Source organism: Cryptosporangium sp. NPDC051539, from assembly GCF_044454545.1.
Classification (GTDB): Bacteria; Actinomycetota; Actinomycetes; order Mycobacteriales; family Cryptosporangiaceae; genus Cryptosporangium.
Map to the genome: position 1 here is coordinate 305287 of NZ_JBITDV010000004.1, position 57671 is coordinate 362957.

At 72.4% G+C, this 57671-nt stretch carries 46 protein-coding genes and 1 pseudogene (2 of these 47 only partly in view); 18 read left to right on the forward strand and 29 right to left on the reverse strand.

Going from position 1 to position 57671, the window contains the following annotated elements:
* The 6 genes from ACIBZJ_RS15060 to ACIBZJ_RS15085 form a co-directional block, all read left to right on the forward strand.
* Positions 1–1690: the 3' portion of an urease subunit alpha gene (locus ACIBZJ_RS15060; RefSeq protein WP_395929653.1), read on the forward strand. 32 nt of this gene lie to the left of the window's left edge; 1690 of the gene's 1722 nt are visible here — the last part of the coding sequence; its start codon lies off the left edge, out of view; its stop codon occupies positions 1688–1690.
* A gap of 10 nt (positions 1691–1700) precedes the next feature.
* Entirely contained in the window at positions 1701–2435 is a 735-nt protein-coding gene (locus ACIBZJ_RS15065; protein WP_395929655.1) for an urease accessory protein UreF, read from the forward strand.
* Positions 2425–3123, forward strand: coding sequence for an urease accessory protein UreG (gene ureG / locus ACIBZJ_RS15070; protein WP_395929656.1), 699 nt, complete (start codon positions 2425–2427; stop codon positions 3121–3123). The genes ACIBZJ_RS15065 and ureG overlap by 11 nt, the downstream gene beginning before the upstream one ends.
* The gene (locus ACIBZJ_RS15075; RefSeq protein ID WP_395929658.1) at positions 3113–3862 is read left to right on the forward strand and encodes an urease accessory protein UreD; all 750 of its coding nucleotides are present in this window, start codon (positions 3113–3115) and stop codon (positions 3860–3862) included. The genes ureG and ACIBZJ_RS15075 overlap by 11 nt, the downstream gene beginning before the upstream one ends.
* A gap of 11 nt (positions 3863–3873) precedes the next feature.
* On the forward strand, positions 3874–4479 hold the full coding sequence (locus ACIBZJ_RS15080) for a TetR/AcrR family transcriptional regulator (protein ID WP_395929660.1): 606 nt from the start codon (positions 3874–3876) through the stop codon (positions 4477–4479).
* Between the two features lie 352 nt (positions 4480–4831).
* Complete coding sequence (locus ACIBZJ_RS15085; protein ID WP_395929662.1) at positions 4832–6301, forward strand: DHA2 family efflux MFS transporter permease subunit; 1470 nt, start codon at positions 4832–4834, stop codon at positions 6299–6301.
* Positions 6302–6760: 459 nt separating this feature from the next.
* Here ACIBZJ_RS15085 and ACIBZJ_RS15090 read toward each other — a convergent pair whose 3' ends face one another.
* Complete coding sequence (locus ACIBZJ_RS15090) at positions 6761–7480, reverse strand: SDR family oxidoreductase (RefSeq protein ID WP_395929664.1); 720 nt, start codon at positions 7478–7480, stop codon at positions 6761–6763.
* Between the two features lie 49 nt (positions 7481–7529).
* Here ACIBZJ_RS15090 and ACIBZJ_RS15095 point away from each other — a divergent pair, with 49 nt between their 5' ends.
* Positions 7530–8090 (forward strand): TetR/AcrR family transcriptional regulator, encoded by a 561-nt coding sequence (locus ACIBZJ_RS15095; RefSeq protein ID WP_395929666.1) that lies wholly within the window; start codon positions 7530–7532, stop codon positions 8088–8090.
* Here the strand turns inward: ACIBZJ_RS15095 and ACIBZJ_RS15100 are convergent.
* The gene (locus tag ACIBZJ_RS15100; RefSeq protein ID WP_395929668.1) at positions 8087–8734 is read right to left on the reverse strand and encodes an ArsR/SmtB family transcription factor; all 648 of its coding nucleotides are present in this window, start codon (positions 8732–8734) and stop codon (positions 8087–8089) included. The genes ACIBZJ_RS15095 and ACIBZJ_RS15100 overlap by 4 nt on opposite strands.
* A 38-nt stretch (positions 8735–8772) precedes the next feature.
* On the opposite strand from ACIBZJ_RS15100, the pseudogene ACIBZJ_RS15105 reads away from it, so the two are divergent.
* Positions 8773–9804, forward strand: a pseudogene (locus ACIBZJ_RS15105) (MFS transporter); the annotation flags it as partial.
* A gap of 141 nt (positions 9805–9945) precedes the next feature.
* Here the strand turns inward: ACIBZJ_RS15105 and ACIBZJ_RS15110 are convergent.
* From ACIBZJ_RS15110 to ACIBZJ_RS15120, 3 genes are all read right to left on the reverse strand, one after another.
* On the reverse strand, positions 9946–11337 hold the full coding sequence (locus ACIBZJ_RS15110; RefSeq protein ID WP_395929670.1) for an FAD-dependent oxidoreductase: 1392 nt from the start codon (positions 11335–11337) through the stop codon (positions 9946–9948).
* Positions 11338–11360: 23 nt separating this feature from the next.
* Positions 11361–12389 carry a DNA-3-methyladenine glycosylase family protein gene (locus tag ACIBZJ_RS15115; RefSeq protein WP_395929672.1) on the reverse strand — a complete coding sequence of 343 codons (1029 nt, stop codon included), beginning with the start codon at positions 12387–12389 and terminating at the stop codon, positions 11361–11363.
* Positions 12390–12514: 125 nt separating this feature from the next.
* The gene (locus tag ACIBZJ_RS15120) at positions 12515–14818 is read right to left on the reverse strand and encodes a serine/threonine-protein kinase (RefSeq protein ID WP_395929674.1); all 2304 of its coding nucleotides are present in this window, start codon (positions 14816–14818) and stop codon (positions 12515–12517) included.
* Between the two features lie 104 nt (positions 14819–14922).
* Between ACIBZJ_RS15120 and ACIBZJ_RS15125 the strand changes: the two genes are divergently transcribed.
* Positions 14923–15795 carry an LLM class flavin-dependent oxidoreductase gene (locus ACIBZJ_RS15125; protein ID WP_395929676.1) on the forward strand — a complete coding sequence of 291 codons (873 nt, stop codon included), beginning with the start codon at positions 14923–14925 and terminating at the stop codon, positions 15793–15795.
* An 8-nt stretch (positions 15796–15803) separates the two neighbouring features.
* Here ACIBZJ_RS15125 and ACIBZJ_RS15130 read toward each other — a convergent pair whose 3' ends face one another.
* The 7 genes from ACIBZJ_RS15130 to ACIBZJ_RS15160 form a co-directional block, all read right to left on the reverse strand.
* Positions 15804–17462: a diol dehydratase reactivase ATPase-like domain-containing protein gene (locus ACIBZJ_RS15130; RefSeq protein WP_395929678.1), complete on the reverse strand. Its 1659-nt coding sequence runs from the start codon at positions 17460–17462 to the stop codon at positions 15804–15806.
* Positions 17453–17806, reverse strand: coding sequence for a diol dehydratase small subunit (locus tag ACIBZJ_RS15135; RefSeq protein ID WP_395929680.1), 354 nt, complete (start codon positions 17804–17806; stop codon positions 17453–17455). Before ACIBZJ_RS15135 ends, ACIBZJ_RS15130 begins: the two co-directional genes overlap by 10 nt.
* Positions 17803–20037 (reverse strand): propanediol/glycerol family dehydratase large subunit, encoded by a 2235-nt coding sequence (locus tag ACIBZJ_RS15140; protein ID WP_395929683.1) that lies wholly within the window; start codon positions 20035–20037, stop codon positions 17803–17805. The genes ACIBZJ_RS15135 and ACIBZJ_RS15140 overlap by 4 nt, the downstream gene beginning before the upstream one ends.
* Positions 20038–20048: 11 nt before the next feature.
* Positions 20049–22367, reverse strand: a complete 2319-nt coding sequence (locus ACIBZJ_RS15145; RefSeq protein WP_395929685.1) for a protein kinase — start codon at positions 22365–22367, stop codon at positions 20049–20051.
* A 180-nt stretch (positions 22368–22547) separates the two neighbouring features.
* On the reverse strand, positions 22548–23000 hold the full coding sequence (locus ACIBZJ_RS15150; protein WP_395929687.1) for a heme-binding protein: 453 nt from the start codon (positions 22998–23000) through the stop codon (positions 22548–22550).
* Positions 22997–24010 (reverse strand): acetamidase/formamidase family protein, encoded by a 1014-nt coding sequence (locus ACIBZJ_RS15155; RefSeq protein ID WP_395929689.1) that lies wholly within the window; start codon positions 24008–24010, stop codon positions 22997–22999. The genes ACIBZJ_RS15150 and ACIBZJ_RS15155 overlap by 4 nt, the downstream gene beginning before the upstream one ends.
* Before the next feature lie 55 nt (positions 24011–24065).
* Complete coding sequence (locus ACIBZJ_RS15160; protein WP_395929691.1) at positions 24066–25640, reverse strand: APC family permease; 1575 nt, start codon at positions 25638–25640, stop codon at positions 24066–24068.
* A gap of 368 nt (positions 25641–26008) precedes the next feature.
* On the opposite strand from ACIBZJ_RS15160, the gene ACIBZJ_RS15165 reads away from it, so the two are divergent.
* Genes ACIBZJ_RS15165 through ACIBZJ_RS15180 form a run of 4 tightly spaced genes read left to right on the forward strand, consistent with a single transcriptional unit; the run spans position 26009 to position 29699 of the window.
* Positions 26009–27232 (forward strand): aspartate aminotransferase family protein, encoded by a 1224-nt coding sequence (locus tag ACIBZJ_RS15165; protein WP_395930238.1) that lies wholly within the window; start codon positions 26009–26011, stop codon positions 27230–27232.
* Complete coding sequence (locus ACIBZJ_RS15170) at positions 27229–28182, forward strand: phosphotransferase enzyme family protein (protein WP_395929693.1); 954 nt, start codon at positions 27229–27231, stop codon at positions 28180–28182. The genes ACIBZJ_RS15165 and ACIBZJ_RS15170 overlap by 4 nt, the downstream gene beginning before the upstream one ends.
* Positions 28183–28191: 9 nt before the next feature.
* Complete coding sequence (fabG, locus tag ACIBZJ_RS15175) at positions 28192–28956, forward strand: 3-oxoacyl-ACP reductase FabG (RefSeq protein ID WP_395929695.1); 765 nt, start codon at positions 28192–28194, stop codon at positions 28954–28956.
* A complete protein-coding gene (locus tag ACIBZJ_RS15180; protein ID WP_395929697.1) occupies positions 28953–29699 on the forward strand; it encodes a GntR family transcriptional regulator in 747 nt (248 codons plus the stop codon). The genes fabG and ACIBZJ_RS15180 overlap by 4 nt, the downstream gene beginning before the upstream one ends.
* On the opposite strand, the gene ACIBZJ_RS15185 is transcribed toward ACIBZJ_RS15180, so the two are convergent.
* The 8 genes from ACIBZJ_RS15185 to ACIBZJ_RS15220 all read right to left on the reverse strand — a co-directional run bounded on the left by ACIBZJ_RS15185 (position 29689) and on the right by ACIBZJ_RS15220 (position 37552).
* Entirely contained in the window at positions 29689–30195 is a 507-nt protein-coding gene (locus ACIBZJ_RS15185) for a hypothetical protein (RefSeq protein WP_395929699.1), read from the reverse strand. The genes ACIBZJ_RS15180 and ACIBZJ_RS15185 overlap by 11 nt on opposite strands.
* Positions 30192–30845, reverse strand: a complete 654-nt coding sequence (locus tag ACIBZJ_RS15190; protein ID WP_395930240.1) for an RNA polymerase sigma factor — start codon at positions 30843–30845, stop codon at positions 30192–30194. Before ACIBZJ_RS15190 ends, ACIBZJ_RS15185 begins: the two co-directional genes overlap by 4 nt.
* A gap of 7 nt (positions 30846–30852) precedes the next feature.
* Positions 30853–31599 carry a hypothetical protein gene (locus ACIBZJ_RS15195; protein ID WP_395929701.1) on the reverse strand — a complete coding sequence of 249 codons (747 nt, stop codon included), beginning with the start codon at positions 31597–31599 and terminating at the stop codon, positions 30853–30855.
* 73 nt (positions 31600–31672) lie between these two features.
* A complete protein-coding gene (locus ACIBZJ_RS15200) occupies positions 31673–32782 on the reverse strand; it encodes a uroporphyrinogen-III synthase (protein WP_395929703.1) in 1110 nt (369 codons plus the stop codon).
* Positions 32775–33137, reverse strand: coding sequence for a nitrite reductase small subunit NirD (nirD, locus tag ACIBZJ_RS15205; protein ID WP_395929705.1), 363 nt, complete (start codon positions 33135–33137; stop codon positions 32775–32777). The genes ACIBZJ_RS15200 and nirD overlap by 8 nt, the downstream gene beginning before the upstream one ends.
* Entirely contained in the window at positions 33134–35626 is a 2493-nt protein-coding gene (gene nirB, locus ACIBZJ_RS15210) for a nitrite reductase large subunit NirB (RefSeq protein ID WP_395929707.1), read from the reverse strand. The genes nirD and nirB overlap by 4 nt, the downstream gene beginning before the upstream one ends.
* Positions 35627–35745: 119 nt before the next feature.
* Entirely contained in the window at positions 35746–35991 is a 246-nt protein-coding gene (locus tag ACIBZJ_RS15215) for a hypothetical protein (protein WP_395929709.1), read from the reverse strand.
* Between the two features lie 100 nt (positions 35992–36091).
* On the reverse strand, positions 36092–37552 hold the full coding sequence (locus tag ACIBZJ_RS15220) for a hypothetical protein (RefSeq protein WP_395929711.1): 1461 nt from the start codon (positions 37550–37552) through the stop codon (positions 36092–36094).
* Between the two features lie 235 nt (positions 37553–37787).
* Here ACIBZJ_RS15220 and ACIBZJ_RS15225 point away from each other — a divergent pair, with 235 nt between their 5' ends.
* The gene (locus ACIBZJ_RS15225) at positions 37788–38198 is read left to right on the forward strand and encodes a hypothetical protein (protein WP_395929713.1); all 411 of its coding nucleotides are present in this window, start codon (positions 37788–37790) and stop codon (positions 38196–38198) included.
* Between the two features lie 56 nt (positions 38199–38254).
* On the opposite strand, the gene ACIBZJ_RS15230 is transcribed toward ACIBZJ_RS15225, so the two are convergent.
* The 6 genes from ACIBZJ_RS15230 to ACIBZJ_RS15255 all read right to left on the reverse strand — a co-directional run bounded on the left by ACIBZJ_RS15230 (position 38255) and on the right by ACIBZJ_RS15255 (position 44139).
* A complete protein-coding gene (locus ACIBZJ_RS15230) occupies positions 38255–39280 on the reverse strand; it encodes a hypothetical protein (protein WP_395929715.1) in 1026 nt (341 codons plus the stop codon).
* A 113-nt stretch (positions 39281–39393) separates the two neighbouring features.
* Positions 39394–40068 (reverse strand): response regulator, encoded by a 675-nt coding sequence (locus tag ACIBZJ_RS15235; protein ID WP_395929717.1) that lies wholly within the window; start codon positions 40066–40068, stop codon positions 39394–39396.
* Entirely contained in the window at positions 40065–42419 is a 2355-nt protein-coding gene (locus tag ACIBZJ_RS15240; RefSeq protein ID WP_395929719.1) for a sensor histidine kinase, read from the reverse strand. Before ACIBZJ_RS15240 ends, ACIBZJ_RS15235 begins: the two co-directional genes overlap by 4 nt.
* A 403-nt stretch (positions 42420–42822) precedes the next feature.
* The gene (locus ACIBZJ_RS15245) at positions 42823–42990 is read right to left on the reverse strand and encodes a hypothetical protein (protein ID WP_395929721.1); all 168 of its coding nucleotides are present in this window, start codon (positions 42988–42990) and stop codon (positions 42823–42825) included.
* Between the two features lie 204 nt (positions 42991–43194).
* Positions 43195–43692 carry a cysteine dioxygenase gene (locus ACIBZJ_RS15250; RefSeq protein WP_395929723.1) on the reverse strand — a complete coding sequence of 166 codons (498 nt, stop codon included), beginning with the start codon at positions 43690–43692 and terminating at the stop codon, positions 43195–43197.
* 78 nt (positions 43693–43770) lie between these two features.
* Positions 43771–44139, reverse strand: a complete 369-nt coding sequence (locus ACIBZJ_RS15255; protein ID WP_395929725.1) for an STAS domain-containing protein — start codon at positions 44137–44139, stop codon at positions 43771–43773.
* 48 nt (positions 44140–44187) lie between these two features.
* Here ACIBZJ_RS15255 and ACIBZJ_RS15260 point away from each other — a divergent pair, with 48 nt between their 5' ends.
* Complete coding sequence (locus tag ACIBZJ_RS15260) at positions 44188–45549, forward strand: PP2C family protein-serine/threonine phosphatase (protein ID WP_395929728.1); 1362 nt, start codon at positions 44188–44190, stop codon at positions 45547–45549.
* Between the two features lie 182 nt (positions 45550–45731).
* On the opposite strand, the gene ACIBZJ_RS15265 is transcribed toward ACIBZJ_RS15260, so the two are convergent.
* Entirely contained in the window at positions 45732–48062 is a 2331-nt protein-coding gene (locus ACIBZJ_RS15265) for a SpoIIE family protein phosphatase (RefSeq protein ID WP_395929730.1), read from the reverse strand.
* A 749-nt stretch (positions 48063–48811) separates the two neighbouring features.
* Here ACIBZJ_RS15265 and ACIBZJ_RS15270 point away from each other — a divergent pair.
* Together ACIBZJ_RS15270 and ACIBZJ_RS15275 are read left to right on the forward strand one after the other, a co-directional pair.
* Positions 48812–53050 carry a HAMP domain-containing protein gene (locus ACIBZJ_RS15270; RefSeq protein WP_395929732.1) on the forward strand — a complete coding sequence of 1413 codons (4239 nt, stop codon included), beginning with the start codon at positions 48812–48814 and terminating at the stop codon, positions 53048–53050.
* Positions 53047–53634, forward strand: a complete 588-nt coding sequence (locus ACIBZJ_RS15275; protein WP_142705895.1) for a two-component system response regulator — start codon at positions 53047–53049, stop codon at positions 53632–53634. The genes ACIBZJ_RS15270 and ACIBZJ_RS15275 overlap by 4 nt, the downstream gene beginning before the upstream one ends.
* A gap of 57 nt (positions 53635–53691) precedes the next feature.
* Here the strand turns inward: ACIBZJ_RS15275 and ACIBZJ_RS15280 are convergent, their stop codons facing one another.
* Both ACIBZJ_RS15280 and ACIBZJ_RS15285 read right to left on the reverse strand, forming a co-directional pair.
* Positions 53692–56757, reverse strand: a complete 3066-nt coding sequence (locus ACIBZJ_RS15280) for a copper resistance CopC/CopD family protein (RefSeq protein WP_395929735.1) — start codon at positions 56755–56757, stop codon at positions 53692–53694.
* Positions 56758–56786: 29 nt separating this feature from the next.
* On the reverse strand, positions 56787–57443 hold the full coding sequence (locus tag ACIBZJ_RS15285; protein ID WP_395929737.1) for a zf-HC2 domain-containing protein: 657 nt from the start codon (positions 57441–57443) through the stop codon (positions 56787–56789).
* A gap of 33 nt (positions 57444–57476) precedes the next feature.
* On the opposite strand from ACIBZJ_RS15285, the gene ACIBZJ_RS15290 reads away from it, so the two are divergent.
* Positions 57477–57671, forward strand: partial view of a sigma-70 family RNA polymerase sigma factor gene (locus ACIBZJ_RS15290; RefSeq protein ID WP_395929739.1) — the start only. 351 nt of this gene lie beyond the right edge of the window; 195 of the gene's 546 nt are visible here — the first part of the coding sequence; it begins with the start codon at positions 57477–57479; its stop codon lies beyond the right edge, outside the window.

Consider the following 57671-nt stretch of genomic DNA (forward strand, 5'->3'; position numbering starts at 1 on the left):
CGGCCCCACCACCGGCGACCGCGTACGCCTCGCCGACACCGACCTGCTCATCGAGGTCGAACAGGACCTGTCCCGAGGCCCGGACGACGCTTCCGCCGGAGAAGAGGTCGTGTTCGGCGGCGGCAAGGTCATCCGCGAGTCGATGGGCCAGTCCCGCGCGACCCGCGCCGAGGGCGCTCCCGACCTCGTCATCACCGGCGCGCTGATCCTCGACCACTGGGGCGTCGTCAAGGCCGACATCGGTGTCCGGGACGGCCGGATCGTCGGCATCGGCAAGGCCGGCAACCCCGACACCCAGGACGGGATCCACGAGAAGCTGGTCATCGGCCCGTCCACCGAGATCCTGGCCGGCAACGGCAAGATCCTCACCGCGGGCGGCATCGACAGCCACGTCCACCTGATCGCCCCGCAGCAGGTCGACGAGTCCCTCGGCTCCGGCATCACGACCTGGATCTGCGGCGGCACCGGCCCGGCCGAAGGCACCAAGGCGACGACCGTCACCTCCAGCGCCTGGTACCTCGCCCGGATGTTCGAGGCCCTGGACGACTTCCCGCTGAACGTCGCGCTGCTCGGCAAGGGCAACACGGTACGAGCCGAGTCCATGGTCGAGCAGCTCAAGGCCGGGGCGTCCGGCTTCAAGCTGCACGAAGACTGGGGCTCGACCCCGTCCGCGATCGACGCCTGCCTGCGGGTCTGCGACGCGTACGGCGTCCAGGCGGCGCTGCACACCGACACGCTCAACGAGGCCGGCTTCGTCGAGGACACGATCGCCGCGATCGGCGGCCGGGGCATCCACACCTATCACACCGAGGGTGCGGGCGGCGGGCACGCTCCCGACATCATCACGGTCGCGAGCCACCCGAACATCCTGCCGAGCTCGACCAACCCGACCCGGCCGCACACCGTCAACACGCTCGACGAACACCTCGACATGCTGATGGTCTGCCACCACCTGAACCCGGCGGTGCCGGAGGACCTGGCGTTCGCCGAGAGCCGGATCCGGCCGTCGACGATGGCCGCCGAGGACGTCCTGCACGACCTGGGGGCGATCTCGATGATCGGGTCGGACAGCCAGGCGATGGGCCGGGTCGGCGAAGTCGTGCTGCGTACCTGGCAGACCGCGCACGCGATGAAGCGCCGCCGGGGTTCGCTGCCCGGCGACGGCGCGGCCGACAACGTCCGCGCGAAGCGGTACGTCGCCAAGTACACGATCGTCCCGGCGGTCGCGCACGGGCTCGAGGGCGAGGTCGGCTCGGTCGAGGTCGGGAAGCTCGCCGACCTGGTGCTGTGGGATCCGAAGTTCTTCGGCGTCCGGCCGCACGTCGTCGTCAAGGGCGGGATGATCGCCTGGGCGCAGATGGGCGACACGAACGCGTCGATCCCGACGCCGCAGCCGATCCTCCCGCGTCCGATGTGGGGGGCGCGGCCGACGGCCGCGAGCGCCACCAGCGTGCACTTCGTCGCGCCGATCGCGATCGAGGACGGCCTGGGCGACCGGTTGAACGTCCGGCGCCGATTGGCCGCCGTCGCCGACGTACGACGCCGGGGGAAGGCCGATCTGCCGCTGAACGACGCGATGCCGGAGATCCGCGTCGACCCGGACACGTTCGCCGTGTACGTGGACGGCGATCTCATCGAGGAGTCACCGGCGACCGAGCTCCCGATGGCCCAGCGGTACTTCCTGTTCTGAGGTGACGCCGATGCGCCAGGCTCTGTTGCTCCTCGCGGACTCCCGGCTGCCGGCCGGGGCGCACGCCCACAGCGGCGGAATCGCCCCGGCCGTGGACGGGGACCTGGTTCACGGTCACGTCGAGGTGATCGAGTTCCTCCGCGGCCGGCTGCACACCGCCGGCCTGCTGGCCGCCGCCGTAGCCGCCCGCGCCTGCCACCTGGCCACCGAGACCGCCGGCGCGGCGGCCCCGGCCGTCGACGCGACCAGCACCCCGGCCCGCAACGCGGGCGGCGCTCGAGCCGCGGGCGGGGTGTGGGCAGTGCTCGACGGGGAGGTCGACGCTCGGACGCCCTCAGCGGCCCAGCGGCAGACCTCGCGCGCTCAGGGCCGGGCGCTCCTGCGAGTGGCCCGCCAGGCGTTCCCGCACCGGGAGTACGACGCGCTCGGCACGCACCCCCACCACCCGGTCGCGCTCGGAATCGCCGTCCGCGCCGCCGGCGGCACCCCGGAAGAGGCCGCGGCGCTCGCCGTCGCCGCGGCGCTCAGCGGACCGGCGTCCGCCGCCCTGCGGTTGTTGGGACTGGACCCGCTCGCCCTGACCGCCGCGCACGCGGCCCTCGCCACGACGGCCGACGCGGTCGTCGCGGAAGCCGCCGCCTACGCCGACCGGCCCACGGACGCGCTCCCCGCGCCGTCCGCCCCCCTGCTGGACCTGCTTGCGCAGGCCCACGCCCGTTCGGAGGTGCGTCTCTTTGCATCCTGAGGACCACGACCACGACCACGACGTCTTCGAGCAGCACGCCCCGCTCACCGGCGAACTGGCTCCGCGCACGCACGGACGCGCGTTCCGGGTCGGTGTCGGCGGCCCGGTCGGCTCGGGCAAGACCGCGCTGGTCGCCGCGCTCTGCCGGACGCTCGGCCCCGAGCTGCAGCTCGGCGTCGTGACGAACGACATCTACACCACCGAAGACGCCGACTTCCTGCGCCGGTCCGGCGTGCTCGCGCCGGACCGGATCGCCGCGGTCGAGACCGGGTGCTGCCCGCACACCGCGGTCCGCGACGACATCACCGCCAACCTCGACGCGGTCGAGGGCCTGGAGGAGACGTTCGCGCCGCTGGAGCTCGTCCTGGTCGAGAGCGGCGGCGACAACCTCACGATGACGTTCAGCCGCGGGCTCGTCGACGTCCAGCTGTTCGTGCTGGACGTCTCCGGCGGCGACAAGGTGCCGCGCAAGGGCGGCCCGGGCGTCACCGGGTCGGACCTGCTGGTCATCAACAAGACCGACCTGGCCCCGATGGTCGGCGCCGACCTCGGCGTGATGGACCGGGACGCCGCCGCCGTGCGCCGGGGCAAGCCGGTCGTGTTCCAGTCGCTGCGCGAGGAGCCGACGGCCGCCACCGTGGCCGAGTGGATCCGCGACGCCCGAAAGCACTGGCTGGGTGAGGGCTAGCGCGCGTGCGGTCGCCGAACGCCTCGGCGACCGCACGGCCCTGACGACGCTCGCGTCCCAGCCGCCGATCGTGCTGCGGCAGACCGATCGCGGCCTCACGATGGTCACCGGCGCGGCCGGTCCGCTCGGCGGCGATCGGACCGACCTCACCGTGTCCGTCGGCGACGGCGCGTCGCTCGACGTCGGCTCGGCGGGCGCGGCGCTGGCGTTGCCCGGCGTGCACGGCGGCTCGAGTTCCGCGACCGTAACGCTGCGGGTCGGCGCCGGGGCCACGCTCAACTGGCAGCCCCAGCCCCTGATCGTCGCGGCCGGCGCGGACCACCTCGCGGTCCTCGACGTCACGCTCGACCCGACCGCCCGGCTGACCCTCGTCGAAACGCTCGTGCTCGGCCGCTACGGCGAGCAGCCCGGCCACCTCCGGACGCGGTGGCGGATCCGCCGCGGTAGCGCACCGTTGCTCGCCCAGGACCTGGACGTCGGCACCGGCGCCCCCCGAGGGTGGGACGGACCCGCCGTTCTGGGGGGAGCCCGCGTACTGGCGAGCGTCCTCGCCGTCGATCCCCTCGGCTTTCCCGACTACGACGCCCAGCGGACCACCGAACCCGGCGTCCGCTGCGAGGCCCTGCCGCTAGCCGACCTCTCCGCGGTAGTGCTCACGGCGGTGGGTCCCGACACGGTCCGGGTCGGCCGGGCGCTGGAAGCCGCTCTTTCGGGCTTGACGTCCGCCGTCTCGCAGTAAACACTTACTGCATGAGCGAGAGCAGAGCCGCCCTCCTCGCGGCCGCCGCCGAGGAGTTCGCGCAGTACGGGTTGCACGGGGCCCGCATCCGCGCGATCGTCGCGCGCGCCGGCGTCAACGAACGCATGATCTACCACCACTTCGGCAGCAAGGAGGGTCTGTACGGAGCAGTGATGGACGACCAGCGCCGGGCGATCGCGCAGGCTTGGTGGCCCGCACTGGAGAAGGCGCAGACGATGGAGCCGCTGGAGGGTATGCGATACGGGCTGCGGTCCTACCTCGATCTCGCGATGGCACATCCGCACCGGTCGGCGCTGTTCATGCAGGAGCAGCTGGCCGGCCAGTTCGGCACGCTGCACCCGACCTCCCCCGACCAGCTACCGGCGCCGATACGCGAGCTGTACGAACGAGGCCAGCGCGACGGCGTGTTCCGCGCCGACCTGCCGTTCGCGCTCGCGTACGGAACCGCGGTCGGCTCGATCGTGGCGATGGGCGCGACCAGTTCGCGGACTCTCGAGTGGCTGGCCCCGACACTGTCGATCGACGAGGACCGGGCGAAGGAGCTGGTCGTGGACTTGTTTGTGCAGGGGATGACTTCCCCGGCGTCGCATACCTAAGTTAGGTATCGGCGGGCGCGGTGATGGGAGTCGTCGTTTTATTGCATACCTAAGTTAGGCATCGGCGGGCCGACGGTGCTGGTGGTGGCCCTGGCGGCTCATCGCTTACCTAAGTTAGGCATCCGGCTCGGTGGGGCTGGTGGTGGCCCTTACCCTTCGTTGCTTACCTAAGTTAGGCATCCGGCTCGGTGCTGGCGGCGCCCCTTCCCCTTCTACTGCTTACCTGAGTTAGGTATCCGTCAATCGCTGGCGGCACCACACTCCCGTCGCCGTTTACCTAAGTCGGGTAGCCAATCCGCAGCCTGCAGTAAGTGTTTACCGCGCAGTAAATGTTTACAGAGGGAGGACAACCGTGACCGTCACGGAGGACGACACCAGGTTGACGCCCGAGCTCCTCAAGCTCGCCGGCGTCGTCATGCTCGGCGCGATCATGATGCAGCTCGACGTCACGATGACATCGATCGCGACCAACACTCTGATCAACGATTTCCACACCACCCTGGCGACGTACCAGTGGGTCGGCACCGGCTACCTGCTGGCGATGGCCAGCGTGATCCCGATCGCCGGCTGGGCGCTGGACCGCTACGGCGCCCGGACGATGTGGATGCTCACGCTCGTGGTGTTCTTGATCGGCTCGATACTCTGCGGAATGGCCTGGTCGGTCGAGAGCCTGATCGCGTTCCGGGTCGTCCAGGGCGTCGGCGCGGGCATGATCCTGCCGCTGATGCAGTCGATCCTGGCGATCGCCGCCGGGCCGCAGCGACTCGGCCGGGTGATGGCGACGATCGGCGTCCCGGCGCTGCTCGGCCCGGTGCTGGGGCCGATTCTCGGCGGGCTGATCATCACGAACCTGTCGTGGCACTGGATCTTCTACGTCAACGTGCCGATCTGCTTGCTGGCCCTTCTGCTCGCGGCGCGGTACCTGCCGGCGATCCGGTCCGGGGCACCGCGTACGCCCCTGGACGTCGTCGGCCTGCTGCTGCTGGCCCCGGCGTTCGCGGCCATGATCTACGGCTTCGCGGAGGCCGGGCACAGCGGCAGCTTCGCCGACGTCGCGGTGATCGGGCCGGTGGCCGGCGGGTTGGCGATGCTCGCGATCTTCACGCTGCACTCGGTGCGGCGGGGCTCGCCGGCGCTGATCGACGTCCGGCTGTTCCGGGTCCGGTCGTTCGCGGCCGCCGCCGGGCTGATCGTGCTGGCCAGCGGGGTGATGTTCGGCGCGCTGGGGCTCTTGCCGCTCTACTACCAGCAGGTCCGGGCCGAGGACGCGCTGCACACCGGGCTGTTGCTGATCCCGCTCGGGTTCGGGATGGGAGCTTCGCTGACGATCGCGGGGCGGCTCGCGGACAAGTTCCCGTCCGGGCCGATCGCGCTGGCCGGGCTGGTGCTCAGCGCGGGCGGGGCACTCGTCTACACCGGACTGGGCGCGGGCACCAGCTATCTGGTGATCGGGCTGGCGGAGGTGGTGAGCGGCGCCGGGATCGGCGCGATCCTCGTGCCGGTGATGAGCACCGCCATGCGCAGCGTGCCGCTGGAGGCGATTCCGCGGGCGAGCGTCTCGGTGCGGATCTTCCAGCAGCTCGGTGGGTCGCTGGGTAGCGCGATCCTGTTCGTCGCGCTGCAGCGCGAGGTCACTGACCGGGCGGGCGCGGGCCCGAGCGCCCTGGCGTCGTCGTTCGGGGCGACGTTCTGGTGGATCGTCGCCATCTCCGGGCTCGCGCTCGTCCCGGCGCTGTTCCTCCCGCTCCGCCGCCCCGCGGCGGCGCCAGCGGGGTCCGCCGGGTCCGCGGGGTCCGACGAGGTTTGGCTCGCCGATTACTGACGGCGTCTGGCCAGCATCAGATTTTTGCTTCGGGGCCCTCCCCACGACATTCTGATGCTGGCCGCTCCCGTCCGTATCCCCCACGTCCGCACTCCCGGACCTCCCCGCGCCCGGGCCTCCCCCGCGCCCAGACGCTGACCAAACCAGACACACGGCCGCACCGGGTGCGCCCGCCACCCCAGGCACACCAGGTAGGCCGGGTGCGCCCGCCACCCCAGGTAAGCCCGGCCCACCGACCCCGACGGCTGTACCGACCACGGCACCTGCGCCAGCCACCACAGGCGCTCCGACCCCGACGGTGAGCCGCCCCACGGTAAGCCGCCCAACCGTGAGCCCCCCGACGGTGAGCCACCCAATCGCGAGCCGGGACACACCCCAGCGGGCCGGCCACACAGCCAGCACGCCGGACGCCGGACGCCGGGCGCGGAAACGAGGGGCGGGCGCGGCTTGGGGCCGGGGTCAGGCCAGGGAGACCAGGCGGGCTCCGCCGTCGGACTCCAGGATGGTGCCGGTGAGGTTGCGGTTCGTGGCCGCCAGCACGACCGCGGCGGCCACGTCGTCGGCGACGGCGACGGCGCGCGCGGGGAGGATGCTCGCGACCTGGGCGAACAGCGCTCGGCGGGCGTCTTCGGGGGTGCCGTCCCACCAGGGTGTGTCGACCAGCCCGGGCGACACGGCGTTGACCCGGATCGGCGCGAGCTCGACCGCGAGCGGCCGGACCAACCCCTCGACCGCCGCGTTGAGCGCGGAGAGGCCGGCCGTGCCGGGCATCCCCATCCGCGCCGACGAGGCGCTGACCAGCGTGATCGAGCCGTCGACCGAGAGGTGGGGCAGCGCGGCCCGGATCGCGCCGAGATGAGTCCAGAACTTCGCGTCGAACGCCCGACGCAGGACGTCGAGATCGAGGTCGGCGACCGGTCCCATCCCCTCGGCGCCGCTGGCCGTGACCACCAGCCAGTCGATCGCGGTGATCTCCTCGACGAGCTCGCGCAGCGCGATCGGGTCGGACGCGTCCGAGCGGTGGCCGACCAGCTCGGGATCGGTGGCGGCGACCTCGTCGAGGCGGCGCTTGTCCCGTCCGCTGATGTGGACGGTCGCGCCGAGCGCGCGGAGCTGCCGTGCGGTGGCGAGCCCGATGCCCGAGGTTCCACCGAGGACGAGTGCCGTGCGAGAAGACATGAGGGGCTCCCCAATTTCGAACCGTAGCGTCTCGTTTTAGACTAGCCCCATGACGGCCGGACGCAAGCGGAGTGAGGAGAGCCGGGTCGCGATCCTCGCCGCGACCGTCGGCCTGGTGCGTGAAGCCGGGTACGGCCAGCTGACGATCGAAGGCATCGCGGCCCGGGCCGGGGTCGGGAAGCAGACGATCTACCGGTGGTGGCCGTCGCGGGCCGACGTGCTGTTCGAGGCGCTCGCGACCCACGCCGACCTGGAGATCACGACCACGGATCACGGCTCGTACCGGGCGGATCTGCGGGCATTCCTGGGCGAGACGTTCGCGCTCGCCGAAGCGTCCGGGATCGCGGAGATCCTCCGGTCGCTGATGGCGGAGGCCCAGCTCGACGCCGCGTTCGGGGCCCGGTTCCGGGACGCGTTCCTGGCCCGGCGGCGGGGCGCGCTGCGGCGGATCCTGGACCGCGCCGCCGAGCGCGGCGACCTTCCCGCGCAGCCGCCGCCGGAGCTCGCGGTCGAGGTGGTGTTCGGAGTGCTCTGGTACCGCGTCCTCGCGACGCGCGAGCCGATGAATCCGTCGCTGGCCGACGACCTGACCACGCTGCTGATCCGCTAGCGCAGAAGTCCGGCGAGGTCCGGGTGCTCGACGAGACTGCGCGGGGACGGGCCCGGGCGCAGCAGGCCCCGGCGCAGAAACGCGCGGAGGATCTCGCGGCCGAGCGCTCCGCCGAGGTGCGGGCGACCGGCGGTCGCGTCCAGGCAGCCGACGGCGAGCTTCCGGCGTCCGGACTGCGGGTACGGCACGTCGAGCCGGGCCAGGGCGGCGTCCAGGGTGGTGCCGGTCTCGAGCACGGACTCCGGCTCGGGCCCGGGGATCAGAGCCCCGTCGGCGACGAGACGGTCCAGCAGCCGGACGCCCGCGTCTCCGGCCAGGTGGTCGTAGCAGGTCCGCGCCCGGGCGAAGGCCGACGGGTGTTGCGCGCCGGGCGGCCGGGCGGCCAGTGCGTCCACCGCCGCGAGGAGCGCGCCCACGGCGTCCGGATGTTCCAGGTGGTAGTGGGTGGAACGGCCGACGCGGGACGTACCGACCAGACCGGTCGCGCGGAGCGCGGCCAAGTGGTTGCCGAGGCGGGACGGGGTGAGCCCGAGCCGCTCGGCCAGCGCGGCCTGGGCGGACGCCCCCTCGGTGGCGAGCAGGCGCAGCACCTCGAAGCGGATCGGCTCGCCGATCGCGCTCAGGACCTCCGGCAACTCGGGCACAGGTTTGATCCTCCCCGACAATGACAATTCATGTCTCCATGAAACATGATCGCGTGGCCGGTCGGCTGCTGCTCGGTACCGGCATCAACGGCATCGGCGGCGGGCTCTGGTTCACGATCTGGGCGCTGTACCTGACCCGGGTGATCGGCCTGCCCGCCGGTCGGCTCGGGCTGTCGCTGGCGGTGGCGGGCGTGGCCGGGATCGCGCTCTCGCTGCCCGGTGGTGCGATCGCCGACCGGCTCGGCGCGCGCCGGGTCGCGCTCGTGATCAACCTGGTCCGCGCGGCGGCCTGCCTCGCGTTCCTCGCGGTGAACGGGCTGATCGCGCTGACGATCGTCGCGGCCGTGTTCAACGGGGCTCAGGTGGTCGGGTCCGGCGTCGGGAACGCGCTGATCACCGGGTTGTTCGACGGCGACCTCCGGATGCGGATGCTGGCTCGCTCCCGGGCGGTCGTGCACGCCGGGAACACGATCGGGGCCGGCGCCGGCGCAGCGGTACTGGCCGTCGACCAGCGCTGGGCGTACTCGGTGGCGATCGTCGCGAACGCGGTGACGTTCGTGGTGAACGCGGGCCTGCTGGCAGGCGTGCCGGAGACCCCCACCCGGCGGCGGCTCAGCCGCTGGGCGGGGCTGCGCGGTACCGCGATCCGGGACCGGCGGTACCTCGCGGTGATGGCGCCGATCACCGCGCTGACCGCGTGCTGGGCGGTGCAGTCGACCGGGATCCCGCTCTGGGTCGTGTCGTCGACGTCGGCGCCGCCGGTCGTGGCGGCCGGGACCGTGATCGTGAGCTCGATCCTGATCGCGGCGCTGCAGAGCGCGGTGAGCGCGCGGGTGCTGACGATCCGGCGGGGTGCGGGCGCGGCGACGCTGGCCGGAGTGGTGCTCGCGGTGAGCTGCGTGGCGTTCGTACCGGCGGCGTGGGTCGGCGCGGGGTGGGCGGTCGCGATCGTGCTGGCGGCGGGGTTGCTGCACGTCGCGGGCGAGCTGTTGTTCGTGTCCGGATCGTGGGCGGTGTCGGTCGGGCTCATGCGGGAGGAGTGCCGGGGCGAGTACCAGGGTCTGAACGCGGCGATGACCGGCGGAGTGCAGGAGTTCGCCCCGGCGGCCGTGGCCGCGCTGGTGGGCGGCCTGGGATCCCAGGGCTGGCTGGCGATGGCCGGCTTCTTCCTGGCCTGCGCGGCCCCGGTGATTCCGCTGGCCGCGCGTGCGTCAGTTGATGGGCTCGGCCGCGGTGGTGGTACGGACCGCGTCGAGCAGCGAGGCCCGGGTCGCGAGCGTGGTGCGGGCCCGGCCCCGGGACTCACCGAGCGCGATCTCAGCGGTGTCGATCGTGCGCCAGTCGTCCAGCGTGAACACCCGGACGCCCCGGTCGGACAGTAGATCGGTGAGCGCGTCCCGGTCGGGCCGCTCGGCCGGTGGCAGCGCCCCGGCGGTGGCGTCGGCGAGCAGCGCGGCCACGGTCTCGTGGGCGTCGGCCTTGTTGGTGCCGATCACCCCGGTCGGTCCCCGCTTGATCCATCCGGCGACGTACTCCCCCGCCACCGCGCCTCCGTCGCGCGCTACCCGCCCCCGCTCGTGCGGCACGACGTTGGCGGTCTGGTCGAACGGGAGGCCCGGCAGCGGCACCCCCCGGTACCCGACCGACCGCACGACGAGCTGCGCCTCGATCACCGACCGCTCGCCGGTGCCCACGACCGACCCGTCGGGGGTGAGCGCAGTGCGTTCGACCACCACACCCTCGACCCGGCCGGTGCCCAGGATCTCCACCGGCCGGGTGAAGAACCGCAGGTGGACGCCGGTCGCGCCACTGCGCGGAGCGGCGGCCCATTCACGCATCACGTCGACGTTGCGGGCGACGACGCGGTCGGACTCGACGAGCGCGTCGGTGACCGGGTGCGGCGCCAGATCGGCCGGATCGACCCGCACCGCGACGCCGTCGAGCTTGCCGAGTTCGCGCAGCTCCTTCGTCGTGAACGCGGCGTGCGCCGGGGAACGGCGGCCGAGCAGGTGGATCTGGCGTACCGGACAGCTGCCGAGCGCGGTGAGGACGTGCTCGGGCATGTCGGTGTGGTCGAGCGCGCCGCCGTAAGCACAGCGGGCCAGCACCCGGCCGACGTCGAGGGCGACGTTGCCGACCCCGACGACCACCGCGGAACGTGCGGTGAGCAGCGCCTCTTCGACCGCGCCCCGGGCCGCGTCCGGATGGCCGCAGTACCAGGCCACGACGTCGGTGGCCGGCAGGCTGCCCGGAAGGTCTTCGCCGGGAATGCCGAGCCGCCGGTCGGCGGACGCGCCGAACGTGTAGACGACCGCGTCGAAATGCCGGCGCAGCTCGTCGACCGTGAGGTCGGTGCCGAGCTCGACGTTGCCGAGGAACCGGACGGAGGGCTCCCGGAGCAGGCGCCAGAGCGTCTCCCGGATGCCGCGGATGCTCAGGTGATCGGGTGCGACGCCGTACCGGACCAGGCCGAACGGCGTGGGGAGCCGGTCGATGACGTCGACCTCGACGTCCACGTCGGTCTGGCGGGTCAGCGCCTCGGCCGCGTAGATCCCCGAAGGCCCTGATCCGACAACAGCTACCCGAAGTGGTCGCTGATCCACTTCTTCACCCTACGTCGCAGTGATCAACGCGACACCGACTCTGCCTGATTTCGGAACGGCCGCACCCGCCGCACCCGGGACGCCGGCGCCCCGAGGACGCCCGCCGGAAGCTCGGCCGGCCGCTCCTCGACGCTCCCGGCCGACGAGCTTTCCGCCGACGAGCCTCCGGGCGATTCGCGGTACGAGCGGATCAGGACGGAGACCCAGCTGCGGTAGGGCGCCCAGCGGCGGGCCACCTCGATCAGCCGCGCGGGCTCACTGCCCGGGAGGCGGTACAGCTGCACCATCGTGGCGTGCAGCCGCCGTTCGGCCAGCGCGAACACGTCGGGCGCGCCGGCGCCGCGGATCAGCGTCAGCTCGGCCGAGAACGGCCCGACGCCGGGGAGCCGGCGCAGGTCGGCCAGTGCCTCACCCGGGTCGAGCGCCCGGAGCCGCTCGCCGGTCAACCGGCCCTCGGCGGCGGCGCGGGCCAGCGCGTGCAGCCGCTCGATCTTCGGCCCGGGCACACCGTCGAACTCGGTGACGGCCAGCAGCGACGCCGGAGCGGGGAACGCCGCGCTCTCGACCCCGGCGATCGTCCGGCGCTCGCCGTGCGCGGCCGCCAGCCGGGCCTTGACCGCGGCTGCCTGTGCGATGCGGACCCGGTGGCTGAGCACGGCCCAGCACGCGGCCTCGTACGGCGAGAAGAAGCACACCGGACGCAGCCCGGCGAACCGGGTCTGGAGCGCACCGACGACCGGATCGGCCGCGCCGATGCCGGGGAAGCCCGTCCCGTCGACGTCGAGCGAGAGAACGCGGGCCAGCTGCGCGGACGCGCGGGCCCGGACGTCGTCGGGGACCGCCTGGTCGAACTCGGCCACCACCGCGCCGTCGGCACGCTGGTGCACGGCCAGCCCCACCGCCGGCCACGCGACGCCGGGGGTCTCCACCGGGAACGCGAGCCGCAGGACGCCGTCGTCGGCGCCGGTGTACCGGGCCGGGCCGAAGCCCTCGAGGAACTGGGTGCTGGCGGCCAGCGAGAACGGGCCGCGCGGCGTCAGGACGATGGTCACGGAGATTCTCCTCCGGTCGACGTGATCCGACGTCCCCGTTCTACCCGCCCCCTCCGACAGTTCCGCCCACCCCGTTCACCCCCGACAGCCCGACAGCCCGACAGGCCGGTAGCCCGACAGCCCGCTCACCACGGCATCCGGAACAGGTCTCCTTCGGGGGTGCGGTGGTACAGGCGGTGGACGCGGTCGCCGGACACCGTCCGCTCGTCGGAGACGAAGTAGACGTCACGGGCGGCGGTCACGCTGATCGAGATCGTGCGCAACCGGGCGACCGGACGCACGAAGCCCTGCGAGTCGACCTCACGAGCGTCGCCGCCGCCCAGATAGACCGAGCCGTCGCCGCCGGCCGCCAGCGCGAACACGCTCGGGATGCCGACGATCGTGGCCTGCACGTCGTTGCGGAACGGGCCGGTCGTCCCGTCGCCGGCGAACGTCCGGATGAAGCCGGACCCGACCCGGACCACGCGGATGCGCCGGTTGCCCTGATCGGCGATGTAGAGCCGTTCACCCTCCGGGTCGACGGCGACGGCGGTCGGCATGTTGAGGAGCGCCCAGCTCGCGTAGAGGCCGTCGCCGCTGAAGCCGGTCTGCCCGGTTCCGGCGAACGCTTCGATGCTTCCGCTGGTCACCCGGCTGACCCGGTTGCGTTGCTGTTCGGCGATCCAGAGGACGCCGGTCCGGCTGACCGTGATCGTGAACGGCTCGGAGAGAAGCACGGACGTGCTGCTGGCCCGGCCGCTGACCGGGCGGGTGCCACCGCCGGCGACCGTGGTGATCGTGCCGTCGGCGTCGACCCTCCGCACCCGGCGGTTGCCCTGGTCGGCGATGTACAGGTTGCCGTCGCCGTCGACCGCGAGCGAGCCGGGGTCGCTGAGCGAGGCCTTGGTGGCGTCGCCGCCGTCGCCGGAGTAGCCGTCGGTGCCGTTGCCCGCAACGACGATCGTCGAGGAGCCGGAGAGACCGCGGGCATCGATGCGGCGGACCTCGTCGTGCGCGGGGTCGGAGACGTAGATCGTGGTACCGACCGCCACCACGCCGCCGGGACCGGGGACGACGTCGGGGCCGGTGGAGAACGTGCTCACGCCGAGTCCGACGACGATCGCGGCGAGGGCCGCTCCCAGCACCGCCGCGCCTCCGGCGACCGCCCGGCCGCGCGGCAGGAGCCGGGCCAGCCACCCGCCGTCCGGTCTCTCCAGCAGCCAGACCGGTGCGGCCGTGACGACCAGCGCCCCGTCCCGGGACGCCCCCCAGGCCACCACCTCCCGTCCGGGTTCACCACGCCCCTGCGCGGCCGGGCGTGAATCAGCGCCTTCAGGCCCGGGACGGCGGCCCGCGGGCCCGGGACGGCGGCTCCGGATCCGCCGGCCGGAGACGCTCGCCGGTTCGGCCTCGACCGCGGACGGCGGTGGCTCGGTGTGGTCACGCCCCAGGGCCAGTTCGTCCAGGCGGGCGGGTGGCAGGCCCCAGGGCCAGTCGGGCAGGCGGCGGCCGACCGTGGTCTCGAACGGGCGGACGCCGCTGCCGCCCCGCCCGGGCCGGGACGTCCGCGCGGCGTCCCGGAGCTCGTCGCCGACCCGCACCGGCAGCCCCGCCCGGGCAAGCCAGTCGGAGCCGTAAGCACCCGCGGCCGCGCTGGCCAGATCCAGTGCGAACGCCCGCGCGGTCGGCTGCCGGTCGTCGACGTCCTTCGACAGCCCGCGCAGGATCACCGCCGCCACCCGGGGCGCCACGTCCGGCATCGGCGGAGGCGGCGTGCTCTGGTGGTGCAGCAGCATCGCGGCCGGCGACAGCTCCCCCGCGAACAACGGCCGCCCGGTGAGCAGCCGGTACAGCACCACGCTCAGCGAGTACAGGTCGGTCGCGGGGCCGAGACGTCCGAGCGACGCCTGCTCCGGGGCCATGTAGACCGGCGACCCGACGAACGAACTCGACGCCGTGGCCGTGCCGTCGAAGAGCTTCGCGATGCCGACGTCCGCGACCTTCACCGTGCCGTCACCGGCGAACAGCAGGTTGTCGGGCTTGATGTCGCGGTGCAGTACCCGGCGGCCGTGCGCGGCCGACAGCGCGTCGGCGACCGCGAGCCCGACGCCGCACGCGTACTCGGGCGTCACCCGGCCGAACCCCCTGGCTCCGAGACTCCCCCCGCTCAGGCGCTCCATCACGAGCAGGCAGAGCCCCCGGTGCTCCACGTAGTCGTGCAATCGGACGATGTGCGGGTGGTCGAAATCGGCCAGCACCCGGGCCTCGTCGAGGAAACGCTGATCCGCAGTGGCCTCGCCGTCCGGGCCGGACAGCACCTTGATCGCGACCGAGCGGCCGAGCCGCCGGTGTGTCCCGGCGACGACCAGGCCGAACGCGCCGCGACCGAGTTCCGCACCCAGGTCGTAGCCGGGTAACGCCTCCTCGATGCGTGCGCGATCAACGATCATCCGGTGACCCCATCCGTCCAGCCAATAGTCGTTACCGAGCGCACCTGCCACAACGGCGTGGAAGTCTCAACCCGGAAACGACGAATCTGATCCAGGGAGACGAGATGTCCGAACGGCGGTTCCGGTTCGGCCTGGTGGCGGCGCCGAATCTGAGCGGGGACGAGTGGATCGGGCTGGCGCGGCGGGCCGAATCGCTCGGGTACGACACGCTGCTGCTGCCGGACGTGCCGGAGATGGGGTCGCCGTTCCCGGCGGCGGGTGTCGCCGCGGGGGCGACCACCACGCTGCGGGTCGGGACGTTCGTCGTGGTCGCTCCGGTGCGGACGCCGGCCTCGATCGCGGCCGAGAGCACCACGCTGGACCGGCTGACCGGTGGACGGTTCGAGCTCGGGCTCGGCACCGGACGCCCGGGCGCCGAACGGCTCGCCGCCCAGCTCGGTACCGAGCTCCCGCCCGCCGCCGAGCGCGTGCGACGGGTGGCCGCCACCGTAGAAGCCGTCCGCGCGGCCGGCGCCGCCCGAACGCCCGGCGCCGCCCGAACGCCCGGCGCCGCCCGCACGCCCGGCGCCGGGCCGCGGATCCTCATCGCGGGCGCCGGGCCGAAGATCCTGGCCGTGGCCGCCCGGCTCGCCGACACGATCACGCTGGCCCTCCCCCCGTCGGCGGACGAGAACGCGCTCAGAGAAGTGCTGGCACCGCTCGAAGACCTGGCCGGCGACCGGTTCGCGCAGATCGAACTCTCGCTCAACCTCGCCGCGGTCGGCGAGAAGCCAGTACCCGAGCTCGAACGCTGGCTCGGCGGCACCCCGGCCGAGCTGGCCGCGCGGGGTGCGATCGGCGTACTCACCGGCAGCCGGGCCGAGATGGCCGACCGGCTCGCCAGGCGCCGCGACGAGCTCGGGATCTCGTACATCGCCGCCAACGCCGCCGCCATCGACGACCTCGCCCCGGTCGTCGAACGCCTCGCGGGCACGTAGACCCACTGCTAGGAGCGTTGCGCCTCCAGCGCGGACAGCGCCAGCCCCCACGCGACCGCGTACCGGTGGCCGAGCCCGCCCGCCACGTCGCCGCGTCCCAGGCCGATACCGTCGGGCAGCACCGCGTCGACGACCCGGAGCACCTCGTCGTCGCCGGCCGGTCCCCCCACCACCACGACGGTGCCGGTGCCTGCTCCGGCCATCCCGCGGCGCACCGCGGTACCGAGCACCGCCTGCTTCAGCGCGAGCCGGAACGCCCGCCACTCCGCCGGTCCGATCCGGACCGTGATCGGCAGCAACCCGGCCGGCCCCGGCGCCGCGAGCCACCCCACCGTGCCGGCCGGCTGCGGCGACGCGAGGAACGTCTTGTCGCCGTCTTCCTGGACCGCCAGCTGCGGTGTCTCCACCCGCACGGCCGGACCGCGCTTGGCCCACTCCGCGACCCCGCGGGTCACACCGAGCCCCAGCGCCACGGCCGCGGTCAGCAGGTCTCCGCCGCCCGCCAGCACGCGCTCGCCGGACCACCCGACGACGTCGACGGTTCCGCCGCCCAGGTCCAGGACGAGCGAATCCGCGGGTGCGCCGGGCGTCGTCAACGCACCGGCGTGAGCCGCCGACGCCTCGCTGCCGACGCCCACCACCGGCACGCCGAGGGCCTCCTCCAGGAGCGCGGACGCCGGCACCTCCCCGCCCGACGGCAGCAGCCCGGCCAGCACGAACCCCGACTCCCCCGCGCCCGCCCGCACCAGCAGCGACGACGCCAGCGCGCCCACGTCCACGACCGCCAGGTCGTCGACGTCCACCGGCTCGCCTCCGTCCAGGGAGTACCGGGAAACGGCGTCGAGTGACCCGTCCGCGAGGGCCCGCGCCGCCTCGGCCGGCGGCAGCGCGCCGGACGGCGTCCAGATCAGGCTGGAAGGCGCGGACGACGACGGCGCAGCGGCCGGGAACGCCGCCACCACCGCGCTGGAGACGTCGGCCAGGCGGCGGGCCACCCGGCGCAGCGCGAGGCTGTCGGAGGCCGCCGCGGCCAGCGTGCCGGCCAGGGACAACGGGTCGGTCAGCCGCCGCAGCGGACGCCCGGACGGCGCCACCTCGACCGCCACCAGCGGCGCCGTCGCCACCGCGGACAGGTCCACGCCGTCCACGACCGGCACCGGCGCGTCCAGCCGGTTCGAGATCAGCCGAGCCTCGTCCGCAGCCAGCAGCACGGCGGCGATCGGCGCACCGGCGAGCAGCAGCTCCCGCAGCCGGGGCACCGCCTCCCGGTACCCGACCGGGACCAGCGCCACCACCGGCGGCCCGTGCACCGGTACGTCCGCGAGCCACACCGGACGGCCCGCGCCGAAACCGGCCCCACCGGGCGACGCCACCCCGGCAGCGACCACCGCGAACCGGCCGGTGTCGGGTGGCGGCTCGGGCACGGTCGCCGACGACGTCCGGACCGGGCGCAACGGGGCCACCGCGACCAGCACCAGCGATCCGGACGTCCGGCGCACCAGTCGCCGCACCAGCGCGGCCGCACCCCGCACGGACGACGGCGACCCTTTGACGCCCCGGGTCATCGTGCGGTCGGCCGCCACCGGCTCGCCGGTCGCCACCGAAGCGAGCACGACCTCGGTCGTGGCGTTGCCGACGTCGACGCCCGCGACCAGCGCTAGCGGCACAACCCGCGCCGCTGGTACACCGCCGCGGCCTCGCGCACCAGCGCGGCGTTCACCTGGGCACCCCGGTCTTCCAGCCACGACGCGAGCTCGGTCAGCTCGGCGAACGTGCTCCGCCGCGGACGGAGAGCCTCGTAGATGCGCATCACGTCGTCGTCGCCGAGCGCGGTGAGCTCGGCGGCCCGGCGGAAGTTCGCCGCGAGCTGCGGATTCCCGTGCGTTTCGGCGACCTGCGCCTGGTGCGCCAGCGTCTCCGGGTGGATTCGCAGGTCGTCGGTCGACACCTCGCCGGCCCGCACGGCGTCCAGCGTGACGTCGGACAGCTCCCGCCCGGAGAACGCCTTCATTCGGACACCTTCAGTTCGTCCGGGGTGGTCGGGGAGCAGCAGCCGCGTTCGACGGCGATCAGCGAGACCACCGCGGTGTGGTAGCGCGCCTCGATCGCCTCGTCGGTGTACGGGTTCTTGGCCGGCTCCGGCACCGCGCCGCGTGCGTGCCGCGCCGCGTTCACACCGAGCAGCCGGTAGTCGGCCCGGCCCAGCACCGGCGCCACCGAGTAGAGCTCCAGGTTGGCCAGCGGCGGCAGATCGCGCCGGTGGATCAGCGCAGTGCCCTTGGCCTGCAGCCCGACCGCGACGCCGGAGCCGGCGAGCCGGGCCGCCGACAACCCGATCATGCCCAGGTCGAGCGTGTCGTTGATGCGCACGACCCGCCCGAGGCAACCCTCCTCCTCGATCCCGGCCAGGATCTCGCGCAGCACCTCCACGACCGGCAGTCCGGAGAGCGACCGCCAGATCTCCCGCCCGGTCGCGGGCGAGACCCCGACCAGCACCTCGCGGGGATCGCTCCCGATCGCGGCCGGTCCGACCACCGAGATCGCGGACGACGCCCAGGACGCCTGCTCGGCCCGCAGGTCCTCGACCGAGCGCGCCTGCCGGATGTCGTTGATCTCCTCCTGCCGTGCGGGTGACGGCTCGTAGCCGGTGCCCGGACCGGCGTAGTCGTTCGGGTCGGTCACCAGCGACAGCACGTTCATGTCCTGGTCGAAGATCGCCGCGGTCTGCAGGTAGTCGCCCACGACCCGCGCCTTCAGCATGTCCAGGATCCGCGATGCCTCGTCCTCGAACCCGGACTCGGCCAGCGCGGCGACCACGTCCACCATCGACAGGCCGCTCTCCCGGATCGTCCGGGCCGCGTTCAGCACCGCAAGGGCATCGTCTCCGACCAGGTCCTTCGAACCGACGGCGTCCACCGCGGCGTCCACCGATTCGTCGGAGAGGTCGGACAGGCCGAACCACCGGTAGACGGCCTGCACCGCCTCGGCGGCGCGGCGCCGCAGCGCCTCCAGCGAGTCCGGCGGAGCCGTCTTCAGCCCGCCGTCGACGCCCCAGTCGCGCTGCAGGGCGAGCCAGTCGTCGAAGTCTTCGGCGTTCCAGTTGCTGGGGCCGAACATGTTGTCGTAGCGCTGGATAGTGCCGAACCCGCTGCAGACGAAGTCGGACCCGGCCAGCAGGATCGGCAGCGTCCTGGACGTCCGCCGGACGTCGGACTCGCTCATCAGCGCGTCGTTGCCGGTGCAGGCCTCCAGGTTGCGGGCCATCACCATCACGTTCTCGGCCATCAGCTCACGGACGCCGTTCGGGACGGCCGCGGCCACCGACGCGCCGTCGATGCCGCCGTTCTGCACGCCCTGCGCGCCGATCGCGCGGGCCAGGGCCACGCAACGCGACTCCAGGTAGAGCATCGAGCGGCGCTCGGCGCCACCCATGAGTACTTCCGCACCGGCGCCCGACGACACCCGCATCTTGATTCCCCTGGACGCGTACGCGGACGTCAGGAACGCCTTCGACCAGGGGGTGTCGTCGCCGTCGGTGAACACGCCCTCGGTGCCGTACAGCGACACGGTCTCGGCGTAGGAGACGAAACCGCGCAGGCCCAGTTCCAGCTCCAGCGCCTCTTCGACCGAGCACTGCACGAGGACGCCGGCGGAGCCGACCGCCGCCCCGACGCTCACCGCGACCGCGTTGGAGGGCGCATCGGCCAGGACCGGCACCGTGGTCTCGAGCTCGCGGAACCCGTAGGCGGCGGCGGTCGCGGCGTCCGCGGCGAGCAGCAGCGGGTCGTCGGCGCGGTTCGTGACGTGGCCCTGGTTGCTGGGGGTGCGGCGGGCGCGCAGCTTCGTCATCGCCATCGTCAGCTCGGCCGGCCGGAGCAGCGCCAGGACCCGGGCGAGCTTGGCCGGAGTGCAGCCGGCGACGATCCGGACCACGGCCGCGCGCGGAACCGCGAAATCGACCAGCCGGCGGGCGATCTCGACGTCGTCGAGAGCCATCGCTTCTTCGGCGACGTCCAGGTCGAGGCCGTGCGCGGCGATGAACGCGTCGATCGTGTCGAAGTCTTCCTCGGCCACGCCGTCGAGCTCGACGACCCGGCCGTCGGCCAGCCGGAGCGAGGGCTCCGGGTCGTGCGGCGAGCGCAGCGCGACCAGGCCGAGCTCGATGTTCTCGACCGCGAACCCGTCGAGGTTCACGCGCTGGGCGTCCAAGGCACGGATCCGCCCCACCCGCCGATCGGCCATGCAGGCTCCTGTCAGTTCGCGCGGATGTGAATCTCGGTCAGCTCGCCGTTCGACGTCCGCTTGAAGATCGTGTTGCTCGAGATGAAGTAGACGACGCCGTCACGGCCCGCCGCTACTGCATCGACGTAACGACCACTGACCAATTCACGGGCCGAGCCCCCGTTTCCGAGTTCACAGACCCCGTACGAGCCCACGTAGAGCTGGCCGTCGGAGCCGGCCGCCAACGTGTCGGGCCCGTTGCGCACGATCATCTTCGACGGGCAGTCGGCCAGCGTGCCGCCACCCGCGACCGGCTCGATGTCACCGCCGACCTGGAAGCCCCACACCGTGCGGTGTCCGCGGTCGGCGATGTAGACCCGGCCGTCGCCGCCGACCGTGATCGAGCGGATCTGGCCGAGGCCGGACGTCCCGTCCGGAGTTCCCTCGGCGGTCTCCCCGGCCGGGTCTTCGGCGACCGTCGTCAGGCCTTTCGTGCCCAGGCGGCGGACCCGCTGGGTGCCGTTGCCGCCTTCGCCGATGTAGAGCTGGCCGGTGCTGCTGGTCGCGATGACGAAGAAGTTCGGCAGCTTCGCGGCCTGCGGGTTCGTCAGGTCGTCGTTCTCCTCCGCGGTCGGTGCGCCGCCGACCACGGTCCGGATCTTCCCGTCGGCGGTGACCTGCCGGATCCGCCGCTCGGCGGTGTCGGCGATGTAGAGGCTGCCCTCCGGGCCGATCGCGAGCGACTGGGGGTAGGCCAGCTGGGCCTTGACCGCCGGGCCACCGTCGCCGCCGGAGCCCGGGCTGACCTCGGGGCCGGTGCCGGCCACCACGGAGATCTGCCCGGACGGCGTGACCTTCCGGATCTGCCGCTGGGTCACGTCGCTCACGTACAGGTTACCGGCGTTGTCGACCACCAGACCGCGGGGCGTCGTCGTCCGGAGCGCGACGTCCTCCGAGCCGGACCCGGACTTCCAGGGCGCGACGATCGCCAGCGTCACCGCGCTGATCGCCAGCACGGTGACCGCGGCGAGCGAGCCGACCAGGAGCGGCCGGCGGTACCAGCGGCGCCGACGCGAACCGCCGTCGTCGTCCACCGGTGGCCAGTCGTCCGGATCGTCGTACGAGGGGTAGGTCGTCTCGGCCGGTGGCGCGCCCGCGCCCTCGTCGGACGCCCTCCGGCGGCCGCCGCCGGAGACCGGGCCGCCCGGGGCCGGACCGCCGGAGGCCGGAAAGCCCGCGGCCGGGAAGCCCGACGTCGGGGCACCGGAGACGGGAGCGCCGCTGACCGGGGCGCTGACCGGGCCGTCGAGAGCGGGAGCATCGAAGGCGGGGGCCCCGGAGACGGGGGCACCGCTGGTAGGGGCTCCGGTCAAGGCCCGGTTCGGACTCGCCTGGCCGGGAACCGACACGCTCGCCCGGGCGGTCAGCGACCGCTCGTCGGTGTCGGACGGCCCCATCCGGGTGACGCCCTCGAGCCGCCCCCGGGCGGCGCTGCGCACCCGGCTGGACACCCGGATCGGCACCGCGACCTGATCGAGCCAGTCCGGGCCGAGCGCCTCGGCGGCAGCCCGGCCGAGGTCGATCGCGAACTCGTGCGCCGAGCGCTGCCGGTCCTTCGGATCCTTGCTCAACGCCTGGTCGAGCACCGCCGACAGCGATCGCGGGACGGTGAGCAGACGCGGCGCCGGCACGTTGACGTGGTGGTGCAGCAGCGCCGAGAGCGGCAGCTCACGGCTGAACGGCAGCTTCCCGCTGAACAGCTCGTAGAGCACGATGCCGAGCGAGTACACGTCGGTCGCCGGGCCGATCCGGAAGCCCTGGATCCGTTCCGGCGCGGTGTAGGCGGGCGTGCCGGACGCCGCGCTGACGAGCGATGCGCCGTCGGAAACCGTGCCGAACCCGACCAGCTTCAGGATTCCGTCGTTCGTGTAGAGCACGTTCTCCGGCCGGACGTCGCGGTGCAGCAGCCCGCGCTGGTGCACCGACGCCAGCGCGTCGGCGATCGCCAGACCGGCGGCGCACGCTTCGACCGCCGTCAGCCCCGATCTCTGGTGCAGCATCGGGCCGGTGACCCGCTCCATGATCAGGAGGCACAGCCCGTCGTTCTCGACGTAGTCGTGAATCCGCACGATGTGCGGATGGTCGAGTTCGGCGAGGAGGGTCGCCTCGGAGAGGAAGCGTTCGCGGAGCTCCGCGTCCGTTCCTCCGTCTGCCAGCACCTTGATCGCTGCTTGCCAGCCGATCCGCCGGTGGCGGGCGGCGTACACGACGCCGTAGCCGCCCCGGCCGATCCGCTCACCGACTTCGTACGCCGGTAAGGCAGCGTCCAGGCGCTCGCGATTCATCAGCATGACCCACGTCCATCCGGCATTCTCGGGCTCCGCTGCCATCACCGCTGGTACGAACGCGATTCTGCCGAGCTAGGGGGACTAGGGGGAATTGGCGGCGAAAAGTATGGCTAGATGCCGACCGTCTCGGTAACGCACGTCCGCTAGCTCGGTTACGGATAGTCCGCCGTTCAGCCCATGTCCTCATGATGCGGAATCCACTGGAGGGGCGTAGGGCCATCGGTCGGATGCCGCATTAACGCACGCGATGTCCTGTTCGACCGTTCCGCCGCTGACTCCGACCCCACCGACTACACGTCCCTCGGCCCAGAGTGGTTTACCGCCGCCGAAGCAGATGTACCGGCCGCCCGCGGCCGACGCCAGTCCCTGCAGCGGGCCGCCGGGCCCCGCCAGTGCGCCGAGCACGTCGGTCGCGACCCGGTGGGCCACCGCGGTGTAGGCCTTGTCGACGGCGAGCGTCGGACCGGCGATCTCGGCGCCGTCCATCCGGACGAACGCGACGAGGTTGCCGCCGCCGTCGACGACCGCGACCGAGACCAGGGCCCCGATCCCCTTCGCGGTGGCCAGCGCGGAGGCACAGAGCAGCAGCGCGGTGTCGAGGTCCGGCCCGATCGTCTCGGGCCCGATCAGGTTCATCGCGTCGCGCGCCAGCCGGCGCCGATCTCGCGCAGCCGGGCGTGGACGCCGCCCATCGCGGTCACCCCCGGGAGCGCCGACTTCGGCATCTTCGCGGTCATCGTGTAAACCGTGTCGACGACGTTCGCGACCGGCGTCAGCGTGGCCTGGGACACCAGTTGATAAGCGTCCAGTACCGACAGGCCGGTTTCGGCGGCCACCCAGCCGACCAGCTCGGAGTGGGCGATCCGGAACGCGTCCTCGAGCGGCTTGGTCGACCCGGTGGTGATCAGGAAGTCGTCGCTCTCGATCCGGGGCCACCGGCACGGCCGGCCCTTGATCACGTCCACGACCAGGGCGGTGTCCATCGCGGTCTCGACCGCGACCCCGCAGGTCTCGCCCTCGCCCTGCCTGGCGTGGCCGTCGCCGAAGCTGAACAGCGCGCCTTCCACGTTCACCGGCAGGTAGCAGGTGACCCCGGCCCGCATCTCCGGCGTGTCCATGTTGCCGCCCCAGTCGCCCGGCGCGAGCGAGTTGCGGACCTCGCCCAGCGCCGGGGCCACGCCGACCGTCCCGTGCATCGGGTCGAGCGGGAGGTCGACCGTGAAGTTCGAGTCCAGCGCCTGGTAGCGGACGGTCCGGGCGACCGGGTCGAGGTCGTAGATCCAGGTGCGCTCGGGAAGCGCCTGGTGCAGCAGCGGGGTGACCGGTGTGGCGGTGAGCGCCCCGAAGAACGGGACCGTGGTGCTCACGCCCCAGGTCTCCCGCGGCTCGATCGAGATGAAGTGCACGGCGAGCGTGTCGCCGGGCTCCGCGCCCTCGATGTGGAACGGGCCGGTCTGCGGGTTGAGGTAGCGCGGGTCGCACAGCTCGGAGCTGCGGTCGTCCAGCGAGCGGACGACACCCGCGAAGCAGTCTCGTGTCCACGTCGTGAGGACGGTCCCCGGCCGGAGCGACGCCACCGGGGCGACACCGCCGAACGTGTAGACGAGCCGGGCGGGATCGACGTCGGGATCGGGCTGGTAGTCCACCGGGCCTCCTGGCGCGAGGGCCTGGTCCGGCGCGCACCGGACCAGGCCTCACACATCAGCGTTCGTGCGACTCTGCCATCACGGTGGCACCGATCCGGTCGTAGCGCTCCGGACTGCGCGATTTCAGGATCAGCGCGCCGATCACGCCGGCCAGGCCGACGCCCAGCACGATGTACGGCATCGCCTTGAACACCGGGCTGCCCGCGGCCGCGCCGGCCGCGAAGTCGATGTTGCTGAACAGCAGGTAGACGACGTAGAGCATGCCGATCGCACCGATCAGCGGGGCCAGGAACGTGCGCCACCAGCTCGCGGTCTCCGGGTGCTTCTTGCGCACGTGGAAGTACCAGATCACCGCGACCGAGCAGATCGACTGGACGATCAGCAGCGCCATCGTGCCCATGATCGCCATCAGGCCGTACTGGTGGATGTACGCGACGTCCGGCGCGGCGTCCGTCGGCTTCTGCAGGAAGAAGAAGCCGAGCGTGATCAGGACCGTGATGACGCTCTGGGTGATCGACGCGATGTGCGGCGAGCCGTGCTTCCCGTGCGTCGCACCGAGCGTCCGCTTCAGCCCGTCCACGACGCCGTCGCGGCCGAGCGCGTACAGATACCGGGACGCCGCGTTGTGGAACGCCAGCGCACACGCGAACGAACCGGTGACGACCAGGACCTCGTAGACGTCCTTGACCCAGCCGGCCAGGAACCGGTCGGTGATGCCGTAGAAGAGGTCGAACGCGTTGCCGGTGCTGCCGCGGGAGATCGCGACCGCCTGGTCGAGGCCGTTGCCGGCGATCGCCATCCAGGACACGAACGTGTAGAAGAGGCCGAGCCCGATGACCGCGATCATCGTCGCCCGGGGAATGATCTTCTTCGGGTTCTTCGACTCCTCGCCGTAGACCGGGGTGGTCTCGAAGCCGACCCAGGACCAGAACGCGAAGAACAGGCCGATCGCGGCGCTACCGGTGATCGCCGCCTTCGGGTCGCTGGCCACCGCGCCGAACGCGTTCACCGGGTTGAGCGCGCCGGCCTCGATGCCGCTCGGGCCGCCGCCGCGCACCAGGATCGCGATGCCCAGCGCCGCCAGGATGATCACCTCGGCGACCAGGAAGACGCCGAGGATCTTGCCGGAGATCGAGATCTCGAAGTAGCCCAGCGCGGCGATGATCGCGATGCCGATCAGCGCGTACACGATCCAGCTGATCGACGGGCCGCCGAACGTCTCGATCGTGCTCTTCGTGAACGACGCCAGGATGCCGATCAGCGAGGCCTCGAACACGACGTAGGCGAGCGTGGCCATCAGGCCGGCGCCCATGCCCCAGACCTTGCCCAGGCCGTGCGAGATGAAGCCGTAGAACGCGCCGGTGGTCGTGATGTGCTTCGCCATGGCCACGTAGCCGATCGCGAAGATCGTCAGGATCACGGTGGCGAAGAAGAACCCGGCCGGTGCGCCGATGCCGTTGCCGTAGCCGACCGCGATCGGCAGGTTGCCGGTCATCGCGGTGATCGGGGCCGCGTTCGCCAGCGCGATGAACAGCACCGCCCAGAGGCCGATGGTGCCGGGTTTGAGGCGGTGTACCTCGTGGGGTGCGAGCCCCTCCGACTCGGCGGATGCATCCTGTGTCGTGCTCACGGGCCCACGCCCTTCCTGACAGACCAGCGGAATATGGAGAAATCGCCAGGGCGCAGCGCCGCGTCCGGAGTCGGAGGAATGGGTTCGGCGTCACATGTTCACCGTTACGACACGGGGGATCGTGGCACCGTACGAACGAGTGATCAATATCCAGCCTGTTACGGTCCTGTTTCGGTGCAACCATTTGACGAATCGGTCCGACCAGGGCTAGTTATTGGCTCTACCGCAGCGGCGCGGGACGCTCCCCACCGGCCCCGGCGCGGAAGGTCGTGCAGATGACCGTTCAACCCGACCAGACCACCGACCGAGTCGCCGAGCTCGCCGCTGCGCTGGCCGGCGGTGGTTTCCCGTGGGCGTCCAAGGACGCCATGCTCGAGGCTTCCGAGACGTACTGGAACCCCGGGAAGACCCGCTTCTGGAGCGACGAGGGCGTCCCGCTGGTCATCGACCGGCGCGAGGGCTACCACTTGCACGACGTCAGCGGGCACACGCTGATCGACGTCCATCTCAACGGCGGGACCTACAACCTCGGTCACCGCAATCCCGACGTGGTCGCCGCGGTCCGGAACGCGATGGATCGGTTCGACGTCGGCAACCACCACTTCCCGTCGATGGCCCGTACCGCGCTGGCCGAGGCGCTGGTGCGGACGGCCCCGGCCGGCCTGACCAAGGTCGTCTACGGCAGCGGTGGCGGCGAGGCGATCGACATCGCGATCAAGTCGGCCCGGCACGCCACCAAACGGCGCAAGATCGTCTCGATCGTCAAGGCCTACCACGGGCACACCGGGCTCGCCGTCGGCACCGGCGACGACCGTTTCTCCCGGATGTTCCTCTCCGACTCCCCGGCCGACTTCCCGCACGTCGAGTTCAACGACCTCGGTGCGATGGCCGACGCGCTGCGCGGCGACGACGTCGCCGCGGTGATCATGGAGACGATCCCGGCCACCTACGGCTTCCCGATGCCGGCCCCGGGCTACCTGGCCGCGGTCAAGCGGCTCTGCGAGGACCACGGCACGCTCTACATCGCCGACGAGGTGCAGACCGGCCTGGGACGCACCGGCTCGCTCTGGGGCATCACCAAGCACAACGTCGACCCGGACCTGCTCGTCACCGGCAAGGGGCTGTCCGGCGGCGTGTACCCGATCACCGCGGTGCTGGCGAGCGACCGGGCCGCGGCCTGGCTGGACGAGGACGGCTTCGGCCACATCTCGACGTTCGGCGGCGCCGAGCTCGGATGCGTGGCCGCGCTGACCACTCTGGACCTCACGCTCCGCGCCGAGACCAGGGACAACGTCGAGGCGCTGAGCGGCATCTTCGCCGAGGGCCTGGCCTCGATCCGGGCCGAGTTCCCCGACTGGCTGGTCGGCATCCGCAAGGACGGCGTGGTCATCGGGCTGGAATTCGCGCACCGCGAGGGCGCCAAGTACGTGATGCGGCGGCTCTACCGGGAAGGCGTCTGGGCGATCTTCTCCACGCTCGACCCGCGGGTGCTGCAGTACAAGCCCGGCCTGCTCGTCACCCCCTCGCTCGCGGCCGAGATCCTGGACCGGACGCGGACGGCGATCCGGCTGTCGAGGGAGGACACCCGGTGATCGCGGAGGCGGCTCTCGCGCGATACGGGCTGACGGCGTCCGCCGAGCTCCTGAACGTCTCGGAGAACGAGACCTACCTGGTGCACGGTCCGGGGGCGTCGCAGACCGTGCTGCGGGTACATCGGCTCGACTACCACCCGCCCGGCGCGATCCCGTCCGAGCTGGCCTGGCTGGACGCGCTGCGCACGGAGGCCGGTGTGCGGACACCGCGGGTCATCCCGGCCGCGGACGGCTCCCGGGTGGTGACGGTCCCCGACCCGTCCGGCGGCCCCGACCGCGACTGCGTCCTGTTCGAGTTCCTGCCCGGCCGGGAGCCGCGCGAGGACGATCTGGTCACCGACTTCGAGCCGCTCGGTGCGCTCACCGCGCGGATGCACCGGCACGCCCGGGCGTGGACCCGTCCGCCGGGGTTCGTCCGATTCCACTGGGACACGCCCGCCGCGTTCGGCGCCGACGGCGCCCCGGGCCGCTGGGGCGACTGGCGGCTCGCGCCCGGTGTCGGGCCCGCCGAACGGTCGGTGCTGGAACGTCTGGAGACGACGCTGCGCGAGCGGCTGCGCCGGTACGGCTCCGGCCCGGAGCGGTACGGGCTCATCCACGCCGACCTGCGGCTGGCGAACCTGCTCGTGGACGACGGGGTCAGCGTCATCGACTTCGACGACTGCGGGTTCGGCTGGTACCTCTACGACCTCGGCGCCGCGCTGAGCTTCTTCGAGCATCTGCCGGAGGTTCCGGAGGTCATCGACGCCTGGGTCCGCGGATACCGGTCGGTCGCCGACCTGCCGGCCGCGGACGAAGCCGAGATCTGGACGTTCGTCCTGTTCCGTCGCCTGTTGCTGACCGCTTGGATCGGTTCGCACCCGGCCGTGGACATCGCCGCGTCGCTGGGCGCGGGTTACACCGCGGGCTCCTGCGCACTGGCCGAGCAGTACCTCTCCACCCACACCTGAGGGGACCGAATGTTCACATCACTGGCCGGGCGATCGGTGATCGTCACCGGGGGCTCCCGGGGCATCGGCAAAGGCATCGCGCGGGTGTTCGCCGGCGCCGGGGCGTCGGTGCTGATCGTGGGTCGCGACCTCGCGGTCGCCCAGGCGGCCGCGGACGAGATCGGCGGCTCGGCGTTCGCCGCCGACATCGCGACGGTGGAGGGTTGCCGGGCGGTGGCCGAGGCCGCGGTCGAGCGGCACGGGGGCATCGACGTGCTGTGTGCGAACGCCGGGATCTTTCCCGACCGCAAGCTCGCCGACCTGACCGAGGCCGACGTCGACGAGGTCTTCGGCACGAACGTCAAGGGCACGATCTTCGCCGTGCAGGCGTGCACGGCCGCACTGGCCGCGTCCGGGCACGGGCGGGTCATCCTCACCTCGTCGATCACCGGGCCGATCACCGGCTACCCGGGCTGGTCGCACTACGGCGCGAGCAAGGCCGCCCAGCTGGGGTTCCTGCGGACGGCCGCGCTCGAGCTGGCACCGGCGAAGATCACCGTCAACGCGGTGCTGCCCGGCAACGTGCTCACCGAGGGCCTCACCGACCTGGGCGAGGACTACCTGCGCACGATGGAGGCGTCGATCCCGCTGGGCCGGCTGGGTGCGGTCGAGGAGATCGGCAGCGCGTGCCTGTTCCTGGCCACCGACGAGGCCGCGTACATCACCGGTCAGACGATCGTCGTCGACGGCGGGCAGACTCTGCCGGAGACGCTCGAAGCCATCGTCACCGCGTGACCGACGGCACGGCGGTCGAGGCGGCCCGCAGCCGGATGCTGGAGCTGATCACGTCCGGGTCGCTCGAGCCGGGACAACGGCTGGGCTCGGAGCGCGAACTGGCCAGCGACCTCGGGGTCAGCCGCTCGACGCTCCGGCAGGCGCTCGGCGTCCTGGAACAGTCGGGCGTGGTGCGCCGGGTACCGGGCCGGGGCGGTGGCACGTTCGTGCGCCGGGCCAAGATCGAGCGTGATCTCTCCAGCGTGGTCGGGGTACCGGCGCTGTTGCGCGCGCAGGGTTTCACCGCCGGTTCGCGGGTGGTCAGCGCGGCGATCAGAACGGCCGACGACGCCACCGCGGCCGCGCTCGAGCTCGAACCGGGCGGCCTGGTCACCGAGGTCGTCCGGATCCGGCTGGCCGACGGGTCGCCGGTGTCGCTGGAGCACGCCCGGCTGCCGGCCGAACGCTTCCCCGGCCTGCTCGAGCTACCGCTCGGCGGCTCGGTGTACGAGTTGCTCGACCAGCACTACGGGGTTCGCCCGGCCGAGGCCGTGGAGCAGATCGAGGCGGTCTCCGCCGGGTCCGACGAGGCATCGGTGCTCGACATCGCCGCCGGGTCCCCGCTGCTGTCGATCGTCCGCACGGCCAAGGACGGCGACGGCGTGCCGTTCGAGTTCTCGCACGACCTGTTCCGCGGCGATCGCACCCGGATCCTGGTCAGGACACCGGGCGCGACCGGTACGGAGCTCGGGGTCATCGGCTAGTCGCGGGCCCGCTGCCGACGATCGAGGGAGTCGCGGCGGGGGCCGACGTCGGATCCCTGGTCGTCGGGACCGGGGCTACCGGCGACGCGTCCACTCCGGGTGCGGCCTCGCTCGGCGACCGGCCGGCCCGCGAGGCCGACGGGGGCGCCGGCGTGGCGTCGGCCGGGCTTTGGGGTACCGCGGGGCCCCTGGTCTCCGACGGGCTCGGCCTGGCCGGCTCCGACGCCGCCGGGGTGGGCGACGCCGCCGGGCGGCCGGACGGCTGGTGGCTCGGGCGGATCGGGCTCTCGCGCACCTGAGTGACCAGCACCAGCACCGCGACCGCGGCAAACGCGGCGGCCAGCGCCATGCCGGTGAACAGCCAGCGGGTCTTCGACGCCGGCGAGCGGTGGCCGCGGGTCGGCGGGGCCGGCGGGCGGAGGTCCGCGGCGGTGATCGATTCGGCGCGGGCGGACAGCGCCGCGCTCAACCTCCGTTCGGTGTCGGTGATCGTCATCTCCGGGCCTCCAGCAATTTCTCCAGCGTGTCGAGGGCCCGGCTGGCGGTCGACTTCACGGTGCCGCGCGAGATGTTCAGCGTCTCGGCGATCTGGGCTTCCGACAGGTCGGACCAGTACCGCAGCACCAGCACCTCACGCTGACGCTGCGGCAGCGTGCCGAGCGCGGCCAGCACCTCGCGGTGCTCCTCGGCGAGGATCACGCCCTCGTCGGTGGCGGGTGGGTACTCGACCCGTGGCGGTGCGGCCCGGAACGTCTTACGTCGCCGCAGGACGCTCCGGGCCGCGTTCACCACCGACCGGTGCAGGTAGCCGTCCGGATTGTCGACGCCCGACAGCGCGGCACCGTGGCGGCGGTACGCGGCGGCGAACGCGTCCTGGACGACGTCCTCGGCGGTGGGGAGGTCGTCCACCAGGAGAACGGCCAGGCGGACGAGTGCGAGGCGCCGGTGGTGGTAGAGCTCGACGAGCGTCTGGCCGCCGCCGCTCGGAGCCGTCGGCACGGCTCGGGGAGCACCCCAGGAGAGCTCCTCGGAGCCGGCGTCGGCGGGCACCGGATCGGCGTCGGCGCCTGCTACCCAGCGTGCCAGCCAGCCCAGCCGGCGCCGCCGGGTGGGTGCCGGTGCGGGCAGGAGGAACGTCGTCACCAGGCCATCCTCACCGAGTCGAGGCGCTCGGCGCCACCGGCGCCGGGTGAGCGGGCGTCGCGCTCCGTGCGGGAGCCGCGGGAACCGCGCGCGGCGGCTGCGGGGCGGTCGCCCGGCTGCGCGACCGGGCCGGAACCGGCCGGGCCGGGGTCACCGACGGAGCCTGCGGCGCCCGGGTGGAGTCCACCGGCGGAGCCGGTGCGGCCGGAGCCTGTGCGGGCGTCTCGCACGCCGGGCTCACCGACGGCGGCGAAGGAACCGCCCGCGGCGACGCGGTCTCGGCCGGAACCGGCCGGGCGTCCGTCGGCGGGGCGGTCTCGGCCGGAACGGGCCGGGCCGTCTTCGGCGGGGCGGGCCGGGTCGTCTTCGCCGGGGCGGGCGCCGGGGCCGTGCTCCGGCCCGTCCGCGGTGGCGCGGTCTCGGCCGGCGCGGCGGGGACGGCGCTCTGGGCCGGGACGGCCGGGACGGTGGAGTCGGTCGGCTCGGCCGGGTCGGCCGAGGCGCTCTCGGCCGGGACCATCGTGCAGCCGGGGGTCCTCGGAACCGGCGTGGCTTCCTTCGGCGGCACCGGAGCCGCGGTCGCCGTGCTCGGCGCCTGCGCGGGCGTCTTCGTCGCGGTGGTCACCGGAGACGGCGCCGGGGACGGCCCGTCGTCAGTCATCGCCGCGTTCGCCGCTATCCCGCCACCCACGACGAGTGCCACGGTCGCCGCCGAGGCCAGCAGTAACGTGCGGGTGCGGAGTCGGGGCAGGGACACGAACATCTCCCGGGGTCACGGGCCGCTTTCCGGCCCTTCACCCGTTCAGACGCGCGAGCGCGCCCGAGGTTGCTCAAACGACCGCCGGAGAAAAAATCCGCAGCCGGTAGCCCCGCTTGATCACGGTCTCGATCAGGTCGGCCCCACCGAGTGCCGCCCGCAGCCGGGTGATCGCCATCTCGACCGCGTGGTCACCGGCGTCGCCGGCCGGCAGCACCTCGCGCAGTTCGGCCCGGCTGAACACCCGCCCCGGCCGGGACGCCAGCGACCGCAGCACCGCCATCGACGTCGGCGGCGCCGCCACCAGTTCCCCGTCGACGAGCACCGCGTAGCCCCGCACCTGCACTTCGTGGTCCGAGACCCGGAACGCCGGGCACCGGCCCGGCAGGGCGTCGGAGACCGTCCGCACCAGCGCCCCGAGGCGGTACCGTTCCGGGCTCACCACCGGAATCCCCCGCCGCTGGAGCACCGAGGCGGTCACCGGCCCCACGCACGCCGCCAGCACCGAGGACCCGAATGCCTTGGCCACGGCCTCACCGCGGCCGCACTCGTCTGCCGTCGCCAGCAGGTTCGACGCCGCCGCCGCACTGGTGAACGTGACCGCGTCGACCGCGCCCGCGCAGATGCTCTCGACCAACCGCCGCAGCGGCACCACGTCCTCCGGCGGCACCCACCGGTACACCTCGACCTCGACGACCTCGGCCCCGGCGGCGGTGAGCGCCGACGCCACGTCCCGGAGCGGCTCGCCGTGCAGCTGAATGGCCACCCGTTTGCCGTCCACCCCGGCGTCCAACAGGTATCGGAGGACCTCGGCGCTGGTCTCGGACGCGGCGTGCCACTCCTCGGTCAGCCCGGCGGCGCGGATCGCGCCGCGTGCCTTGGGCCCGCGGGCCAGGACCGTCGCGTCGGCCAGCACGGCCCGCAGCGGGTCGGCCAGGCCCCAGCCCTCGGTCGCTTCCATCCACCCCCGGAACCCGATCCCGGTCGTGGCGACCACGAGATCGGGCGGACGCTCGAGCAGCCCGCGCGTGGTCGCGAGCAGCATCTCGTCGTCGGGAAGCGAGATGATCCGCAGTGCGGGGGCCATCACGACCCGCGCACCCCGACGCTCGAACAGTGCGGCCAGCTCGTGCCTGCGACGCTCGGCCGTCACCGCGACGGTGAACCCGTCGAGCTCACCCACGCCGCAGCTCGACCTCGACGACTCCGTCTCGCACCCGGACCGGCCAGGTCGGCAGCGCGGGCACGGCCGGGTCGGAGAGGCACTCACCCGTGGCCAGGTCGAACACCTGCTTGTGCAGCGGGGACGCCACCGCGCGGCGGCCGCCCCGGGTGCCGACCAGGCCCCGGGCCATCACCTGCGCCCCGGTGTACGGATCACGATTTCCGACCGCATAGACCCGATCGTCCCATAGCCGGAACAGGGCGATCTGCGCGCCGTCGAACAGGGCACAGGCGCCCCGCTCGGGCAGCAGGTCGGCCAGCCGGCAGGCCGCGCGCCAGTCGAGTGCGGCGGGAGCCGCGACGGTCACCGTCATCGGGGCATTACCTCCAAGGTCGGTCCGGCCACGAGCTCGCCGGGACGCGCTGGCCTCGGCTGGCCGCGCTCGTACACGATCTCGATGCTCGAATCGGTCACACCAGGGGCGTTGATGAACGGGACGAACCGGGCCAGGCGCTCCGGATCGGCCAGCGTGTCGGCCCACTCGTCGGAGTAGTTCTCGACGTGTGCGGCCATCGAGGCGTCCAGGTCAGGACCGATGCCGAGCACGTCGTCGCAGACGACCGACCGGAGGTAGTCCAGTCCGCCGTCCAGGCCCTCCAGCCAGGCCGCCGTGCGCTGGAGACGCTCGCCGGTCCGGATGTAGAACATCAGAATCCGGTCGATGTATGTCAGAAGCGTTTCGGTGTCGAGATCGCTGGCGAAAAGATCGGCGTGCCGGGGGCGGAACCCGCCGTTGCCGGCGACGTAGAGGTTCCAGCCGGTCTCGGTCGCGATGACGCCGATGTCCTTGCTGCGGGCTTCGGCGCACTCCCGGGCGCAGCCGGAGACCGCCATCTTGACCTTGTGCGGGGCACGCAAGCCCCGGTAGCGCAGCTCCAGGTCGATGGCGAGCCCGACCGAGTCCTGGACGCCGTACCGGCACCACGTCTCCCCCACGCAGGACTTCACCGTGCGCAGCGCCTTGCCGTACGCGTGCCCGGACTCGAACCCGGCGTCGATCAGCCGCTGCCAGATCGCCGGGAGCTGGTCGAGCCGGGCGCCGAACAGGTCGATCCGCTGGCCGCCGGTGATCTTCGTGTAGAGGTTGAAGTCGCGGGCGACCTCGCCGATCACGATCAGCCGCTCCGGCGTGATCTCGCCGCCGGGGATCCGCGGTACGACCGAATAGGTGCCGTTGCGCTGGAGGTTCGCCAGCGCGTGATCATTGGTGTCCTGCAGCGCGGCCTGCTCGCCGTCGAGGATGTAGCCGCTTCCGAGACCGGCCAGGATCGAGGCGACGACCGGCTTGCAGATGTCGCAACCCCGCCCGGTGCCGTGCGCGGCGATCAGCCCGGAGAACGTCCGCAGGCCGGTTTCCCTGACGACGTCGAAGAGTTCCGCCCGCGAGTACGCGAAGTGCTCGCACAGGGCGGTGCTGACGTGCACTCCGCACTCGTCCAGCAGCGTCTTGAGCATCGGCAGGCAGGAGCCGCAGCTGGTACCGGCCCGGGTACACGCTTTGATCGCCGGGACGTCGGTGGCGCCCTCGGACGTGATCGCGGTGACGATGTCCTTCTTGGTCACCGCGTTGCAGGTGCAGACCTGGGCGTCGTCCGAGAGCGAGACGTCCCCGAACAGCAGCGTCTCCGGCGTCGCCGGCAACGCGCGGCCGATCAGCGGACGCAGCCCCGCGTACGCCGACGCGTCGCCCACCAGGACCCCGCCCAGGAGCGTGCGGGCGTCGTCGGAGATCACGAGCTTCTTGTAGAGCCCGGCGACCGGGTCGGAGAAAACCACGTCCAGCGGGCCCTGTGTCGCTCCGAAACTCGCCACCTCGACGCCGAGCAGCTTAAGCTTCGTCGACAGGTCCGGTGCGGCCAGCGACGCGGTGCCGCCGAGCAGCCGATCGGCGACGACCTCGGCCATCGCGTAGCCCGGCGCGACCAGGCCGTAGACCACGCCGTCGACCGCGGCGCACTCCCCGACGGCCCAGATCGCCGGGTCGTCGGTGCGGCACGACCCGTCGACGAGTACCCCGCCCCGGACGCCCACGGACAGCCCGGCGGTACGCGCGAGCTCGTCCTGCGGCCGGATGCCCGCCGCGAACACGACGAGTCCGGCGTCCAGGACCGAACCGTCGGTCAGCGTGGCCGAAACGACGCGCTCAGTGTCGTCCGCCTGAAGGGACGCGGTACCGACGCCGGCATGCACCCGGACGCCGAGCTGCTCGACCAGCCGGCGGAGGGCCTCACCGCCGCCCGGGTCGACCTGCTGGGGCATCAGGTGGGGCGCGAACTCGACCACGTGGACGGGAACGCCGAGGTCGCGGAGGCCGCCGGCGGCCTCCAGACCGAGCAGACCGCCGCCGACGACGATCGCGGCGCGGTCGCCGGGCAACGCGGCGGCCTCGGCCCGGATGCGGTCGAGGTCGTCGAGCGTGCGGTAGACGTGGCAGCCGGCCAGTCCGGCGCCGGGCACCGGCGGGACGAACGGGCGGGAGCCGGTGGCCAGCACCAGCGCGTCGTAGGTCAGTTCCCGGCCGGACGCCGTGCGGACGACCCGGTTCTCCCGGTCGACGTGGACGGCGGCATCACCCAGGTGACACGCCCGCCGGCCGCCGTCGTACCAGCCGTCGGGCACCAGACCGAGCGCGGCGCCGGGATCGGTGAGATAGCGGGAGAGCGCGACCCGGTCGTACGCCGGGTGCGTCTCCTCACCGAGGACGGTGACGCGCCACTGACCGTCCCGATCGCGATCGGTGACCGCTTCGACCATTCGCTGGCCGACCATGCCGTGGCCGACGACCACCAGGTGGCTGCTCATGCAGTCGAGCGTCGCCAGGGCGGGTTTCGCGACCGGTTCGCGCGTATTTCACGGGCGCAAACTGGATCTCACACCGGCCGGGCCGGGCCGTGCGGCCGGCGCGGGCCGGCGATGCCGACTCAGAACGCGGAGTAGCGCCGCCGCTTCACGACCGGCTCCTGGTCGGTCTCGTTCCGCACGATCTCGTGCGTGACGCCCGGCGGCAGCGGTTCGTCGCTGTCGGGCCCGGTTTCCGTCTTCGTTTCCGTCTTCGCGCGGTGCTCGCGCTCGATCTCGTCGGCCTCGACGATCTCGCCCCGCGCGATCAGGTCGGCGAAGAACTTCGCTTGCTCGGCAGCATCTAAGGTCTGGCGTGCAGCGGACATTTCTGCCTCCCGAACGTCGGCGGGTGCCGCTACGGACTTACCCGTCGCACTTGACGGTAACTCGCCCCGGCCCGGAAAGAACCGGGCCGGGGCGAAACTCTCAGTCGAAAACTCGACGGCGCAGCTCCAGGCCGTGGCCGTTGTCGGCGACGGTGTGGGTCCGCAGCGTGGTGTCCACGGCCGCCGCCGGCGAGAACCCGCGCCGGAGCTCGCGCGGCACCGCGACCCGGCCCTGGCGGAACAGATCCTCGACGAACGCGGCCGCGACGTCCTCGCCCGCGGTCGGCTCGAGCTCGCCACGCGACGGCGCGGCCGACGCGACCGAGAACCGTGGCGCCTCGATCGGCGCCCGCACCGTGAGGACGTCCGCGAGCCCGTACTGGCGGCCCGGCACCTCGACCGCGGACGTCGTCGCGGTCCGTGTCCGGGGCACGCCGGCCGTCATCTGCCTGCCGGGCGGCTTCTGCTCCGGGGAGTCCCCGCCCTCGGACAGCGCCTCGGCCGACCCCGGCGACAGGATCCCGTGCCGGACGAACGCCGCCTGCAGCGCCTCGGTGTACCGACCGGCGAACTTCTCCTGGTCGGCCTCGATCAGGTGCGCGGCGACCTGCGCGTAGAACGCGGGCACCGCGGCGGTACCGATCACGGCCGTGACCAGCAGCGTCGCGGCGTCGTCACCGGCCGTGCGCAGGGCCGCGTCGTCCACCGGAGCCCCACCGGCGACCGTGTGCACCATGCCGGCCAGCGACCGGAGGAACGCGCCGGTGAACACCCGGGAGAACGAGTGCGGCTCGCTGGAGAGCTGGCTGGCCGGCGCGCTCGGCGGGAGCGACACCGGATCGCGGTAGAACAGCTCGTTGGACGCGTTGCGCAGGCAGTCCGGGTCGGCGGAGGTCGGCGCGAGCTGCCGGACCGCCCAGCCGAGTTGCTCGGCCAGCCGGGACAACCGCGACGAGCGGGAGAGCTCGCCGCCGGTCTCACCGATCACCTGCTCACGCAGCGTGGCCAGACGCAGGCCCGAGAGCACCGCGGTCATGTCGCCGAACGACTCGTGGAAGGCCGCGATCTCGGCGCTGGCGGCGTCCCACATCCAGGGGCAGAGCGCGTCCAGCACGGCGTGGCCGGTCTCGTGGCTGACGATGTCGGGGCTCTCGCCCGACCAGACCGTCACCCCGGAGACGTGCTGCCGGAAGAACGAGAGGCCCTGCCGGTCGTAGTACGCGTTGAGGTCGGTGCCGGCCTCGAGATCGGCGGTCAGCGTGTCGCCGACGGCCGGGTTCCAGACCGCGCCGTCCGGGAACGAACCGGCCGGGAACAGCGGAGCGTAGAGCGCGACCGTGCGGCCGAGCGCTTCGGCCGCGGTCCAGTACCGCACCACGCCCTCGGGATCCGTCGGGATGCCGCCGGCGACGTCGATGGCGAGCGGTGCGGTCCGTAACGGTGGCCGGGCACGTAAGACCGGGGTCCTGGTCGAGGGCGGCGCTCCGGGATCGTCCTCCCAGACGCTGACCTCGTCTGCGGTCGGTGCCGCCGGTTCCCCTGCTTCGCGCACTGTCGTCACTACGCCGTTCCTCCTGAGTCGTCACTGACGGTCCCCATCATGGCCCGTCCGCGCCAGTAGGAAACGGCACCGTATGTAACACCTAGATGTCCGGGGGATGAGCTTTTGTCCCGCGGATTTACCAGCGAAACCGGGACCTCGACTTCTGGATCGAAACACCTAACGTTAAGACTGCTTTTAGTCGTTTTTATATGCTTTCGTGGAGAGGCCCGATCACGAGGGAAGGAGCGGTCCGATGACGATGACGGGGACACACGCCACGGGTGCGCTCTGGGGCGTCCACGCGCCGGAGGCGCCGGAGCAGGCGTTCGCCGAGGTCTTCGGGGACGCCGACCGGGTGCGGATCGCACTCTGGATCGACCGGACCGCGCCCGCGCACGGCGGGCTGTTCTGTGCCGACGCCGGCGCGAACGAGCTCGATCTCCCGGAGTCCACGGTGCGCAGCGCGCTCGGCCCGCTGCAGCACGTCGGCATGGTGCGATACCGCGGCGGGCTCTACGCGCGCTGCGATCACACGCTGTGGTCGGTGCTCAGGGTGTTCCGCACCTACGCCGGGCCCGCGCTGACCGCTCCTCCACCGGCCCCGCCCGCGGAGTCGCCCACCGAGCCGCAAGACGCCCGAGCCGCCACGTTCTACTTCGGCTGAGCCCTCCCCGAAACGCGGCGAAGCCGCCCGGCTCTGACCTGGAGCGGGCTGCCCACCTACAGCAGGTCGGCGGCGCGGTCTATTAGGGCGGTGACCACCGCCGGGCGCTCGCGTAGCTGCCAGAGCCAGGCCGGGCCGTCTCCCTCGGAGGCGAGCTTCTCCGCCTCCTCGACCAGCAGCATCCGCAATTCGCCCGGCGCCGACACCCCGTCGCGCACGAGTTCCTCCACGCGCGCGACGAACCGCCGGAGAAGCGACGTGGCCGCCGCGACGTGCTCGGTTCCCACGACCCACCGCCCCCGCTGTTCGATCACGACCTCAGCGACGTCGTCGCTCGCCGGCCCCCCGGCCAGGTGAGTGAACTCGACGTCCGAGCGCAGCCCGGCCACGTCCAGGCTGAGCACCGTGCGGTTGGCCTCGGCCAGGCCGACCAGTGCCGCGTACTGCTCCGGGCGGGCGTCCCGCCAGGCGATCAGCGCCGCGGCCAGGTGCCCCGCGGCCGCCCCGAGGTCGGGCTCGTCCTCCGGCTCCGGCCAGGCCCGGGTCAGGGCCGATGCGAACGCGCCGCGCCGCACCCCGTCCACCAGCGGACTGACGACGGCCGGACCGAGCCGCACCCGGCCGCCGGCCGTCGGGATGCAGGTGTAGTAGCCGACGCTCACGATCAGCGCGACGAGCAGCACCCGGCCGGACGGATCGACGTGCGGAAGGAACGACTTCTGGTCGAGCCAGCGCTCCGGCCGGGCGACCAGCCCGGAAGCCGACAGCCGGCTCCGGACCCGATCGGCCAGGACCGACTGCGCGCAGCTCACGATCCGCGCGTGCGTCCAGGGCTCCCGGTCGGCCTGGCGCTGCCAGGCGACCACCACCCGCTCCTGCGCGTCGAGCGCGAGCTCGTCGCAGGCCAGGCAGTGCTGGGAGTTCGGGTCACGCAAGAGCGGGCTACGGGTCGCCAGACAGCGGCGCCCCTGGTGCAACTGCTGACGCTGACGCGTCAGCGCGCTCCACACCACACGAGCGAGCTCGGTGGTGTGCTGATCCGGTGCGAGACGGGCCGGGCCCGCCGATACGACGACCACCACGGCCCCCTCAGCCCGTTCGCTTCTGTGACGAAAGATTCACGAGTTGCCATTCGAAAGTCTCTGCCTTGGAGCAGTGGCTGCGCGCCCGCCGAAAAGTGGTCATCATCGCGTCCTCAACCGGTCACTCGGCGTACCGGCCGGGGGCCGAGCACGGTCGTGGGACGGAGAATCCCGTCTTCGAGTGCGCGCTCGCGCAGATCGAGCTTGGTCCGGGCACCGCGGCCCGCGTCGTCGTACTTGGCCCGCACGCGGTCCAGGTACCCCTTCGCCGTCGAGGGCTTGACGCCGAGACGGCGGGCCACGTCGGTCATCCGCAGGCCCGACGCGTACAACCGCAGCGACTCGGTCTCCTGCAGGCTCAGCGACGGCTTGGCCGGCCGCTGGTCGCTGCGCAGCGCGAAGGCGAGGGCAGGCGTCATGAACTTGTGGCGGGCCGCCGCGGCCCGCACCGCCGCCCGGGTCTCGGTCGGGTCCAGGCTCTTGTGGACGTAGGACAGCGCGCCGGCCTCGATCGACTCCACGATCAGGTCGGTGTGGTCCTGCGTGCTGATCGTCACGACCGCGGGCCCGGCTTCGATCACCGCGGCGACGTTGTCGCCGACGTGACTCCCGTCCCCCAGCCAGACGTCCAGCAGGACGACGTCCGCGTCCCGGCCGCGGCCACCGAGCAGCTCTTCCACCGACTGCGCGAGCTCGATCACCACGAGTTCGCTGTCGGACGGCGCGAGCCATCCCGGAAGCCCCTGCAGCACCAACGGGTCATCATCGACAGCCGCCACTGTGATCATGAAACCCACCTCACCTCCACCCAGAAACTGCTTGAACCTGGTTCTTCGACATCGGTGCTGACCGTGCCGGGTATCGCGGCGCGCACTCGGTTGAGCAGCGCACCCATCGCGTCCTTGACCGCCGTCCGCTCCGCGGAGACCGGCAGGAGCACGGTGGCCGACGCATCCCGGACGCAGCCGCTCAACGTCACGACCGCCTCACCGGGACTGGTCAGCCGGAGAATCGCGAGCACGGCCGCGACCAGCTCGGCGCGGACCGGTTCCGGCACCTCGCCGAAGTCCGGCGCGATCCGCGCTTCCAGCGTCGCGGACCGGTCTGCGGCCGCTCCGGAGAACGACGAGACCATGTCGCGACGCCAGACCGAGTGCTCACCGGCCTCGGTCAGCTCGGAGAGCATCGCCCGCAACCGGCTGGCCTCGATCGCGCAGCGCGCGCGGACCTCGTGGTCGGCCGGGTCGAGCTGGTCGTGGGCCAGCAGCCGGACCAGCGGACGGAGCGAGGCACCCAGCTCGCGCTGCCAGCGCGCCCGGTCGTGCGTGACCGCCGCCAGCGCCTCGCGGCTGACCTGGATCTGGGCGGCTTCTCCGACCGCGGCCTCGGCGAGCGCCCCGTTGCGCCGGACCAGCCCGTAGGCGACGACGGTGGCCAGCTGCAGTACGAGTGCGCAGAGCAGCGCGGTGACGATCCGGTCGACCGCGCGGGCGTCCGGACCCACCTCCAGCAGCACCGCGCCGACGCTGAGCACGACGCCGGCCGCGGACCAGCCCAGGTACTCGGGGAGGGGCCGGTGCAGCGCGAGCAGGGCCAGCGGCCAGCCGACGGCGCCGGGGACCCAGTTGATCCAGAGGTCGACCTGGTGGGTGCCGGGCACGGCCGACAGCGCGGCCGCCGCGGCGGCCAGCACCATGACCGCCGCACCGATGCGCAGGCCGGACGGAAGAGGCTTCGTGGGGCCGTGCACCGCGACCGCGACGACGACCGCTCCGATGACCGCCCAGGCCAGCGCCTCGACCCAGAACGTCTGGTAGGTGGCGCGCGCGGAGAGCAGCAGCGCGCCACAGTAGAGGAGCCAGACCAGCGCGATGACGACCAGCGCCCAGGCCATGCCCGCGCGGTAGCCGGCCGCCACCGCGAAGTCGTCGGGCGTGGGATCCGCCGCCGCCGGCGCGCCGTGCCAGGTGAGCGTCACCGCGGTGCCCGCGCCGGGCGCCGAGGTGATCTCGGCCGTCCCGCCGACCCCGGCCATCCGCTCGACGACCGACCGGCGCACCCCGGTCTGCTGCGGAGTCGTGGCGCCGGGGTCGAAACCGCGGCCCTCGTCGCGCACGACGATCCGGACGCCGTCCGGAAGCACTGTGGCGCTCACCTCGGCGCGGTCGACGCACGCGTGCCGCTCGACGTTCGAGAGCGCCTCCCGCACGGCCCCGGCGAGCGCGTCGGCGACGTGCGGCGGGAGGTTCACCTCGTCGTCGGGCAGGTGGGTGTCGACCGACATGGCCCGGCACCCGGCCTCCCAGGCGATACCGGCGAACAGCCCCGGCGTCTTCGGCGCCTCGTCGAGCCGGTCGAGCAGGGTGAGATCGCGAGTGCAGCGGGCGCGCACCAGCTCGCGCCGGGTGCCCAGCGTGCCGCGGGCGACGACGGTGAGCGTGCTCAGCACGGTGTCGTGCAGGTTCCGCTCGAACTGGCGCCGGCTGTGCAGGCGGCTGCGCTCCACGGTGAGCTCGGCCCGCGCTCTGGCGACGTGGTCGAGCGTGGCGTCGGCCTGCCGGGCGCCGCGGCGGATCAGCCGCATCACGGCGACGGCCAGGAAGCCCTGGAGGAGGAAGATCGCGGCCTGGTTGTCGTGCGGCCCGGCCAGCGGCCGACCGGCCGCGACCACGCCGGCCAGGAACGCGGCGCTCTCGGCCGCCGCGAGCAGAACCGTCCAGCCCGGAGCCAGGGCCCACGAGGCCACGAAGATCGCGACGCTGGCCCCGCCGACGACCCAGGTCGTCGGATCGCCCACCGAGCCGGCGGGCAGGACCCACGGCGCCGCGGCCAGGTACGCGCAGAAGAGCAGGCTGTCGGCGACCGCGACCCACGGCACTAATCGACCGCCGCGCAGGAACCAGGCGTAGGCCGCGCCCCAGACGACCGTGCCGGCGACTGCGACGTGCTGCCAGGCCTCGACGTCACCCCCCGCGAACGCCTGCGGATAGGCCATCAGCGGGGTGAGCGCCGACCAAGCACCCCGGAAGATGAGCGCGATCCGAGCCGCGGACGCGTCGAGCGCATCCTGCGCAGCAGTACCGCCGGTGGACGCGGTCCGATCCGCGATCACACCCCGGGTACCGCTCGTGCCGTTCATCCCGCCGTCCGTTCCGGTACGGTTCGCCGGGGTCGCGTCCCGGCCCGCCACGAAGCGCACGGTCCAGACGCGTCGACGCTCGGCGGCTCGGGTTGAGGACCCGTTGCGGGCCCAACGGCACCCGGACCGTCGGCGCGGCGCGAAGACCCTCGCCGCCATGAAAAACTGCCCCTCCCACCCCCGGCAGCACCCCCCGGTACCGCCGTCCACCGTCCACAACCGATCACTCCGTGGACGCCGAGAGGCCTCACAGTGCCAGCACCGGAAACTGAGCTCCACCGTGCTAGCCCCACCGTGCTAGCCCGGAGCCGGAGTGTGTCCCCGCCAACTCGGTCCACGGAGTTTACCTGGGACAACGTCCCCCGTAGGGGCGGTTCGGGGAACGTCAGGGGGTCGGTCGCCCCTAGAGAGGGGGCAAGATCAAACCGGGCACGAGCCCGTCGGCGATCAACAGCTCGATCCAGGCCGCAAGGACGTCGTCCTCGGTCGCGGGGAGCGGAATCGGGCGGGCACCGGTCTCGCCCTGGGGCATCGCAGGCAGCAGCGGGTATGCGCCGGACGCCTCGGCCATCGCTCCCCCTTCACCCACAACCGTGCTAGCCCCCAATCTGGCTAGCCCCGCTCGCAGAATGATGACGGACACGACTTGCGGACGCGGACAGCCTGGAGCAATCTGCCCAAATTTCGGTGAAGCGAGTCCCTCTTCCGGGCCGGACCGACCAAGGGTCAACGCCCCACGAACCAAGGGTTCGGCGGCCCGCCGGGCAGGGCCGGGTTACCAGTCGGAGCCGGCGGTCTCCACCACGGCGAGTTCGGGGCCGCGGTCGGTCATGCGGTAGCGGGACATCGTCGTCAGGCGCGGGGCGTAGACGTGGATGCTCACTGCGGGCTCGACCCCGTCGTTGACGACGTCGTGCAGATGACGGCGGCCGAAGACCCGGCGCTCGGACGCGACGAGCGTCCGGCTGCGGAGCCGCGCGGGCTGGATGGGAGCGCCGGGCGTCGCCCACGGGGTGTCTTCGCGCAGGCGTCCGCGAACCACCGCGAACGCGCCGGACGAGCCGCCGTGGTCGTGCAAGCCGGTGCGCTGACCCGGCCACCAGCTCAGCAGCCACGCCTCGACCGGAAGCCCGGGCACCTCGAGGCGCCCGTACCAGCGCTGATCGATGTCGTAACGGACGAGCGAAACCCAGTCGACGGTGGCGACCAGGTCGTCCAGCACCGCGCCGAGACGGATCCCGGCCGGCGTCCTCACCAACACCTCTTGACCCATGGGTTCAGTAAAACACATAAGCCCTACCAGTTTGGTAGGGGTACTGACGCGCGTTGCGTCGTCCCGGCAACAGACCGATCAGTTCGGCGAGGTCCCCGCCGCGGCCAGCTCGACCGCGTGATCGAGCGAGGTCGCGGTCGGCAGCACCGTGGACAGGCCCGAGATCGCGAACACGGCCTCGACGTCGGGTCGCAGCCCACACACCACCAGCGCCCCACCGACCTGCATCACCCAGCGGGCGTGTGTCGCCACCGTGCCGAGCCCGGTCGAGTCGCAGAACGTCACGCCGCTCAGGTCGAGTACGACGTTCTCGCGACCCTCCTCACGCAACGCATCGAGGGATTGGCGCAGCGTGCCCGACGTGGCAATGTCAAGCTCCCCGGAGAGCCGGAGGACACCGACATTGTCGGCCTCTCCGGCACTGCTGACGATGACGGACAAGTTCATCTCCACCCCTTCAGCGCGCGTCACTGGATACCCCTCGAGGAGAGCGACATGACCGACGCCGAAAGCGCAGCATCTGCGCAGGTCGGCAGCCTGTTTCCGCCGAACGAGGCCGAGCGGCTGAAGGCAGTTCGGCGGTACGACATCCTCGATACGCCCCCCGACGGGGCATTCGACCGCATCGCGGCACTCGCCGCGCGCATCTTCGGAGTTCCCGTCGCCACGGTGACGATCGTGGACGAAGACCGGATCTGGTTCAAGGCCACACATGGGGTCGAGGTCACCGAGATAGGCCGTGACCCGGGACTATGTGCGTCTGCAATTCTCGCCGACGGGCCGATGGCGATCGAGGACGCGTCGCTCGACCCGATCGCGTACAACAATCCGCTCGTCCGGGGCGAGTTCGGGCTCCGCTTCTACGCCGCGGCACCGATCGTGACCAGCGACGGCTTCCATCTGGGCACGGTCAACGTCATCGACATGAAGCCCCGCCCGGTCACCGAAGCGGAGCTCGCGACGCTGGCCGACCTGGCCGCGATCGTCGTGGACGAGCTCGAGCTGCGGCTCTCGGCGATCCGCGAGGTGCGGCTCGAACGGCGTCGGCGCGAGGAGGTGCAGAAGTCGAAGGGCCAGGTCGAGGAGGTGGCCCGCACGCTCCAGCAGACGCTGTTGCCGCCGCGGATGCCGAAGGTGCCCGGCCTGGAGCTGTCGGCGTTCTACCACGCGGCTCCGCTGCAGGAGGTCGGCGGCGACTTCTACGACGTGTTCCCGCTCGGCGGTCGTCGCTGGGCGATCTCGATCGGTGACGTCTCCGGCAAGGGCGTGAACGCTGCGGCGCTGACGTCGCTGGCCCGGTACGCGTTGCGAGGGGCCGCGATCCAGACGTCGGACCCGTCGCTGGTGATGGCGGCGCTGAACGAGACGATCGCCGCCGACCAGAGCGGGCACGACGTCCCGCGGTACTGCACGGCGGTGTTCTGCGTCATCGAGTTGACCGAGACCGGGTCGGCGCAGGTCCGGCTGGCCAACGGCGGGCACCCGCCGGCGGTGGTGTGCCGGGCCGACGGCAGCATCGAACGGCTCACCGAGTCCGGGCCGATGCTCGGATGGCTCGCGGAGAGCCGCTACCCGACGTCGGAGACGCTGCTCGGGCCCGGCGACGGGCTGCTGTTCTACACCGACGGCATCACCGATGCCCGCCGCTACGGTCAGCGCTTCGGAGAGGGACGCCTGGCCGCGGCTCTGGCCGACCGCCCGCACAACAACGCGAAGTCGCTGGTGCGGTGGGTCCGAAACCTCATGAACGAGTTCGACCCGCCGGGCTACGACGACGTAGCCGTCATCTCCTGCAGCGTAGAACCCCGCCCAGTAACCAACCGCCAGCTAACCGCCGTCTGGTCCGCCGCCGACTAACCCCTCGCAGTGGCCTGCGGCCCGACCCAAGTAGCAACCCGAGTAGTGACCTGGAGCCCGCTGAGAACGGCGCTGACATCCGCGCCCGTCGACGTCGCGTATTAGTCATACTCAAGTCGCCGGGCGCGGCTGTCAGCGTCGTTCTCAGCGGGCCGCCCTCAAGGCGGCTGTCAGCGTCGTTCTCAGCGGGCCGCCCTCAAAACCAGAATGGCGAGGTCGTCGCGTAGGGGGCCGTCTCCGAACTCGGTGGCGGCGGTCCGCAGGCGGGCGGCGATGTCGGCGGCAGGCAGGCCGCCGCAGTGCGCGAGCACCTCGACCGTCCGCTCCTCGCCGAATTGGTCGTCGCCACGACGGCGCTCGGTGACCCCGTCGGTGTAGAACACCAGCGCGTCGCCGGGCGCCAGGTGGATCGAGACCTCTTCGACCTCGATGTGGTCGGTCAGCCCCGCGGCCATCCCACCGGCACCGACCTGCTCCGCTCCGCCGTTGGCCAGCATCTTGATCGGCAGCGGGTGCCCGGCCAGGCAGAGCCGCACCAGCAGCCCGCCTTCGGACCGCTCGGCCACCGCCGCCGCCACCGTGCAGAACACGGTCTGCCCGGTCCACGGGCCGCCGCTCTCCCGCGCCAGGCTGGCCTCCTCGACCAGCGCGCGGTTCAGCGCCGACAGCGCGTACGGCAGGTCGCGCCCCTCGCGGGCCAGCGTCCGCAGCACGTCCCGCACCATGCCGGTGACCGACGCCGCCTGCGGGCCCTTGCCGCACACGTCGCCGATCGCCAGCAGCCACCGTTCGTCTCCGAGCGGCAGCACGTCGTAGAAGTCGCCACCGACCTCGTTGCTCGCACCGGCCGGCCGGTACTGCGCCGCGAACTCCAGCCCTTCTGCGGCCGGCAGCGAGGCCGGGAGCAGCGCGCTCTGCAGCGCCTCGGCCACCGAATCGCGCTCGGAGTACAGCCGCGCGTTGTCGACCGACAGTGCGGCCCGGCGGGCCAGGTCGACCGCGATCGCCACTTCCTCGGACGTGTGCCTGCGCCCCGGGGGGTCGCCGATCGACATCGTGCCGACGACCTCGCGCCGGGCGGTGAGCGGAAGCACCAATCCGGACAGTGGACCGGTCAGCGGCGTCGCCGCGTGGGTGACCGTCGCGGCCCGGATGCGCTCCCGCAGCGGCGCGCCCTCCGGCGCCAGGAACGTCTCTTCCAGCTCGGGGACGCCACGCTCGTCGTTGTGCACCGAGACCACCAGCTCGGGGTCGCCGGCGTCGTCCAAGGTGTGGATCACGCACCACTCCCCCAGGCGCGGCACGCACAGCTGGGCCACCAGCGCCAGCGTGAGATCGACGTCCAGCGACGAGGCGAGCAGCTCGCTGGCGTCGGCCAGGAACGCGAGGTCGCCCCGGCGGGTCTGCTCGGTGTCACGGAGCCGGGCCGCGTCCAGGCTGACCGCCAGCCGTTCCGCCGCGAGCAGCGCGAACACCGAGTCGGCGGGCCGGAACAGGCGGCCGGACGGCATGCCCAGCTCGAGCCGCCCGCGGATCGGCGGGCTCGACGGCAGCGCCACCGAGAGCGCGACGCCAGCCCCGGCGTCGGCCAGTGCGCCGGTCGGCGGCAGGAGGTCGGCGCTACGCGGGCGCGGCGGGTCGTCGGGCCAGAGCCGGGCCGGCGAGTCGATCGCGGCGTCGGGGAGGCCCACGGCGGCGATCGCGGCCACGCCCGAGCCCTCGTCGGCCCAGAGGATGCCGAACGGCGCTCCGGTGACCTCACAGACCCGGTAGACGATCTCCTGGGCCAGCTCGTGAGCGTCGAGCTCGTGCACGACCCGGTCGGTGAGGTACGTGAGCCAGCTCGCGGCCTCGGCGGCCGGCACCGCGATCGTGCTGCGGCCGGGCGTCGATCGGCGGGGTGGCTCGGGCGGCGTCTGGGGACGGATCGCGACCCCGCCCGCGGCGATCGACGCGCCCCGGCGTCCGCGGACCTTGCGGCCTTCGCGGCGCAGGCCCCAGCGCGAATCGGCCGGCTCGGGCAGCGGCTCGTCGTCCGGGAGCGGCTCGGTACGCGGCGGTTCGTCCACCGGGATCAGGGCACCGGACCCGGCGCGGGTCACCACCGGGTCGTCCACGTCGAGGCGGAACCAGACCGACTTGCCCTGCCGCCCGTAGGCGACACCCCATTCGGACGCGAGCGAGTCGACGAGGTGCAGCCCGCGGCCGCCCTCGGCCAGCATCGGCGGCGGGAGCGACGGGCCCAGCACGGCCCGGCTGCCGTCGGTGACCCGGACCGTGATCGACTCGGCGTCGCCGATGACCTCGATGTGCATCGCGGTACCGGCGTGGACCACCGCGTTGGTCGCGAGTTCGGTGGTCAGCAGCGCGACCTCGTCGGAGAGCGAGGCGAGACCGCACTCCTCCACGACGTCTCGGGCCAGGGCGCGTGCCAGCGCCGGCGACTTCGCGTCACCGGGCAACGGCGCCCGTCGCGTCACCAGCGCGGAACCCGACGGCTCCGGAAAACTCATCTGATGACCCATCTGCCGGCTCACCTCGCGCCGCTCGTCCTGCGCCGCCCGACTACACCCCCGCCCGGGTCAGCTCGGTCGGTGCCGAACTCGAGGGAGGACCGCCCGCCGGTCGGCCCTCGTGGCCGGCACGTTCGGGATGTCCCGGACAGACCCTAGCCTCCAGGGGCCAACCGCTGCAGAGTCCAGCAGGAATCAGGTCGTTGTCCGACACTGTGATTCACACGCGAACATTCGCATCGGCGCGGGACGATCGACGTGTACCGCGGCCCCGATGGCCGCGTACCGAACGGATCGAACGCCCCACGGTGCGTGATAGGCAAAACGAACGAGGTGGAGGTCCACCGGCTGACGCAGACGCGAGCATCCGTGCCGGACCTGAACCATCGGCACGGCTGTACCGAACGGATCGAACGCCCCACGGTGCGTGATAGGCAAAACGAACGAGGTGGAGGTCCACCGGCTGACGCAGACGCGAGCATCCGTGCCGGACCTGAACCATCGGCACGGCTGTACCGAACGGATCGAACGCCCCACGGTGCGTGATAGGCAAAGATGGGGGTGTCCACGCGGCGCCGGAACCTTCGGGGCCTCGGACACCCGGTGAGATGAGGCACACGATGACGACAGCCGAGCGGGGCCGGCCGAGCCGCCGCCCCTCAGGCAATGGGTCAGCGCCAGCCGACAACACGGCGAAGCGCACCGCCGACGCGGCCCAACCGGCGCCGCGTGGTACCCAGACCGGGACGATGCTCGCGGAGCGTCCCGCGATCGTGACCGAGCTGAGCGACGCGCTCGACCTGCTTCGACGCGGTGATTTCAGCGCCCGCCTGGCCCGGCGGGACGGTCCGGACGCAGACCTCGCTGAGCTCTTCAACGAGGTCGCGGGCCGGATGGAGCAGCGCAACCGCGAGTTCGAACGCGTCAGCCGCGTCATCGGCCGCGACGGCCGGATGGCCGAGCGGGTCGACGAGTCGATCGGCAGCGGAGACTGGGCGACCGGCGCGCAGGCGATCAACTCCCTGATCGACGACCTGGCCCGGCCGACGACCGAGGTGGCCCGCGTCATCGACGCGGTGGCCCGCGGCGACCTGACCCAGCAGATGGCGCTGGAGATCGGCGATCAGCCGCTCAAGGGTGAGTTCCTGCGCATCGGTACCACCGTGAACCGCATGGTCGACCAGCTCTCGTCGTTCGCCGACGAGGTGACCCGGGTCGCCCGCGAGGTCGGCACCGAGGGCAAGCTCGGCGGCCAGGCCCACGTCCGCGGCGTCTCCGGGGTGTGGCGCGAGCTGACCGACAACGTGAACTCGATGGCCGGCAACCTGACCGGCCAGGTCCGCAACATCGCCCAGGTCACCACCGCGGTCGCCAAGGGCGACCTCACCCAGAAGATCACGGTCGACGCCCGGGGCGAGATCCTCGAGGTGAAGAGCACGGTCAACACGATGGTCGACCAGCTGTCCGCGTTCGCCGACGAGGTCACGCGGGTGGCCCGCGAGGTGGGCACCGAGGGCAAGCTGGGCGGCCAGGCCCACGTCCGCGGGATCTCGGGCACCTGGGCCGAGCTGACCGAGAACGTGAACCAGCTGGCCGGCAACCTGACCGGCCAGGTCCGCAACATCGCCCAGGTCACCACCGCGGTCGCCAAGGGCGACCTGACCCAGAAGATCACCGTCGACGCCCAGGGCGAGATCGCGGAGCTCAAGAGCACCGTCAACACGATGGTCGACCAGCTGTCCTCCTTCGCCGACGAGGTCACCCGCGTCGCCCGCGAGGTCGGCACCGACGGCAAGCTCGGCGGGCAGGCCACGGTGCGGGGCGTTTCGGGCACCTGGCAGGAGCTCACGAACAACGTCAACCAACTGGCCGGCAACCTCACCGGCCAGGTGCGCAACATCGCCCAGGTCACCACCGCCGTCGCCAAGGGCGACCTCACCCAGAAGATCACCGTCGACGCCCGCGGCGAGATCGCGGAGCTCAAGAACACCGTCAACACGATGGTCGACCAGCTGTCCTCCTTCGCCGACGAGGTCACCCGCGTCGCCCGCGAGGTCGGCACCGACGGAAAACTGGGCGGTCAAGCTCAGGTCCGGGGCGTTTCGGGCACCTGGCAGGAGCTCACGGACAACGTTAACCAATTGGCCGGCAACCTCACCGGGCAGGTGCGGAACATCGCGTCGGTCACCACGGCGGTGGCGAAGGGCGACCTGACGCAGAAGATCACCGTCGACGCCCAGGGCGAGATCGCGGAGCTCAAGAACACCGTCAACACGATGGTGGATCAGCTCTCGTCGTTCGCCGACGAGGTCACCCGGGTGGCCCGCGAGGTCGGTACCGACGGCAAGCTCGGCGGCCAGGCCCAGGTCCGCGGGGTCTCGGGCACCTGGCGCGAGCTCACCGACAACGTGAACTCGATGGCCGGCAACCTGACCAGCCAGGTCCGCAACATCGCCTCGGTCACCACCGCCGTCGCCAAGGGCGACCTGAGCCAGAAGATCACGGTCGACGCCCAGGGCGAGATCCTCGAGCTCAAGAACACCGTCAACACGATGGTCGACCAGCTCTCGTCGTTCGCCGCCGAAGTCACCCGGGTCGCCCGCGAGGTCGGCACCGACGGCAAGCTGGGCGGTCAGGCCGAGGTGCGGGACGTGTCCGGTACCTGGCGCGACCTCACCCAGAGCGTGAACATCCTGGCCGGCAACCTCACCACCCAGGTCCGCGCGATCGCGGACGTGGCGACGGCGGTCACCCGGGGCGATCTGTCCCAGGCGATCACGGTCGAGACGCAGGGCGAGCTCGCCGAGCTCAAAAGCAACATGAACCAGATGATCAACAACCTCAAGGACACGACCACCAAGAACGCGGAACAGGACTGGCTGAAGAGCAACCTGGCCCGCATCGGTGCTCAGCTCCAGGGGCAGCGCGACCTGCGTCAGGTCTGCCAGATGATCATGAGCGAGATCACCCCGGTGGTCGACGCCCAGCAGGGCGCGTTCTTCCTGCTGGAAGCCACCCGGGAAGGCCTGCGGCTGCGGCTGGCGTCGTCCTACGGGTACGCGCCCCGGCGCGGCGAGTCGGTGCTGAGCCTCGGTGAGGGGCTGGTCGGTCAGGCCGCGGTGGAGCGGCGCTCGATCCGGGTCCCGCAGACGCCGCCCGGCTACCTGTCGATCGGCTCCGGGCTCGGCGAGGCCCCGCCCGCCGACCTGGTGATCGTCCCGGTGCTGTTCGAGGAGCGGGTGCTCGGCGTCATCGAGCTGGCCAGCTTCAAGAACTTCTCCGACCTGCACATGAGCTTCTTGCAGCAGCTCGTCGACACGCTCGGCGTCGTCCTCAACACGATCATCGCGAACGCGCGGACGGAGGAGCTGCTGGCGCAGTCGCAGCGGCTGACCCAGGAGCTCCAGGCGCAGTCGATGGAGCTGCAGCGCACCAACGCCGAGCTGCAGGAGAAGGCGGCGCTGCTCTCCGAGCAGAACCGCAACATCGAGATCAAGAACCGTGAGATCGAGATGGCGCGGCTGGGTCTGGAAGAGAAAGCCGAACAGCTCGCGCTGTCGTCGCAGTACAAGACCGAGTTCATGGCGAACATGAGCCACGAGCTCCGGACGCCGCTGAACTCGCTGCTCGTGCTCGCGCGGCTGCTGGCCGAGAACACCGAGTCGAACCTCACCGGGCGGCAGATCGAGTTCGCCCGGACGATCCACGACGCCGGCTGGGACCTGCTGACGCTGATCAACGACATCCTCGACCTGTCCAAGGTCGAGGCGGGCAAGATGGACGTCCACGCGAGCCGGGTGACCCTGGACGACGTCTGCGGGTACGTCGAACAGACATTCCGGGCCCAGTCCGAGCTCAAGGGGCTGCGGTTCGCGGTCGATCGGGGGCCGGGCGTCCCGGATCAGCTGTTCACCGACGAGCAACGGCTGCAGCAGATCCTGAAGAACCTGCTCTCGAACGCGGTGAAGTTCACCGACGCGGGCACGGTCACGCTGAGCATCCACGTCGGCCCGGAAGACATGCTGTTCGCCAGCCCGACGCTGAACGCCGCCGACCGGGTCGTCGCGTTCGCGGTGACCGACACCGGCATCGGCGTCGCCGCCGACAAGCTGAAGCTGATCTTCGACCCGTTCCAGCAGGCCGACGGCTCCACCAGCCGCAAGTACGGCGGCACCGGCCTCGGCCTGTCGATCTCCCGGGAGATCGCGCGGGTGCTCGGCGGCTCGATCACCGTCCAGAGCGACGTCGGGCGGGGCAGCACGTTCACGCTGTACCTGCCGCAGCGGTATCCCGGCGAGGCGGCCGATCCGGGCAGCGGCCTGGAGCGCCTGCAGGACGACACGGTGTTCTCCGGCTCGTCGTACTCCGGTCCGCTGATGAGCTCCACCACGATGGCTGCCAGGGGCGCGCTGAGCAACCGGCCGACCAGCATCGTCGACGCCGAAGACATCGGCGCGGCGATCATCACGCAGGGCGCCGGTGCCGCGCGGCCGACGCCGGTCGAGAAAGTCACCCCGGAACCCCGGACGCTCGAACCGAGCCGATCCATGCGCGGCAAGCCGACCCGGACCGTCGACACGTCGGTGCTGGCCGGACGCACCGTGCTGATCGTCGACGACGACGTCCGCAACGTCTTCGCGCTGACGTCGGCGCTGGAGCTGCACGGGCTGACCGTGCTCTACGCCGACAACGGTGCGGCGGGCATCGCGACGCTACAGGCCCACCCGGAAGTGGACCTCGTCCTGATGGACGTCATGATGCCCGACATGGACGGTAACGAGACCACGGCGGCGATCCGGAAGATGCCCGGGTTCGGCGAGCTGCCGATCCTGTTCCTGACCGCCAAGGCGATGCCGGGCGATCGGGACAAGAGTCTCGCCGCGGGTGCGAGCGACTACATCACCAAACCGGTCGATCTCGATCGTCTGCTCCGGTTGATGTCCGGCTGGGTCACGCGTGACACGGGCGCGCCCGGACCTGACGCGTGAGCACTGACCGCAAGCGGGCGAAAGTCCTTCTCGTCGACGACCGCCCCGAGAACCTGCTCGTCCTGGAAGCGATCCTGCAAGGGCTCGACCACGACCTGGTCACCGCACCGTCCGGCGAGGAGGCGCTGAAGCGTCTGCTCACCGACGACTTCGCGGTGATCCTGCTCGACGTCCAGATGCCCGGTATGGACGGTTTCGAGACGGCGGAGCACATCAAGCGCCGGGAACGGACGCGGCACATCCCGATCGTGTTCCTCACCGCGATCGACCGGAAGCCCCACCACGCGTTCCGGGGCTACGCCACCGGGGCCGTGGACTACCTGGCGAAGCCGTTCGACCCGTGGGTGCTGCGGGCGAAGGTCAGCGTCTTCATCGACCTGTGGGAGAAGAACCGGCTCCTGCTGGAGCGGACCGAGCTCCTGCAGCAGCGGGTGCACTCGACCGAGGTCGCGTCGACCGAGCGCGGTTCCGCGCTGGATCGCGCGCGCCTGCGGGTGCAGGAGGCACTGGCCCGCTGCGAGGGCACCGATCCGGAGACCGCCGAGCTGCTGCGCGCCGCCTTGCACGACCTCGACTCGATCTAGGCCGGATACGCCTCGACCCCCGCCGTGGGCGGGGGTCGAGGCGTTCCGCACCGGCGGTCAGCGGATCGTGATGACCTTCTCGACGCTGTACTGGTCGATGTCCGACGTCCGGGCCGTGAACACGAACTTCCACTCGCCGGCGATCGGGAGCTCCACCTGCCCGACCGCGTGGTTCTCGGTGAGCGGCAGCGCGACCACGTCGGTCGAGACGTTCGCCTTCGGGAGGTCGGCCGAGCCGCTCCACTCGGCGACCTTGACCGGCAGGCCGTTCTGGTCGAAGAGCGTCAGGTGCAGTTCGTTCGTGCCGACGTGAGCCGGCGAGAGGTCGACCTGCAAGACGTTCGGGCCCATCGTGAGCTGTGCGCTGTACGGCAGGTTAGCCGCGGCCGCGGCCGCGTCGCCGGCGCTGCGGGCCGGTGCGACCTGCACGAGCGCGGTGGCCAGCGCCAGCACGACGGCGCCGAGCAGCACCTCGATGCCCACCCGGGACCGCAGCCGGCGCACCTCGTCGGCCGACCTTCCCGAGGCCGAGAAGTCCGCCGTCTCCGGCTCCGCCGCCTTCCGCGCCTTGGTGGTGGTCTTGGCGGCTGTCTTCGACGCGGTCTTGGGCCCGTTCTTGGTCGCCGCCGTGGGCCCGTTCTTGGTCGCCGCCGTGGGCCCGTTCTTGGTCGCCGCCGTGGGCCCGTTCTTGGTCGCCGCCGTGGGCCCGTTCTTGGTCGCCGCCGTGGGCGCGGTCTGGGGCGCCGTCTTGGTCGCGGTGGCGGTCGCGGCGCTGTGGTCCTCGGCGGGGGCCGCAGCGGCACGCTTCGCGGCGGTACCCGCCGTTGTCTTCTTCTGCGGACGCTTGCCCGCGGCCGACTTCGCGGCACCCCGGCCCGCCGCCTGAGCCGAACCCCCGGCGGACGCCCGCGCTGAAGCGTCGGCCGGCGCCTGCGCCGCAGCCTCAGCGGGCGCCTTCGCGGCAGCCTCAACGGGCACCGCCCCCTCGCCCGCCGCCTTCGCCCCCTCAGCAGACGCCTGCGCTGAAGCGTCGGCGGGCGCCTGCGCCGCAGGCTCGGCGGCAACCGCGCCCTCGCCCGCGACCTCCGCCGCCTCAGCGGACGCCTGCGCCAAGGCCTCGGCAGGCGCCTTCGCGACAGACTTGCTGGGCGCCTGCGCCGCAGACTCGGCGGGCACCGTGACCTCGCCCGCTCCCTTCGTCCGCTCAGCGGACGCCTTCGCGGCGGACTTGGTGGGCGTCTCGGCCGCGACCTCGCCCGGCACCTTTGCCACGGACTCGCCGGACACCTCCGCCGACGCGTCAGCGGGCGCCTGCGCCCGAGCCTCAGCGGGCACCGCGACCTCGCCCGGCACCTTCGCCCCGGACTCGCCGGACACCTGCGCCGACGCGTCAGCAGGCGCCTCCGCCGCAGTCTCGGGCGCCGCGGCCTCGGTGGGTGTCTCGGCCGCGGACCTTGCGGGCGCCTTCGCCGCGGACCTGGCAGGCGCCTTCGCCGCGGACCTGGCAGGCGCCTTCGCCGCGGACCTGGCAGGCGCCTTGGCCGCGCTCTTGGCTGCAGATTTGGCGGGCGCCTTCGCTGCGCTCTTGGCGGCGGTCTTGGCAGGCTTCTTCGCGGGCAGGCCGGGCGACGAGTCGTCGAGGCCCGGCCCGCCAGGGGCCTGCTCGCCGGCAGCCGAGTCGGCGGCCAGCTCATCGGATGCCGGCGCCTGGTCGGCACCGGCCGCGTTGGTCGCACCGGCCGCCTTGGCCGCCTTAGCCGCGCCGGCCGCGTTGGTCGCCTTGGCCGCCTTGGCCGCCTTGGCCGCACCAGCCGCGGGGGGCGGGTTTTCGGGGTCTTCGGCGGCGAGCGCATAGGCCACCGGCACTCCGAAGCGGCGGCGGATCCACGCCCTCGCGTTCGCGGCCACGACCAGAATCGCGCCCAGCCAGATCACCTTCGTGAGCACCAGCTGCCCGTACGTCGTGTTGACCAGCCGATCGAGTCCCCCGAACCCACCGATCTCCAGGAACGTCTCGATCACACCGCTGAACACCAGCATCGCCACGGCCCAGAACGCCCACCGCGACCACACCGGCAGGATCACCTCGAGCTCCCGGTACCTGGCCCGCGGCAACAGGTACCGCGCCAGCACGGCCAGACCTCCGAGCCACACGGCCATCGCCCCGACGTGCAGCGTGATCGCCGGCACCGACAGGAACGGCGCGGGCGACTGTGCGGCGTGCCCCGCGAACGGGAACGTGACCAGCACGGCCAGTCCGAGGATCCCGACCAGCACGCGGTCCACCGGCCCGGCCCAGCCCGGATCCGACCCGTCCTCCGCCACCGACGGACGCAACACCCGGATCAGCACCGGGATCGCCGCGATCAGCAGCCCGAGCCGGGCGGCCAGCGCGCGCCCCACCGTCTCGTCCAGCGACTGCCCGACACCGCCGAACGAGATGTCGGCCAGCGTCCCCCCGTCCGCATAGGTCTCTTGCAGGAGCAGGACGCCGAGCGTGCCGCCGAACAGCAACCCCCAGCCGGTCCAGGCCAGGCGGCGCGGGCCGCGGGTGGCCAGCCGCCGCGGCCACAGGCCGAGCAGGATCACCAGCGGACCGGCCAGCAGCGCGACGCCCGCGTAGGCGGCGAAGCGGCTGACCGACTGCACGGTGCGCACGCCGCCGTCGACCGACGCCGAGGCAGCGCCGGAGTTGACGTCGGTCGCGCTCGCGCCGAGCGCGGAGGGCACCCGGGAGCTGAACGTGAACCCGCCCTGGACGGGGTGCCCGTCGGCCGAGATCACCCGGTAGCTGACCAGGTACGTGCCGTCGGCGAGGTCGGCCTTCAGCGGGATCCGGACCCGCGCGCCGTTGTTGACCGTGGTGACCTTGCCCGCGACGACGTCCTTGCCGTCCGGGGCGATGACCTTGACCCGGCCGTCGACCGGCACGACGCGCTCGCTGAAGTTCATCGTGACGACGGTCGGGGCGGAGTCGGCGATCGAGCCGCCGGGCGGGTCGGTGCCTTCCAGGCTGGCGTGCGCCTGCGCCGGTGAGGCCCCGAATCCGAGCGCGAGCAGCGCGAACAGCCCGACGACGAGCGCGCGCCACGCTATCCGGTATTTGCTCCGGCCTGTCCGCACGCTCGTCCTTCTTCCTGTCGTCACGACGGTCATACCTGCCTCGGCAACGGCTCCGGAGCCGCTTGCGTTCGATCGGTGCGTGCCAGGAGCCACAGCAGGAGAGCTTGCACTCCGGCGAGCAGGTGATTCAGCTCGTGCCCGAATTGCGCGGCTCCGTCGACGATGTCGATCGAACTCGTCACCAACAGACAACCAGCCAGCGCCACCGCGACCGGCACCAGGGCCCGTGCCCAGGCCGGACGCCCGGCGACGAACAGGAACCCGATCGCGACCGCGACGTCGAAGGAGGCCATCTCGCGGCCGGTGTGCACGGCGCCGCTGGAGCCCGGCTCGGCGATCAGCGCGGGGAGCGCGAGCAGGAGCTGGGCGATCGCCGAGAACCCGAGCGCCCACCGCAGGACGCCCGCGTGCACCATGCTCGGGGCTTTCGTCCGGGGCGCTCGGTCGGCGGCGACGGCGGCCAGCACGGTGGCGGTGAGGTCGGGAACGTCGGCCTCCCGCCACCGGACCCCGGCCGCGGCGGTGGCGTCGACCGCGGCCGCACGCCAGGCTCGGCATTCGGCGCACTCGGCGAGATGGGTGTCGAGGGCGGCCCGGTCGGTTCCTGGGTCCTCGCCGTCCGCCAGGGCGGACAGGGCGACCCGAATCTGCGCGCACTGCATAGTGCAGTAGTCGTCCGCTGTCACCGAATGGTTCCCCGGCAAAAGTAGTCTGGGTCCGTGGCCACCGGAGACGACGTCAGCAACGACGACGTCACCGGGTGGGCACTGCGCGCCCAGCAGGGAGATCCGCTGGCCATGGCCGCGTTCGTGCGCGCGACCCAGCCCGACGTGTGGCGGTTCTGCGCCTCGCTGGTCGACGTGGACGCCGCCGACGACCTCACTCAGGAGACCTATCTGAGGGCGTTCCGCGCG

Coding starts and splice junctions, on each gene's coding strand:
- ACIBZJ_RS15140 (WP_395929683.1), bottom strand. CDS start 20,037: ATGGCCGATCGGCGGGTGGGGCGGATCCGTGCCTTGGACGCCCAGCGC.
- ACIBZJ_RS15270 (WP_395929732.1), top strand. CDS start 48,812: ATGCTCGCGGAGCGTCCCGCGATCGTGACCGAGCTGAGCGACGCGCTC.
- ACIBZJ_RS15250 (WP_395929723.1), bottom strand. CDS start 43,692: ATGGGTCAAGAGGTGTTGGTGAGGACGCCGGCCGGGATCCGTCTCGGC.
- ACIBZJ_RS15235 (WP_395929717.1), bottom strand. CDS start 40,068: ATGATCACAGTGGCGGCTGTCGATGATGACCCGTTGGTGCTGCAGGGG.
- ACIBZJ_RS15215 (WP_395929709.1), bottom strand. CDS start 35,991: ATGTCCGCTGCACGCCAGACCTTAGATGCTGCCGAGCAAGCGAAGTTC.
- ACIBZJ_RS15125 (WP_395929676.1), top strand. CDS start 14,923: ATGTCCGAACGGCGGTTCCGGTTCGGCCTGGTGGCGGCGCCGAATCTG.
- ACIBZJ_RS15165 (WP_395930238.1), top strand. CDS start 26,009: ATGCTCGAGGCTTCCGAGACGTACTGGAACCCCGGGAAGACCCGCTTC.
- fabG (WP_395929695.1), top strand. CDS start 28,192: ATGTTCACATCACTGGCCGGGCGATCGGTGATCGTCACCGGGGGCTCC.
- ACIBZJ_RS15135 (WP_395929680.1), bottom strand. CDS start 17,806: ATGAAGGCGTTCTCCGGGCGGGAGCTGTCCGACGTCACGCTGGACGCC.
- ACIBZJ_RS15120 (WP_395929674.1), bottom strand. CDS start 14,818: ATGATCGTTGATCGCGCACGCATCGAGGAGGCGTTACCCGGCTACGAC.
- ACIBZJ_RS15065 (WP_395929655.1), top strand. CDS start 1,701: ATGCGCCAGGCTCTGTTGCTCCTCGCGGACTCCCGGCTGCCGGCCGGG.
- ACIBZJ_RS15225 (WP_395929713.1), top strand. CDS start 37,788: ATGACGATGACGGGGACACACGCCACGGGTGCGCTCTGGGGCGTCCAC.
- ACIBZJ_RS15255 (WP_395929725.1), bottom strand. CDS start 44,139: ATGAACTTGTCCGTCATCGTCAGCAGTGCCGGAGAGGCCGACAATGTC.
- ACIBZJ_RS15265 (WP_395929730.1), bottom strand. CDS start 48,062: ATGAGTTTTCCGGAGCCGTCGGGTTCCGCGCTGGTGACGCGACGGGCG.
- nirD (WP_395929705.1), bottom strand. CDS start 33,137: ATGACGGTGACCGTCGCGGCTCCCGCCGCACTCGACTGGCGCGCGGCC.
- ACIBZJ_RS15145 (WP_395929685.1), bottom strand. CDS start 22,367: ATGCTGATGAATCGCGAGCGCCTGGACGCTGCCTTACCGGCGTACGAA.
- ACIBZJ_RS15240 (WP_395929719.1), bottom strand. CDS start 42,419: ATGAACGGCACGAGCGGTACCCGGGGTGTGATCGCGGATCGGACCGCG.
- ACIBZJ_RS15095 (WP_395929666.1), top strand. CDS start 7,530: ATGACGGCCGGACGCAAGCGGAGTGAGGAGAGCCGGGTCGCGATCCTC.
- ACIBZJ_RS15150 (WP_395929687.1), bottom strand. CDS start 23,000: ATGAACCTGATCGGGCCCGAGACGATCGGGCCGGACCTCGACACCGCG.
- ACIBZJ_RS15185 (WP_395929699.1), bottom strand. CDS start 30,195: ATGACGATCACCGACACCGAACGGAGGTTGAGCGCGGCGCTGTCCGCC.
- ACIBZJ_RS15080 (WP_395929660.1), top strand. CDS start 3,874: ATGAGCGAGAGCAGAGCCGCCCTCCTCGCGGCCGCCGCCGAGGAGTTC.
- ACIBZJ_RS15090 (WP_395929664.1), bottom strand. CDS start 7,480: ATGTCTTCTCGCACGGCACTCGTCCTCGGTGGAACCTCGGGCATCGGG.
- ACIBZJ_RS15260 (WP_395929728.1), top strand. CDS start 44,188: ATGACCGACGCCGAAAGCGCAGCATCTGCGCAGGTCGGCAGCCTGTTT.
- ACIBZJ_RS15245 (WP_395929721.1), bottom strand. CDS start 42,990: ATGGCCGAGGCGTCCGGCGCATACCCGCTGCTGCCTGCGATGCCCCAG.
- nirB (WP_395929707.1), bottom strand. CDS start 35,626: ATGAGCAGCCACCTGGTGGTCGTCGGCCACGGCATGGTCGGCCAGCGA.